The organism is Micromonospora sp. NPDC023737 (genome assembly GCF_040639715.1).
Lineage (GTDB): Bacteria > Actinomycetota > Actinomycetes > Mycobacteriales > Micromonosporaceae > Micromonospora.
In genome coordinates this window covers 1-55966 of the sequence record NZ_JBFAAL010000025.1, presented here as the reverse complement: position 1 = coordinate 55966, position 55966 = coordinate 1, and the positions used below count along the sequence as shown (strand labels likewise).

The following is a 55966-nucleotide window of genomic DNA, read 5'->3' as shown; positions in this document are numbered from 1 at the left end:
CGGTATGCTCCGGGCGAACCGGCCGTGGCGGCTGGCCGTCCGGCTTTCCCGGCTACTGGTCGGTGCCTTCGCGACCGCCGTCCTCTCCCTGGTGAGCGCCGATATTTGGCAGCTGTCGGCGGCCTTGGGCAACCTCCGGCTCGGCCTCCTCGCGGGCGGCTCCGTCCTGGCGGTGGTGCTGACCATGTTGCTCGGCGCGCGCCTTTGGGAGCGGGTTCCGCGCGATTCGGGTGCCCGTGAGCAGGTCGTCCTGTTCAACGTGGTCACCGTGCTCACCGTGGTGATCGGCGTCCTCGCGCTGTACGTGGCGCTCGCCGTGCTGGCCATCATCGGGGCGATCGCCCTCGTCCCCTGGGACCTGCTTGGTGAATCCACCGGCCGGCCGGTCGGCGTCGCCCATCAGGTCAAGCTGGGCTGGCTGGTCAGCTCACTGGCGACGGTCGGCGGCGCGCTCGGCGCCGGACTGGAGTCGGACTCGGCGGTGCGGGAGGCGGCGTATCGCTATCAGCCCGACACGGAGCTGACCGGTGAGCAGGGTGGGCCGGACCCCTCCGGCGGCGCCGGATCGGGGCCGACCGGCGAGTCCGGGTCGCCGCGCAGAGACACGGCTGAGCCGGGCCGGAGCCACGGAGCCGGCTGACTGCGCTGGTTGGCGCTGTGATCAGGACAGGTCGCGGAGTTGCCTCAGCTGCGCGGATCGTCAGCAGGGCGGTGTCTCGGGTGGGCTGGTCTTCAGGCGAGGCGGTCGCAGGAACCTGGATTGCCACTCCACTCTGGTCGCCCACGCTGCCGCGCCATTAGAGATGCGGTCGAAGGCCGGTAAGTTGCTGCTGTAGTGATTCGCCTCTGCGTCGCGAGGTAGGAGTGCTTGCCATGCCCCCACGTGCGACCACGATCGTTGATCCGCGTTTCGCCACTGAACTGCGGCGGTTGCGGGAGGCGCGCAGCCTGTCGCTGCGGCAACTCGCCGCCGCCGTCGACCACGGCAAGAGTCTCGTTCACCAGTTGGAGGCTGGGCAGACGAAGCCGACAGTGGACGTGGCGACCCGGCTCGACGAGGCCCTTGAGGCGTGCGGCGCCTTGGCCGCGCTGGTCGTCGATGCTCCCTACGGCGGTGACCGGTTGGCGTACGTGACGGCCCATTCGGCGCGTACGGTGATCGCCGAGGTGGCCCGGGCGCACCCGGCGCCGGCCGGCGCGGCGCGCCTGGCGACGCTGGTCGGCCTCACCCGATGACCGGCCGTCGTTCCTCGAACCCGGTCGGTCAGCGCAGTGACCGGAAGCCGGCGCGGATCTCCTGCGTGAGCAGGTGCGGCTGTTCCCAGGCCGCGAAGTGCCCACCCTCGTCGAGGCGGTTGTAGTGGACGAGGTTCGGGTACGCCTGCTGGGCCCAGCTCAGCGGGGCCTGGAAGAGTTCGTCGGGAAAGACGCTCACGGCCGCCGGGACGGCGACGCCCTTGGGGGCGAAGAAGGAGTACGCGTTCATCGCGTAGAGCCGGGCCGAGGAGACGCCGGTGTTCGTCAGCCAGTAGAGCGTGATGTTGTCGAGGACGTCGTCCCGCGACAGGCCTCGCTCGTCCCCGGCGAAGGCTCGGGAGATCAGATCCAGGCTGCGCGCGTCGTGGTCGAGCATGAAGGCGGCCAGGCCGACCGGGGAATCCGCCAGGGCGGTCAGGGTCTGCGGACGCGTACCCATGATGAGCGCGTACGCGGCGTGCTTCCAGAAGAAGTCCAGCTGCTCGCAGGCTCGCATCTCGTCGGCTGACAGGCCGGATGGCAGTCGGCTCATCGCGTCGTTCAGTCCGGTGATGTCGGACTGGAAGAGCTTGTCGATGTCGGGCGGCACCACGCAGGGCATGTTGGAGTGGATGCCGGCCAGTTCCGGGGGTGCCTGCGCGCCCAGCAGATCCGTGACTACCGCTCCCCAGTCGCCGCCCTGCGCCACGAAACGCGGGTAGCCCAGGCGCCGCATCAGCTCCGTCCAGGCACGTGCGATGTGGTCCGGACCCCAACCGGGATCGGTCGGCTTGCCGGAGAAGCCATAGCCGGGCAACGAGGGGATCACCAGATGGAAGGCGTCCGACGCCGGTGCGCCGTGCGCCGTGGGATCGGTCAGCGGTTCGATGATCTTCAGCTGCTCGATGACGGAGCCCGGCCACCCGTGCGTGACGATGAGCGGCAACGCGTCCTCGTGCTTCGACCGGACATGGATGAAGTGGATGTCCACGCCGTCGATCTCGGTGATGAACTGCGGCAGGCTGTTCAGCGTCGCCTCGACCCTGCGCCAGTCGTACTCCTTCTCCCAGTAGCGCGCGAGCGCCTGGATCGTCGCCAACTGCACGCCCTGCGACTGGTCGGGGACGGTCTCCCGTTCCGGCCAGCGGGTCGCCGCGATCCGGGTACGCAGCGCCGTCAGCTCGTTCTCGGGGATCTCCACCGTGAACGGCCGAATCTCCGCGACGCCCGGCCGGGCTTCGGTCTTGACGGCCATGCGGGCCACCTTTCCCTCGCTCGTTTGCCGGCCGCGCGGCCCCATCGGTTCGTCGCCGCTCCAGCGGCTCAGGTGCGCGTTCCGCCCGCGACGAGTGGCGATGTCCTTCGCCGGTGCGGTCGACCTGGGTGTTGCCCGTACTGCTACCTGGGGCGGCAACGGTGGCGGCGCCGTCTGTCCAGAGCCTAGAGCGGCCAGATCCGTGTCGCGGGCGATACCGCGATCCGGGCCGCGGCCGTCGCCGGCCGGACGGAGGAGTGGCTCACAGTGGCGGCGGGCAGCGGTCGGGGAGGGTGACCTGCCCCGGCTGGTGGCTGAACGTGGTCATCGTGAACCACTCGTCGAGTGCGGGATCGAAGAGGTTCTGGAAGCCGAACTGCAGCACCTGCCACCACTGGCTCGGGTTCCGCTGGTCGACGTAGACGTCCCCGAGCGCGATGGGGAACCGGAAGTTCTCGCCCGGCTGGGTCGAACCCCCGACGACACCGACCCGCCAGTGATCGACGCGCCGGTCCTTCGTCCCCTGGAGAGTCTCCGGCCCCACGAAGCGAGCGGTCTTCAGCAGGTCGTTGAAGATCTGACGGTTGAAGAACCCGACCCGGTCGCACTGGCGGGGCGGGTCCGGCGGGATGCCCGGCCACTTGTAGGTGAGCGTGTAGAGCGTGTTGCGGTAGATCAGGTTCGTGAACCAGATCGGGTGTTCCGGGCCGCCGGCGGTCATCTGACTGTCGCCGCCCCGGCCCTGCCAGGTGAAAGGCACGTCGATCCCGAGGTCGCGGACGATGTAGCGGCCCTCTCCCCGGAAGTCGGCCGGCAGCAGCGGGGGGCGGGGCTCCTCGAAGACGGGTGGACCGGCCGGCGTGACGTTCGCGGCCGGGAGCGGGCGGGACGGCTGCGGATCGTCGACCGGACCGGGTGCGATCATCGCGAGGGCCAGCGCGCCGGTGGCGCACGCCGAAGTCAACCTGCGAAGTGCTCGCTTCCGTGCCATCTGCCCCTCCACGGTCGATACGGCCCAAAACCGTCGAATCCTGGATGAACCAGTAACTTATTCGCGAAGAGTAACGTCCGGAGCCTTGATCGACTCGGCTTCCTTGAACTCGGGGTGCGCGGGACCTGCGGATGTCCCGACTCCAAGGTGCTTTCGTTTGTCTGGGCGACCTTGGGATACCGGATGTTCTCCCCGGAACCGGGCACACCGGGCCGCCCTACCGCATAGCGTCACGGTGGCGGGTGCTACCCGCCACGCCGCCGGCCGGCGGCCACGCCCTGCGGAGGGACCGACGTGAACCGAATCGACGGAGTGCTCCTGCCCGAACTGGACTCACCCGTCCGCGACCCCCGGCTGCCCCGTGCCCTCGGCTGGCTCAGCCTCGCCCTCGGGGCCACCGCCGTGGCCGCGCCCGGCCGGCTCGCCCGGCTCACCGGTGTGGACGACCTGCCGGCCGCCGGCACGGTCATCCCGGCCGTCGGGGCCCGCGAACTGGGGCACGGGGTCGGTCTCGTCGCCGGGCGCCGCCTGTCCGCCTGGACCTGGACGCGGGTGGCCGGCGACGCCATGGACCTGGGCCTGCTCGGGCAGGCGATGGCCGACCGCTGCGGTGAGCGGCGCCGACGGCTCGCGCTGACCACGGCCGTGGTGGCCGGCATCACCGCCCTCGACCTGCTCGCCGCGTTGGGCACGGCGCGCGCCCGCCGGGCCCACGGCCGGAAGATCCGCATCGACATGGCGGTGACCGTCAACCGCACCCCGGCCGAGGCGTACCGGTACTGGCGGGATGTGGAGAACCTGCCCCGGTTCATGTCGCACGTGGAGTCGATCCGTGCGATCGACCTGCGCAGGTCGCACTGGACGGCGCGGGGGCCCGCCGGCCGCCACATCGAATGGGACGCGGAGATCGTCGACGACCAGCCGAACCGGTCGATCGCCTGGCGGTCGCTGCCCGGCACCCGGGTGCCGAACGCCGGTCGGGTCCGGTTCGTGCCCGCCCCGGGCGAGCGGGGCACCGAGGTACGCGTCCAACTGGGTTACGCGCCCCCGGCCGGAGCGCTGGGCCGCGCCGTGGCCAAGCTGTTCGGGGAGGAGCCGGAGCAGCAGGTCCGCGACGACCTGCGCCGGTTCAAGCAGGTGCTCGAGACCGGCGACGTGGTCCGCTCGGAGGGCAGCCCGGAAGGCATCTCCGCCCGGCAGCAGATCATGCAGCGTCCCGCCCAGCCGATGCCCAGTGGCATCCGGCCCTGAGCCGCCCGGCGCACGAGGAGGAGCAAGGATGAGGGCCACCGCCTGGATGGGCAAGGACAAGGTCAAGGTCATCGACGTACCGGACCCGACGATCCTCAGTCCCCGGGACGCGATCGTACGGATCACCACGACCGCGATCTGCGGCTCCGACCTGCACCTCTACCACGGCTACATTCCGGCCATGCGCAAGGGCGACATCCTCGGACACGAATTCATGGGCGAGGTCGTCGAGGTCGGTCCGCAGGTGCGCAACCTGCGTCCGGGCGACCGGGTGGTGGTGCCCTTCCCGATCGCCTGTGGACACTGCACGTCCTGCCAGCGCGGCCTCTACTCGGTCTGCGAGAACTCCAATCCCAACGCCGGCATCGCCGAGAAGATCATGGGCCACTCGCCGGCGGGCATCTTCGGCTACTCCCACCTCCTCGGGGGTTACGCCGGCGGCCAGGCCGAGTACGCGCGGGTGCCGTTCGCCGACGTCGGGCCGCTGAAGGTGCCTGACGAGGTGCCCGACGAACAGGCGGTGATGCTCGCCGACGTCTTCCCGACCGGCTACATGGGTGCCGAGATGTGCGACATCAAGCCGGGGCACCTGGTGGCCATCTGGGGAGCCGGCCCCGTCGGGCTGCTCGCCGCCGCCAGCGCCCAGCTGCTCGGCGCGGAGCGGGTGTTCGTCATCGACCGGTACCCGTACCGGCTGCGGCTGGCCCGCGAGCACACCGGCGCCGAGACGATCAACTACGAAGAGACCGACGTGCTGGACGCGCTCAACGAGCTGACCGCCGGTCGGGGCCCGGACGCGTGTATCGACGCCGTGGGCCTGGAAGGGCACCACGGTAACGCGGCCATCTACGCGTACGACCGGGCCAAGCAGGCGGTCCGGGCGGAGACCGAGCGTCCGTTCGCGTTGCGCCAGGCGATCCTGGCCTGCCGCAGCGGCGGGGTGGTCTCGGTGGTGGGCGCGTACGGGGGATTCATCGACAAGTTCCCGATGGGCGCCTTCATGAACCGGGCGCTGACCATGCGTACCGGGCAGTGCCACGTGCAGCGCTACACCCGGCCGCTGCTGGAGCGCATCCAACGCGGCGAGATCGACCCGAGCTTCATCGTCAGCCACCGGATGCCGCTCAAGGACGCGCCGAAGGGCTACAAGACCTTCCAGAAGAAGCGGGACGAGTGCACCAAGGTGCTGCTCACCGTGTGACGGGGCGGGTGGTCCCCGACCACGCGAGCGTCTGGCGGCTCGCGGGCTCGATAGGGTGTCGGCATGCCCGTCGCGACCCACCGGCCCGTTCATGAGGTGCCGACGGCGGGGTCCGTTCGACGGTGAGTCGTACCCAGCCGCCCCGCCAGCGGCGGGTCGCCGCCGCGCCCCCGTCCACCTTCGCCCGGATCTCCCACCGGTGTGCCCGCACGGTCCGGTCCCGACCGTTCGAGATCGCGATCATCGTCCTCATCGTGGCCAACGGGGTCGTCCTCGGCATCGAGACGTTCCCGCACCTCGGTGCGGCCGGGCCCGTCCTGCGCTGGTTGGAGCTGGCGTTCCGGGCCGCGTTCGTCACCGAGATCGCCATCCGGGTGCTCGCCCATGGACGACGTCCACAGGAGTTCTTCCGGCACGCCTGGAACATCTTCGACTTCATGGTCATCCTGGCGATCTTCATCCCCGGGTTGCACGGCGACTCGGCGCTGCTGCGCGTGCTGCGGGTGGCCCGGGTACTGCGGCTGGTCCGGTTCTCTCCGGGCCTGCGGACGATCCTGGCGGCGCTGCTGCGCAGCCTTCCGGGCGTCGCCGGTTTCCTCGCACTGGCCATGGTGACGTTGTACGTCTACGGCATGGCCGGCTGGCTGATCTTCGGTGACACGTACCCGGAGCAGTACGGCGACATCGGGCGCTCGCTGCTGACGCTGTTCGTGCTGCTGTCCCTGGAGACCCTGCCCGACCTGATGGAACAGGGCATGGCGGTGTCCTCGTGGACCCTGCTCTACTACGTCAGCTACGTGATCATCACGGTGAACCTGCTGCTCAACATCCTGATCGCGGTCATCGTCAACTCGATGGAGGAGGCGCGCCGCCTGGAGATGACCGAGCGGTTGGCCCCCGGGTACGACGAGGACGGCGACGGCGTGCCCGACGAGGTCGACCGCATCGCGCTGACCCAGCGGCTGGACGACCTGCGTGCCGTCATCACCGAACTGGAGCGTGAACTGCGCATCGACCGCGAGGACGCGCACGCGCGGCACGGGGCGGCGGGCCGGCGCTCCGGCCGATAGCCTGTCCGGTGTGGAGGGTCGTCACCCGCCGGTGCCCGCGCCGGGCATCGCTCACGAGACCGACGGCGCCGACGCCCGGCTGCGTCCGGTGGCCGAATCCGACCTCGCCATGTTCCGACGGTTCTGCACCGAGCCCGGCCTGATCGGCCTGGGCTGGGGCGGCTTTCGAGACCCAGGCGCACCTGTGCGGCGCTTCGCGGTCGACGGTTGGCTCGGTAGGGAGGACGGCCGGCTGGTGGTCGAGGCCGGCCCGGACGCGGCCGCAGCCGGTTTCGTGCGCTACCAGGCCGGGCAGTACGCCCCCGGAGCCACCTACTGGGAGATCGGCATCGCCCTGCTGCCCCAGTGGCGCGGGCGGGGCGTCGGCTGGCGGGCGCAGGCCCTGCTCTGCGACTACCTCTTCGCGCACACTCCCGTGCAGCGCATCCAGGCCGGCACCCACCCGGAGAACGTGCCCGAGCAGCGGGCGCTGGAGAAGGCGGGCTTCCGGCTGGAGGGCGTGGTCCGTGCCTGCGAGTTCCGCGCCGGGCAGTGGCGCGACGGCTACCTCTACGGCCGGCTGCGCGACGACCCGTCGCCGTGGGACTGAGCGCTCAGGGCAGCGGCCACTCGTGCACCGGCCGGTTGCCGTGCATCAGGTCGACATAGTGCCGGACGACTTCGCGCAGCGCCGCCGGTCGGTCCAGGTGGTCGGCGGACTCCAGCCGATGCAGCGTGCCGACCTGCCAGCTCGCACCGTTGCGCCCGGTCAGGCAGCGCTGCTCGATGATGCCGAGCAGCCGGTCCCGCTCCTGCGGGTCCAACCCCCAGCGGTCCAGCCCGTGATGGGCCAACGGCAGGAGCCGGCGCAGCACCAGCTCGGTCACCGGCAGGTAGCCCAGGCCCGGCCAGAAGACCTGCGCGTCGATGCCGTGCCGGGCGCAGTTGCCGAAGTTCTCCTCGGCGGCGCTGAACGACATCTGTGACCACAGTGGCCGATCGGATTCGGCCAGCGCGCGGACCAGGCCGAAGTAGAAGGCGCCGTTGGCGATGGTGTCCACCACGGTCGGCCCGGCGGGCAGCACCCGGTTCTCCACCCGCAGGTGCGGCCGGCCCCGCAGCACGTCGTAGACCGGGCGGTTCCACCGGTAGACAGTGCCGTTGTGCAGCCGTAGTTCGGCGAGCTTCGGCACGCCGCCCGCCGCGAGCGTCGCGGACGGGTCCTCCACGTCGCAGACGGGCAGCAGGGCCGGAAAGTAGCGGACGTTCTCCTCGAACAGGTCGAACACGCTGGTGATCCACCGCTCGCCGAACCACACCCGCGGGCGTACGCCCTGCGCCTTGATCTCCTCCGGACGGGTGTCGGTGGCCTGCTGGAACAACGGGATCCGGGTCTCCCGCCACAGCTCCCGGCCGAACAGCAGCGGTGAGTTGGCGCCCACCGCCACCTGAACCCCGGCGATGGCCTGCGCGGCGTTCCAGTAGTCGGCGAACTGGGCCGGGCTCACCTGGAGGTGGAACTGGGTGCTGGTGCAGGCCGCCTCCGGCGTGATCGTGTCGGCGGTGACGGCCAGCCGCTCCACCCCGTTGATGGTGATCCGCAGATCCTCACCGCGCGCGGCGAAGATCTGCTCGTTGAGCAGTTCGTAGCGGGGGTTCGCCGACAGCGTCCGGGCGTTCAGGTGATGGGGAAGCAGGCTCGGCAGGATGCCGATCATCACCAGGTGCGCGCCGAGCGCCCGCGCCTTCTCCTCGGCGGCGTTCAGGCTGGCCCGGACATGTTCCTCGAACTGCGCCGTGCCGGTGCCGGTCAGCCGTCGCGGCGCGACGTTGATCTCCAGGTTGAACTGGCCGAGCTCGGTCTGGAAGCTCGGGTCGGCGATGGCGGTCAGCACCTCGTCGTTGCGCATGGCCGGTTGGGACTCGGCGTCGATGAGGTTGAGCTCGATCTCCAGCCCCGTCATCGGGCGGTCCACGTCGAAGCGGGACTCGCGCAGCATCTCGGCGAAGACGTCCAGGCAGCGGCGGACCTTGTCCCGGTAGCGTGTCCGATCCTCCCGACCGAAGGTACGTGTGCCGACGAATTCGCCCATGGTCACCACCCGAGTCACCGCTGGTCCTCCTAACCTCCCATTCAGGCGCGGAAGGGGGAAGAGCATGTGGAACCTTCTCTACCCGTGCGCGCATCGGGTGATTCCCATCGCGTCCGGCCGGTCGTGTCCGGCTCCGCGCCCCACCACGGCTACGATGGCCCGCCGAGGGGTGGTGGCGGTGGCGATGCGCGACAGGGTGACCAGGCTGTTCGTCGGTGCGGCGATCGCCGAGGCGTGTTCCTGGCTCGGTCTGCTGATCGGGATGGTGGTCAAGTACGGCCCGCCCGGCAACGAGCTGGGCGTGAAGATTTTCGGGCCGATCCACGGCGCGCTCTTCGTCGGGTACCTGCTGCTGGTGCTCCTCGTGGCCCGGCGTCACCGGTGGAGCCTGCTGGCCACCGGCGTGGCGCTGGCCTGCGCCGTACCCCCGTTCGCGACGCTCGCCTACGAACGCTGGGCCTACCGCCGGGGGATGCTCGGCGCGACGGAGGCCGAGGCGCCCCCGCAGCCCGCCGCGGTGCGCTGAGCCGCCGGCGGACGGCGGCTCACCCGGACAGGAAGCCGGCCAGCAGCGCCTCGTCGGCCACCCGATCCGGCCCGAGCCCGGCCCGGTAGTCCTCGCACATCGCGTGCACCGTGGCGGGGTCGTGGATCGCGCGCCGGTAGTCGGCGTACGCCTCCACGCCCATCCGCTCCGGTGAGCCGCCGTACCAGGCGTCCGGGTCGGCGTTGATGACCCGCTCGGCCGGCTTGTCGAGCTGGCCGAGAAAGAACCAGTGCCACCAGCGGGCGGCGAACCGGGCGTCGGCGCGTGCCAGCGCCTCGCCGATGGGTACGCCGTCGAGCACACCGAGGCGGCTGACCCGGTCCGGGTGGTCCAGCGCGGTCCGCATCGCGACGTAACAGCCCCGGTCGTGGCCGATCACCGCGGCGCGCTCGTGACCCAGTGCGTCGAGCAGCGCCACCACATCGGCGGCCATTGCCCGCTTGGCGTACGACGAGTGGCCGGGGGTGTCCGGCGGCGCGGTCGAGCCGCCGTAGCCGCCCGGGGTGCCCGGCCGGTCGGGTCCGGAAACCTCCGGTCGGCCGGGGCATCGGAGAGCGGCGTCAGGTCAGCGCCGACCAGGCGGCGACGCCGAGCACCAGCAGCAACCCGAGCATGGCCTGCAGCAGCAGCGGCGGGCCCAGGTGCGTCCAGAGCGTCGCGGTACGCGGGGTGAGCAGCTGCCCGGTGGTGAGGTTGACGATCCGCTCGATCCGCGGCGGCAGGTCGGGGTCGCGCTGCGGTCGCAGGGTCAGCTGGACGTGGTCGGCGGGGTGCAGCGCGCTCTGCGGCAGGTGTCCGTGCAGCTCGACCTCGTAGAGCCCGCCGGTGTTGTCGCGCAGCCGCACCGGGGTGACCAGATATTCGGGTCCCTTGGTCAGGTCCTTCCAGCGCCGCCGAGCCCCGCCGCCGCTGCCGGGCAGGACGGCGCGCACCACCCGCATCAGCAGCGCGCCCACGCCGGCCGCCGCCAGCACGGCGATCAGGACCGGCTTGCCGACGGCGATCTCCCGTGTGTACCCCTCCAGGAACCGGACCACCCGGCCGGTGAAGATCCGCTGCGTCGGATGTGCGATCCGCCGGGTATCGAGTCCGCTGTCCATGACCACCACCGAGAGTCCTGATCCGTTCACTGATGGTATCCGCGTGGCGGGTTGAACGGCGTGAATGAAACCTGGTCACGCACTCATGTCCGGCCAGGTGACATTCCGGGCGGCACGGGTATGCGCAGGGCCGAGCTGGAAAGGGGTCGAGCATGCAGCTGTCCTTCCTGCGCCCGCTCTACGACCGCCCCGGGCCGTGGTGCTCGGTGTACCTGGACGCGTCGGCGGACACGCACGACGCCCACCCGGCGCTCGACCTGCGCTGGCGGGCACTGCAGGGCCAACTGATCGACCAGGGGGCGGACGAGCCGACGGTCGCCGCGCTGGACCGGGTGATCCGGGGGCACGACCCGATGCCGGGGGACTACGGCCTGGCCGCCTTCGCCACTCGCGGCCAGGTGGTGCTCACCGAGTTCCTCTCCGCACCACCACTGCGCGACCTCGCCTCCTACGCGCCGCTGCCGCACGTGATGCCGCTGCTCGCTCAGCGGGGCGAACAGGTGGCCTGGGTGCGGGTGCTGGCGGACCGGACCGGCGCGGACGCGATGGCGGTCAGTGCCGGGGGAGTGCCGCGTCGGGCGCACATAGTCGGCCGCGAGAGCTTCCAACTGCGCCGGGTGCAGCCGGGTGGCTGGTCGCAGTCGCGCTACCAGCGCGCGGCCATGGAGGCGTGGCACCACAACGCCGGTGACGTGACCGCCGCTACCGTCGAGCTGGCCGAGAAGGTCGGCGCGGACGTGGTGGTGGTCGCCGGGGACATCCGGGCCACCGGAATGATCGCCGCGCAGATGCCGGTGCGCTGGCAGGATCTGGTGGTCCGCACCGATGCCGGCTCCCGGGCCGGTGGCGCCGACCAGACCCTCCTGGACGACCTGACCGTGCAGACCATCGCCGAGGTGGCCGACCAGCGGATCACCGCGGCCCTGGACCGGTTCGGCACCCAGGAGGACGTCGGCGCCGGTCTCGCGGCCGTGGTCGCCGCACTGCAACGCAACCAGGTCGACAACATGCTGATCGTGGACGACCCGTCCGCCAACGGTGAGCTGTGGATCGGCCCGGAGCCGACGGAGATCGCCGTCGACCCGGGGCAGCTGAGCGCCATGTCGGTCGACGATCCGCAGCGGGTACGCGCCGACGCGGCCCTGGTACGCGCGCTCGTCGGCACCGACGCCGAGCTGACCGTGCTCGGCCCCGACGAGGCGCCGGAGCTGACCGACGGGGTCGGCGCGGTGCTGCGGTACGTGGACGCGAGCACCCCGGGGCGCGGCAATGGCTGACCGGATCGCCGCCGATCTGGTGGTCGAACGGCTGCGCGCCTGGCGGGTCCCGCGGGCCTTCGGCTACCCGGGCGCGGCCATCGCCCCGCTCGTCGCGGCGCTGGACCGCGCCGGTGGCGACCCGGAGTTCGTGCCGGCGCGGCACGAGGAGGCCGCCGCCTTCATGGCGACCGGGCACGCGAAGTTCACCGACGGTATCGGGGTCTGCCTCGCCACCCAGGGTCCGAGCGCGGTGCAGCTGCTCAACGGCCTCTACGACGCCAAGCTGGACAGCAAGCCGGTCGTGGCGCTCGTCGGTGAGGACATCTCCGGCCCGCTGGGCGGCGCGCACCAGGAGATCGGGCTGACCCGCCTCTTCGCCGACGTGTGCAACCAGTTCGTCCACTACGCGCGCAGTGCCGCCCAGGTGCCGACCCTGCTCGACCAGGCGTTCCGCACCGCCGCGGCGACCCGCAGCCCGGTCTGCGTGGTCCTGCCGCGAGAGGTGCAGGAGGCGGCCGTACCCGACCTTCAGGCGTACGGCATCGGCGTGATCACCGCGACGCCCGGTGAGCCGTTGGCCCGGGTGCTTCCGCACGAGGTGGACCTGGCGGCCGCCGCGCAGCTGCTCGGTGCCGGCCAGCGGGTGGCGATCCTGGTCGGGCAGGGGGCCCAGGACGCGGAGGACGAGGTCGTGGCGCTCGCCGACCGGCTCGGCGCCGGAGTGGCCTGCTCGCTGCTCGGCAAGCCGGTGCTCGACGAGCGGTTGCCGTACCACGCCGGCGTGCTCGGCGAGGCGGGCACGCGTGCCGCCGCCGAGCTGATGGGCGGCTGCGACACGCTCTTGCTGGTGGGTACCAACGACCCGTGGACCAGCTACCTGCCGATGCCCGGGCAGGCGCGCACGGTGCAGATCGACATCGACGGCCGCCGGGTCGGCAGCCGTTACCCGGTGGACGTCCCGCTGGTCGGTGACGCGGCCGAGACGCTGCGGGCGCTGCTGGCGCGGGTGCCGGACCGGCCGAGCCCGCAGTGGCGGGCCACGGTGGAGAATTCGGTGGACCGCTGGCGGCGGGAGCTGGTCGACCGGGCGAGCGCGCCGGCCGAGCCGGTGAACCCGCAACTGGTTCTCCAGGAACTCTCCTCGCGGTTGCCGCGTACCGGTGCGGTCGCTGTGGACGTCGGGTCGGTCATCTACTGGTACGCGCGTCACCTTGAGTTGCAGCCCGGCGTGAACGCGCAGCTGTGCGGCACGCTCGGTTCGATGGGGTGCGCCCTGCCGTACGCGGTCGCGGCCAAGCTCGCCGCACCGGACCAGCCGGTGATCGCGCTGCTCGGCGACGGCGCCATGCAGCTCAACGGTCTGGCCGAACTGGTCACCGTGGCCCACCACTGGCCCCGTTGGCAGGATCCGCGGCTGGTGGTGCTGGTGCTGAACAACCGCGACCAGTCCGGCACGGGTGCCGGTCGCCAGCCGGTCACCGACCCGGCTCAGCGCCGCCCCGACGTGCCGTACGCCGGCTGGGCCCGGCTGCTGGGGCTGCACGGCATACGGGTGGACCGCCCGGAGTTGGTCGGGGCCGCCTGGGACGAGGCGCTGGCCGCGGACCGTCCCTGCGTCGTGGAGGCGGTGGTCGACGCCGCCGTGCCGCTCGCGCCGCCCGAGCCGGCGTTGGCCGACCTGCGGAGTCTCTTCGCCGACGGCGACGCCGCCCGCCGGGTCCGCGAGCAGGTGGACCGGCAGATCTCGGTGGCCGCGGACGACATCGTCTAGCCAGCCGCCGCGACCCGCCACCGACCCGCGTTGATCATGAAGTTATCGCCTCGACACGCCGGGGCGGAGCGCAACAACTTCATGATCAACAAGGGGGCGGGGGTGCGCTGGGACACGGCTTCGGGAAGGGGCCGGATCGGGCAGGACACCGCCAACCGGCCGGTACCGGCGAAGTGTCCCCGATCAGCGGATTGGACCCGGCAGGTGGCGGAGGGCCCGTTTGAACCGCATCGGGACGGGAAGCCGGGCCGCGTGGTGAGCGAACGAGGCAAGGTGGGGCCGGTGCACAAGGTGCACGAGGGGCTCGTGGCAGCGGACGCCGGCCTGGCCGGCGACCGGGTCGTCACGGGCGGCAGCGTGGCACGTGTCCTGGTCGCCGCCGCGGCCCGTGCCCTGCGCGGTGCGGACTGCGCCGACCTGGGGCATCCGGGCCCGGCGTCCCGGTTCCCCGGCGCCCCTGATCCCGTCCGCCGGGCGGCGGTCACCCGGGCGGCCGGACGGGTGGCGCTCACCGCCGCGCAGGTCGCCGACGTCGACGCGGAGCGGGTGGCGCGCTGGTTCGTCGACCAGTACCCCCGCCGCAACTACCCGGGCGTCGTCATCGGCTCGCCGCACGGCGCCGCCGTACACCTGGCGGTCGCCCTCGGGGTGCCCTGGCTGCCCGCCGGCTTCGAGATGACCGTGCACTGGGCGCAGGGCGCGGTGGACCGCCCCGGCGCCGCGTTGGACCACGGGACGGCGCTCGTCGCGCGCCTGCTCGCCGGCAACGACGACCTGCACGTGCGCCAGGTGCACTGCCCGGCGAGCCGGGGCGCCTTGGCCGGAGCGACAATCATGCTCGCGGCCCGGTGGCGGACGCTGCCCGCGGCGTACCGGCGGTTCCTGGGCGACCGGCTGGCCCCGGGCGCGCCGGTGCTGCTGCTGCGCGACGCGCGGACCTGGCCGGTGGTGGAGGTGGGGCAGGGGCACAGCTTCCAGGTCGGTTGTCCGGCCAGCGGGCTGGACCCCGTCGACTTCCATCCGGACAGCCACGCCCTGCGTCAGGTGCTTCGCTCCGCGGGTGGCGACGCGGCCCGCTGGGAACCTCCACAGGTCTCCTCACCATCCGGGTACGCCGAGCACGGCGTGGAGTCGGGTTTCGAACTGAGCGCCCGGGACTGGGCCGGGCGTCACGAAGGGATCCTGCACCGAGTGCTCTTCCCCCGGCCCGAGGGGCTCAGCGCCGTCGTGGCGGACCTCTACCGCCGGTGGCTGCGGGCCGCGGGCAAGACCGGTGACCGGCTGGTGGTGGAGTGCGGTCGGCTGCTCGACCCGTGGCAGGTGGTGCGGGCCGGGCTGGTGCCGTACTGGTGCGAGAACGCGACGCGGCGCAGCGTCGAGGGGGTCGAGTGGTGGCTCGCCGGCAGCGAGCCGTACAGCTCCGTGGACGTGCTGCCCGAACCGCCCGGGGTCCGTTCGCCCGCCCTCGCCGGTCTGCCGCAGTGGCTCGCGGTGGCCGGCTTCGGCCGCCGCCGCCGGGCCCTGGACCGTACCTCCGCGCGGGGCTACCCCGTCGCCTCCGTGCCCACCCGTCGGGCCACCGAGGTGCTGCGGGCCCAGCCGTACGACCTTCCGGCGCCGCCCGCGTTGACCGTGGCCGAGGCGTTGGCCGTGTTCCGCGACGGCGGCACCCACCAGGGATTGCTCGTCTCCTGAAGGCGCGCCCGGCTCTCTTGCGGCAAGCCCAGCGAAACATCCTCGCGAACCCGGGATCCCGTGATTGAGTACCTACGGAGCGGGAACATCGCAGGCTGCGATGGACTGATCACGTTGCGCAGCGTGGTGTCGTCGCCCCGCTGGCGTCCCAGTCACGTAACCCACTTCCGGCCCGGTGCGTGGTCCGACCACGCGCACGACCGGCTTTCCCAATCCGGGCGGGGGACCTTCCTGAGGGAGGCGCGGATGTTCGGAAAGACCGCCACAAGCACACCACCACCCACCGAGCGAGGCCTGGAGGACCTCGACGCGGCCGCATTGGCGTACGCGGCGCGGATCGAGGGACTACCGCCCGAACGGCGACAGGAGGCCCGCGACGACCTGGTGCGGTTCGCCCTGCCGTTCGCCGGCCGGCTCGCCCGTCGCTACCGGGGGCGGGGGGAACCGCTGGAGGATCTGGAGCAGGTGGCCCGGCTGGGGCTGGTGAACGCTGTCGACCGGTACGACCCGGAACGGGGCTCCTTCACCGCGTACGCGGCCATCACGATCGTGGGCGAGATCAAGCGGCACTTCCGAGACCGGACGTGGGGCGTACACGTACCCCGTCGGCTACGTGACCTGATCCTCGAGGTCGGGCAGGCCACCGCGGCGCTGACCAGCGAACTGTCCCGGGCGCCGACGGTGGCCGAACTGGCCCAGCGGCTGGAGACACCGGAGGAGGAGATCCTCGCCGCGTTGGAGTCGGCCGCCGGCTACAGCCCGGCCTCGCTCAACGCCCCGGTCGGCGGGGAGAGCTCGGCCGAGTTCGGTGACCTGGTCGGCGAGTCCGACAACGCGCTGGAATCCGTCGACGACCGGGTCACGGTCAGTGGACTGCTGCACCGCCTGCCCTGGCGGGAGCGGCGGATCCTGGCCATGCGGTTCTACGGCAACCAGACCCAGGCGGAGATCGCGGCCCGGTTCGGCATCTCGCAGATGCACGTCTCCCGGCTGCTGTCGCGCGCGCTGACCTGGCTGCGCCAGGCGATGCTCGCCGACACGCCGCCGCCGTGGCAGAACGGCGCGGCCGAGAGCGAGTCGACCAAGTCACGCATCTCGGTGCGGCAGAACGGCGACCGGGTGGTGGTCGAGGTCGGCGGCGACGTCGACCGCGACGGCGCGGACCAGCTGCGCCGGGCGATGCTGGAGGCGGTCACCGGCCAGCCGAGCGAGGTCGTGGTCGACCTGGTCGGCGCGGGCGGGGTCGACGCCGGTGGAATCGCCGCGCTCGTGGCCGGCCGGGAGGCGGCCGCCCGCACCGGCGTACCGCTGCGCCTCACCCGGGTGCAACCGGCGGTGCGTCGCTCGCTGACCGCCGCCGGCCTGCCACCGGCCCGCGACTGATCGGCCCGTCCGGGTCGCACCGCGGCATGCGGGAAGGGGCCCCCGGAAACACCTGCCAGGCGTTTCCGGGGGCCCCTTCCTTCGTTCGGCCCGCGTGCCCGTCACTGCTCCGGCTGGTCGCCGTGGCTGCGCGGGTGGCTCCACTCGTCGTTCTCCTGCGGCGCGCGATGCGCCCCGAGCGGGTTGCCCTCCGGCTCGTCGGTCTCCTCGAAGCTCGGCCGACGGACCTGCTCCGGGTCCGGCACGTGCACCGGACGGGCGCCGGACTGCGGCGCCGGCACGTACTCCTCCGCCTCGCGGGGGCCGTGCGCGCCCTCGGCGGACGGCGATTCGGGCAGCTGGGTGACGTGTCGCAGCTCGTCATGGAACTTCTGCGGCGGCCGGGTGGTGCGCTGCGGCAGGTCGCCACCGAGGTCGGAGACGACCGCGCCGTACTTGGCGTCGAAGGCCGGCCGCTCGGAACGGATGCGGGGCATCCGATCGAAGTTGCGCAGCGGTGGCGGGCACGTCGTGGCCCACTCCAGTGAGTTGCCGAACCCCCAGGGGTCGTCCACCGTCACCTGCGCCCCGTACCGCCAGGTCTTCCAGACGTTGTAGATGAAGAACAGGGTGGACGCGCCGAGCACGAACGACCCGAGGGTGGAGATCGTGTTCAGCATGGTGAATCCGTCGGTGGGCAGGTAGTCGACGTAGCGGCGCGGCATGCCCTCGCTGCCCAGCCAGTGCTGTACGAGGAACGTGGCGTGGAAGCCCAGGAACATCGTCCAGAAATGGACCTTGCCGAGGCGTTCGTCGAGTAGCCGGCCGGTCATCTTCGGGAACCAGAAGTACACGCCGCCGAAGGCGGCGAAGACGATCGTGCCGAAGAGTACGTAGTGGAAGTGGGCGACGACGAAGTAGGTGTCGGTGACGTGGAAGTCGACCGGCGGGCTGGCCAGCAGCACGCCCGTGAGCCCGCCCAGCAGGAAGGTCACCAGGAAGCCGATGGCGAACAGCATCGGCGTCTCGAAGGTGAGTTGCCCCTTCCACATCGTGCCGATCCAGTTGAAGAACTTCACCCCGGTCGGCACGGCGATGAGGTAGCTCAGGATGCTGAAGAACGGCAGCAGCACCTGCCCGGTGGCGAACAGGTGGTGCGCCCAGACCGTCATCGACAGCACGGTGATCGCGATGGTGGCGAGCACCAGCCCCAGGTAACCGAAGATCGGTTTGCGCGAGAACACGGGCAGGATCTCGGTGACGATGCCGAAGAACGGCAGCGCCACGATGTAGACCTCGGGATGGCCGAAGAACCAGAACAGGTGCTGCCAGAGCATCGGTCCGCCGGTGGCCGGGTCGAACACGTGCGCGTTCAACAGCCGGTCCGCGCCCAGCGCGAGCAGCGCCGCGGCGAGCAGCGGGAAGACCAGGATCACCAGCACGCTGGTGAGCAGGATGTTCCAGGTGAAGATCGGCATCCGGAACATCGTCATGCCGGGTGCGCGCAGGGTCAGGATCGTGGTGATCATGTTGACCGCGCCGAGGATCGTCCCCAGTCCGGAGATGACCAGGCCGACGAGCCACATGTTGCCGCCGACGCCGGGGGAGTGCTCCACGTCGGAGAGCGGGGTGAATGCGAACCAGCCGAAGTCCGCCGCCCCGCCCGGGACGAGGAAGCTGCCGAGCACGATCGATCCGCCGAACAGGTAGAGCCAGTAGGCGAGCGCGTTGAGTCGGGGGAAGGAGACGTCCGGGGCGCCGATCTGGAGCGGCACGATGTAGTTCCCGAACGCGAATACCAGTGGCGTCGCGAAGAGCAACAGCATCACCGTGCCGTGCATGGTGAACAGCTGGTTGTACTGCTCGGGGGAGAGGAACTGCAGCCCGGGCCGGGCCAACTCCCCCCGCATGAGCATCGCCATCACCCCGCCGATCACGTAGAACGTGAACGACGTGGTGAGGTACATCAGGCCGATGAGCTTGGCGTCGGTGGTGCCGAGGAGCTTGACGATGGTGCTACCGCGGACCACCTCGCGGAACGGGCCGGGATAACCGCCGAACTGCGCCGGTGCGAGGATCGCCGGGCCTCTGTCCCGGCCCGGCTCCGTCGTGACCCGCTTGGGCATGGCCTCACCCCCGTCGTCGCGTAAGAGGACGGGCGTGACTACCCGCCCCTGCCCTATGAAACCAGGCTGAAGGGGTATACCGGGTCAATTCGCAGTGTCGGGCCGATACTCGGTCAGATCGCCGGCACCATAGCCCAGACCGCCTTTCCGTCCCCGGCCGGCACGCTGCCCCAGCGCTGCGCCAGCTGACGGACGAGCAGCAGCCCCCGGCCGCCCTCGGTGCGGACGTCGGGAGTGCGCGCCTGGACGGCCTGCCGGCTGCCGTCGACGACGGCGATGTGCAGGTACGGCCGGCGCAGGGTCAACGTGACCTGCATCGGCGTGCCGGCGTGCCGGACCACGTTGCCGACCAGTTCGCTGAGGACCACCGAGGCGGGACCGGCGACCTCCGGCAGTTGCCACCGGGCGCACGCGTCGCTCACCAGTTCACGGGCCCGCCGGCAGGCTTCCGCGACGGGCTCCAGCCGGGCCTGCAGCCGAGGTGCGGCGGCCGCTCCGGCCGCCCGGGTCGCCTCGGCGCAGTCCCGCCGGACCGGCACCACCCGGCACGCGGTGGACTCGGCCAGCCAGCGTGCGGCCGTCGGCGGCGGGGCACAGAGCACGACCGGTACGGACGGCCACTCCTCGGCGCGGCGGGCCGTGGCGGCGAAGACGGCCAGTGCCAGGCGGTCCTCAACGGCGACCGCGCCCAGGTCGACCACGAGGGCGTCGGGCTGGGCGGCCAGGCAGGTGTCGAGCGTCCGGTGCACCGCCCGCATCGTGCCCAGGTCGAGGATCCCGTCGAGCCGGACGACGGTCACCGGCGACCCGTCGCGCACCTCGCAGGTGATCCGGCTCGACATCTCGCCCTGGCCCTCTCGCGTCTCATCGGTGGGACCCTCGAACTACCCCCGGGGCGAATCGACCAAACCGCGACGCCCGGCCTCACCCAGCCGTTCGCCGGGCGGTCAGCAGGCCGAGCGCGATCATGCCCGCGCCGAGGCCCAGGTGCAGCCAGTTGTCGGCGCCGTTGAGCGGGAGGAAGTTCGCCCCACTGTCGGCGTCCATCACCACGCCGTAGAGCCAGAGCACGAGATAGACGGCACCGCCGCCGACGAGGTACGCCCGGGCGCGGGTGACCGTTCGGGACAGCGCCAGCCCGACCACCCCGAACCCGAGATGGACGAGGTTGTGCAACACCGACACCTGGAACGTGTCGAACAGCGCGGCTCCCGAGTGGTGGCCGGCGAAACGTAGATCGTCGTAGGGGTTCGTGACCCCGGGTACGAAGCCGAGCACCCCGATGACGAGGAAGACGACCGCCACGATGCCGGTGACCCGCCGTACCGGTGCCTTGCCGTCGGCCGGATTGGGGCGGGCCCGGGAGTGCGCCATCGGTCCGATCACCGACGTCTCCTCCCTCTGCGGCCTCAGCCAGGCGCGGCTACCCGTGGACCGGCCCGGCAAACCGGCGACGACCGCTGGCCGCGCTCGCTGCCGGGCCGGTCCACGGGTCCTGCCCGTCGGCAGGTCCCCGGACGTCTCGCCGGCCCCCGCCGAGCCGGGATCAGGCCGCTTGAAGGTCGGCCGCCGGCGCCAGGTGGCGGACCCGTTCGTAGAGGGCGAGGTACCTCTCGGCCATCGCGGCCGGGGTGAAGCGGGCCACCGCCTCCCGGCGGCACTCGTCCGGGTCGAGCAGGCCGGTAGCCAGCACGAGCTCACCCAGCTCCTCCTCGCCGGTGGTGAGCAGCCCGGTGCGGCCGTGCTCGACGAGCTCGGGCAGGCAGCCCCGAGCGGTGGCGACCACAGGGGTGCCCAACGCCAGCGCCTCGACCACGGCCGTCCCGCCGGGTTCCTCCCAGCGCAGCGGGAACAGCGCCACGCGAGCCCCGGCGAGCAGCTCGTCGCGCTCCCGTCCGGCGACCGTTCCGACCCAGCGGACCAGGTCCCCGTCCACGTACGGCGCGACCTCGTCGTAGAAGAAGCGGACGTCCGGGTTCTGCCGGGCCTCCTCGCCGGCGGCGGCGAGGTCCGCCGGCCGGTGGTACGGCCCGACCGGCCCGGCCAGCACCAGCGGGAAGCCCACCTGCCGGGCGAGCCGGGCGCCCACGTCCTGCCCCTTGCCCGGGTTGATCCGGCCGAGCACGACCACGTGTTCGCCCTTCTCCGGCCGGGGCCGCCGATCGGCGCCCACCGCGAGCGGGGTGGACAGGTGCACGTGCCCCACCGAGTGGTCCTGCAAGGCGCGCGGCGCGCGGGCCAGCTGCGAGGCGGAGACGCCGTTGACCCGGACCCGGTCCCCGCCGTCGAGCCGGCCGTAGAGCGCGGGATGTTTGGTCAGATCCCAGTGCAGGGTGTGCAGCACCGGTGGCGCGTCCGGACCCATGGCGGTGAGCGTGGCCAGCCCCACCGCCTCGACGTGGTCGTGCACCAGGTCGATGTCGTCCCGGGCGTGCAGTTCCCGGACCACCCCGGCCAGGTGCGCCTGGGCGACCCCGCACACCTGGTTGTACGGCCGTTGCAGAGCGCCGAACTGGCCCTCGGGAAAGACCGACACCAACTCGTCGACCGGCAGCGCGCTGTCGGCCACGGAGGCGAGCACCACTCGGACGCCGAGGCGACGCAGCTCCGGCACCAGGGTCGCGATCACGTTCTCGATGCCGCCGTAGCCGGGCGGCGGCACGGACAGCCACGGACCGGCGTTCATCAGGACGGTGAGACTCATCGGGCCCGGCTCCTCTCCCGGGCGGCGTCGCCGGCCGTGGCCGCGCCACCGGTCGGCCTGTCGCTCACGCGGCCACGCGAGCGGCCGGTGCCCCTGCGGCGGTCGCGTCGAGCCGGCGGGGCGCTCACGCCGCCGCCACCCGCCGACGCGGCATCCGGTGCCGCAGCTCCGCCAGGGGCGGCCGCTCCTGGACGGACACGTCGCTGACCACGATCTCCCGCTCCAGGTTCGGCAGCCCCTCCGAGCCGCCCCGGCGGAACTGGGTCAGCAGCGGGGTCGGGTCGAGACCCGGGGCCGCCCAGCCGCGCCGCTGCAGCCGGGACCAGACGGTCAGCAGGATCTGCGCGGACATCCGGCCCAACGCGGCGGTGTCCTGATGCCGGTGCTTGCGCTCACCGAGGTCGACCTGGGCCAGCGCATCGAGCCCCACCAGCTCCAGCAGGTCGATGAGCATGGCCGTCTCCACCCCGTACCCGGAGACGAAGGGAACCTGGGCGAGCACGTCGCGCCGACCGGCGTACTCACCGGCGAGGGGCTGCACGAAGCCCGCCAGTTCGGGCCAGAACAGGTTCAACAGCGGCCGGGCCATCAGCTCCGTCACCCGCCCGCCACCGTCCGGCTCGACGCTCGTCGTACCGACCAGGGGTCGGTGGTAGAAGCCCTTGACGAAGTCGACCGACGGGTCGGTCAGCAACGGGCCGAGCAGGCCGGTCACGAAGTGTGGGCGGAACTCCCGCAGATCGGCGTCGACGAACGCCACCACATCCCCCTCGACGGCGGCGAGGCCGGCCCACAGCGCGTCGCCCTTGCCGGCCAGCCGGGGCAGCCCGCGGGTCATCGCGTCCTGGCTGACCACCTCGGCGCCCGCGGCCCGGGCCACCTGCGCGGTCCGGTCCGTGGACCGCGAGTCCACCACGATCAGTTCGTCGACCAGGGCGACCCGGTCCATCAGATGCTCGCGGATCGTCGCCACGATCGCGCCGACGGTCGCCTCCTCGTTGCGGGCTGGCAGCACCACGCTCACGCGACTGTCACCCTTGGCCCGCAACAGCCGTCGGGCGTCCCAATCGGCCGCCGAGGTCGTCCGGTAGGTGGCCCAGGCCTCCACCACCGGTGAGACGCTCGAATCAGTTTCCCGCACGGGCACACCCCCAGATCGTGGCCGAGAACGAACGTCTTTTTCCCACCGCCACCCTCGCGCTAACCAATCATGCCTAACGGCTTGATCGCGGCGTTCCCGCCGTGGACCGCACCCCGGGGACGTTTGGTTGCCCGCCCGGGTGGGGAGTGCTTGCCGCACGAGCTGCAGGGCCGGGCGGAGAGGCGGGGCCGATGGACAGGTGCCGGGTGGGGTTGGTCGGGGCCGGTGGCGTGGCGCAGCGCCACGCCCGGGTGCTGGCCGGGTTCGAGGACACGGAACTTCTCGGGGTCACCGACGTACGGCCCGCCGCGGCCGCGGCGCTCGCCGGCCTGCACGGTGTCCGGACGTTCCCGGACGTCGACACGCTGCTCGCGGCCCGGCCCGACGCGGTCTACGTCTGCGTGCCGCCCTTCGCGCACGGCCCGGTCGAGGAGGCCGTCGTGACCGCCGGGGTCCCGATGTTCGTGGAGAAGCCCGTCGCCGTGGACCTGGTCACCGCCGAGCGGGTCGCGGACCTGGTCGCCCGGCGCGGGCTGCTCACCGCGGTCGGTCACCACTGGCGGTACCTGTCGGTGGTGCAGCAGGCGCGGGACCTGCTCGCCGGTCGTACCGTCCGGATGGTCTCGGGTGCCTGGTGGGACAAGGTGCCGCCGGTCGAGTGGTGGTGCCGGCGGGACCGCTCCGGTGGCCCGGTGGTCGAGCAGGCCGCCCACGTGCTGGACCTGATCCGGGTGCTCGTCGGGGAGGCCGTCGAGGTGACCGCCTACGGCGACGGCGCCCCACCGCCGGTCGACGGCGCGGACATCGACTCGGTCACCGCCGCCGCGCTGCGCTTCGCCGGTGGTGCCGTCGGCACCCTGAGCACCGCCTGCGTGCTCGGCTGGAAGCACCGCGCCGGCCTGGAGATCCTCGCCGACGGTCTGGCGCTGACCCTGACCGAAGAGGGCTTGCTGGTCTGCGACCCCGACGGCGAGCGGCGGCTGCCCGCCGACCCGGAGACCGCCCGGGTGGCGGTGGACCGGGCCTTCGTCGACGCGGTCCGCGGCCTCGGCGACGACGTGCGCGTCCCGTACGCGGAGGCGCTGGCCACCCATCGGCTCGCGCTCGCGCTGGCCGACTCGGCCCGCACCGGCGGGCCGGTACGACTCGACGCCCCGGCCGCGGTGCCGCTGCGCAGTGCCGGGGTGACCGTCGATGCGTGACCGGGTGGTCGTGGTGGAGGAGCCCGGTCGGGTGGGTCTGGTCGAGCAGGATCCAGCGCCGCTGCGCCCGGGCACGTTCCGGGTGCGCACCCTGTTCAGTGGCGTCTCCGCGGGCACGGAGCTCAGCTACGTCAAGGGCACCAACCCCTACCTCCACGTCACCTGGGACGCCGACCTGGGCCTGTTCCGGCCCGGCACGCCCAGCACCCCGTATCCGGTGACCCGGCTGGGCTACATGCAGGTGGCCCGGGTGGTGGAGAGTGCCACTCCCGCCGTCGCCGAGGGCGCCGTGGGCGCGATGACGTACGGCCACCGCACCGGCTGGGTCGCCGACCCGGTCGCCGAGCGCTTCGTGCCGCTGCCCGACGACCTGGATCCGCTGCTCGGCGTCTACGTCGCCCACATGGGCCCGATCTGCGCCAACGGGCTGCTGCACGCCGCCGCCGACCTGTACGGCACCGACGTGCGGTCGCTCGGTGACGGGGTGCGCGGGCGCCGGGTCGCGGTGGTCGGCAGCGGCGTGGTGGCGCTGCTCACCGCGCTCTTCGCCCGGCGGCACGGCGCCGCCTCGGTGGTGGTGCTCGACCCGACGCCGCAGCGCCGGCAGGTCGCCGAGGCACTCGGGCTGGAGACCCTCGACCCGGACGCGGACGATCCGGCCGTGGTGCTCAAGACCCGCTGGGCGCACACGGCCGGCGACCGGGGCGCCGACGTCGTGTTCCAGTGCCGGGGTCAGGCCTGGGCACTGCGCCTGGCGCTGCGCCTGCTGCGCCCGCAGGGCACGGTGATCGATCTGGCCTTCTACCAGGCCGGAGCGGACGCCGTCCGGCTGGGCGAGGAATTCCACCACAACGGGCTCTCCGTCCGGTGCGCCCAGATCGGGCGGGTTCCCCGTGGCCTGGTCCCGGTCTGGGACCGGGAGCGGCTCTCGGCCGAGACGATCGACCTGCTGCGCGCGTACGGCGACCTGATCCGTAAGCACCTCGTCACAGCGGTGGTGCCGTTCGAGGACGCCCCTGTCCTGTTGACCGATCTCGCCGAGCGGCGCAGGCAGGAGCTGCAGGTCGTCCTCGCGGTGTGACCGGCTGGTCACCGCCCGGATCCGACATGCCGCCCGGGCGGGACGCGGAAGCCGCTCCGGTTCGCGTACCGTTGCCGCTCATGGGTGTGTCGCAACGGTTCAAGAGCAGGTTCCGGCGGTTCCTCCAGCGCCCGGGGACGACGGTTGACCTTGCCCCGCTGGAGAAGCTGCTGCCGGCGATCGAGGCGCGGGAGGAAGGCCTCCGCGCGCTGGACGACGCCGAACTCACCGAGGCCGCCGGCCAGGCCACGGGGTACGAGGAGATCTGCGCGATCGGCCGGGAGGCCGCCCACCGCGGGCTCGACCAACGGCCGTACGACGTCCAGTTGCTCGGCGCGATGGCGCTGCTCTCCGGCAAGGTCGCCGAGATGGCCACCGGCGAGGGCAAGACGCTCACCGCTGCCGTCGCGGCGTACGGGCACGTGCGGATGGGCAACGGCCCGGTGCACGTGCTCACCGTCAACGACTACCTGGCCCGTCGTGACGCCCAGTGGATGGAGCCGGTCTACACCCTGCTCGGCCTGACCGTGGGCTGGGTCAACGAGGCCTCCACGCCGCAGGAGCGCCGCGAGGCGTACGCCTGCGACGTCACGTACGTCTCGGTCAGCGAGGCGGGCTTCGACTACCTGCGCGACCAGCTCGTCACCGACATCGACGACCGGGTCCAGCCGCCGCTGTCCACCGCGATCGTCGACGAGGCCGACTCGATCCTGATCGACGAGGCGCGGGTGCCGATGGTGCTCGCCGGCGCGGTGGCCGGCGAGCAGGACCCGGTGCACGCCGCCGCCGCGCTGGTGCGCGGGCTGCGCAAGGGCCGGCACTACACCGTCGCCGAGGACGGCCGCAGCGTGGCGTTCACCTCCGCCGGGCTGGCCGCCATGGAGGCGAAGCTCGGCATCGACCTGTACGACGAGGAGCACGTCGAGCAGCTCTCCGCCGTGAACGTGGCACTGCACGCGCACGCGCTGCTGCACCGCGACGTGGACTACATCGTCCGGGACGGTTCGGTCGAGCTGATCGACGAGATGCGCGGCCGGGTGGCCCAGCGCCGCCGCTGGCCGGACGGGCTCCAGGCCGCGGTGGAGGCCAAGGAGGGCCTGGACGCCACCGCCGAGGGCGAGGTCCTGGGCACCATCGCCGTGCAGGCGTACATCGCCCTCTACCCGAAGGTCTGCGGCATGACCGCGACCGCGGTGCTCGTGGGTGACCAGCTGCGCGAGTTCTTCGGCCTGGAGGTGGCGGTGATCCCACCGAACACCCCCTGCATCCGCGAGGACGAGCCGGACCGCATCTACGCCACCCGGGCGGAGAAGGAGGAGGCGCTGATCGACGAGATCAAACGCTGCCACTCCGCCGGGCGGCCGGTGCTGGTCGGCACCCTCGACGTCAAGGAGTCCGAGCAGCTCGCCGCCGGTCTGCACGCCGCCGGTGTGCCGTGTGTGGTGCTCAACGCCAAGAACGACGACGAGGAGGCGGCGATCATCGCCGAGGCCGGTGCCTACGGCGCGGTGACCGTCTCCACCCAGATGGCCGGCCGCGGCGTGGACATCCGCCTCGGCGGGAGCGACCAGGCGGACCAGGAGCGGGTGGCCGAGCTGAACGGCCTGTACGTGATCGGCAGTGGCCGGCACGACAGCCGCCGGGTCGACGACCAGTTGCGCGGCCGGGCCGGCCGGCAGGGCGACCCGGGCGGTTCGGTCTTCTTCGTGAGCCTCGAGGACGACCTGGTCGTCCGGCACGCCGCCGACGCGGTGCCGCCGTCGCCGCGGATGAACGCCGACGGTCTGGTCACCGACGAACAGGTCGACTACGCGGTCGAGCACGCCCAGCGGGTCGCCGAAGGCGTCAACCACGAGATCCACCGCAACACCTGGCGCTACAGCGTCGTGATCGAGCAGCAGCGCAAGGCCCTGGCCGAGCGGCGTGAGCGGCTGCTCACCACCGACGTGGCCGCGCTCATGCTGCTCGACAAGGTGCCCGAGAAGGCCGGCGAGATGGACGAGGACCTGCTCGCCCGGGTGGCCCGCTCGATCGCGCTCTACCACCTCGACCGGCTCTGGGCCGAGCATCTCGCCGAGCTCTCTGAGGTGCGTGAGGGCGTGCACCTGCGCGCGCTGGGCCGGCTGGACCCGCTGGACGAGTTCCACCGGGCCGCCGTGCCGGCGTTCAACGAGCTGGTCCCGGAGATCGAGGCGCGTACGATCGCCACCTTCACCGAGACCGATTTCGATGAGGACTGGGAGCCGGACGAGGCGAAGCTCATGCGGCCGAGCGCCACTTGGACGTACCTCGTGCACGACAACCCGTTCGGCTCGGAACTCGACCGGTTGATCGCCTCCGTCGGGCGTCGGCTCACCGGCGCCTCACGCTGACCCCGCAGCGTCCGGCCGGCGCCGGCATCGCCGGCCGGACCTGCGTTTCAGCCCGTTTCGACCCAGGTAACCCCGGGTAGTAGGGCGGGTCCGAAGACTCGGGAGTGAGCAGACATGACACAGGTGATGGCACCGGCCGGGCGTGCCGAGACAGGCCGTGGGGCGGGGGCTGCACGCCCGTGAACCTCGACACCGACCAGCCGGCGGTGCCCACCGTCGGCGTGCTGGAGACTGCCGCGCTGCTGCGGGAGTTGACCGCAGGCCTGATAGCCGTGACCGATTTCGATGAGGCACTGGGCGCGCTCGTCCGGATCACCCGGGACGCCGTGGCCGGGGTGAGTTTCTGCGGATTCACCGCGCTGCGGGCCGGCCAGCCGGCCGGCGCGGCGGCCTCCGATCCGCGGCTCGCCGGCCTGGACGACCTCCGGTACGGCCCCGACTCGCCGTCGATGGACGCGATCCGACGCCGGGAGATGGTGCTGTCGGAGAACCTCGGTCGCGAACGGCGCTGGCCGGACTGGACGCCCCGCGCGGTCGACCTCGGCGTGCAGGGCGTGATCTCCGCCCCGCTCGACGTCGACGACCAGGTGCTCGGCGCGATCAACCTGTACGCCGGAGCCACCGACGCGCTCACCACCCAGCACCAGCTCACCGCGATGCTGCTCGCGGAACACGCCGGCCTGCTGCTGGCCGCCGTCCGGGACCGGGCCCGGCAGATCGAGGTCGCCGGCGAGCGGGACGCCTCCCTGCTGGACGGCGGAGTGGTCGGACAGGCGATCGGAGTGATCATGACCCAGCGCGGCTGCCCGGCCGAGGAGGCGCTCGAGGTGCTGCGCAGCGCCGCCGCCTCGCTGGACATACCGCTGCGGGAGGTGGCGGAACGGCTGGTGCGTACGGTCTCTCGCGCCCGCGAGAACTGAGCCGCGTCGCACCTTTCTCCGGTCTCGCGTCGTTTCACCCCGCGTGCGCCCGGGTAGCACCCTGGGCTCACCGATCGTCCGACCGGGGAGGCGACGATGCAGAGCCGGCTGCGGGTCCAGGGGCACCCGATTCAACCGATGCTGGTGACGTTCCCGTACGGGCTCTTCGTGAGCGCCGTCATCTTCGACCTGGCCGACGTGCTCGGCGGGCCGGCGTTCCTCGGCGAGGTCGGCTACTGGAGCGCGGTGGCCGCCCTGGTCGCCGCGGCCCTCGCCGCGATGGCCGGCATGGTCGACCTGTGGGACGTGCCCGGTGACCGCACCCGGCACACCGCGATCACCTTCAACCTGGTGAACCTGGCGATGGCCGGGCTGTTCCTGCTCGCCTGTCTGATCCGGGCCGACGCACCGCAGAACGGCGCGTCGCCGGTACTGCTCGGGACCGAACTGGCGGCGCTCGCCATCGGTGCGGTGGGGGTACGGCTCGGCGCCCGGCTGATGCGCCGGTTCGACGAGGGCCGAGCCGAGGCGACGACCTTCGACGCCCTGGGCGCGGTGTCCGGCTCGAGCACGGAGATCATTCGTCCCCGCCCCTGACGCAGGATCGTCCTTCCGCACGGCTCGGCACGGCACGGCGGCGCGAACGGTCCCGAGCGGCACCCTTCTCGCCCGCGCGGCCGCCCCGGCTGCACGCGCTGCACCGCCGCATCCGGGGCGACGGCCCGTTCGTCGCGCACGCCCGCCGCTTCCGCCTCGAGGCCCGGCGTTGATCCGCCTGCCGGCGGGCGTGCGGTCAGCCTCGTGGGTGGGCGTCGGCGTGGTGCGTGGCGAGCACGTCTTGCCCGAAGTCGCTGGCCGGGCGGCGCAGGACGGTGTGCGTGTGGTTGCCGTCGTCGGAGGTGCTGTCGTACTCGATCAGCAGGTCGTCGCCCTGGATCCGGTAGTAGTGCCGCCGACCGGGACAGGTCGGGCCGGCCCAGGCGAAGTGCAGCTCGCGGCCGTCGAGCCGGCGTGCCTCGCGGATCGCCAGCTCCGGCGGCAGCCGATCCAGGTAGACGGCGAGCAGCTGGTCCAGCAGTGCCCGGCCGGTCGGGCCGAGCCGGTCCGCCGGCACGCCCAGCGGCGCCAACGGGCCGTCCACCCGGGGACGGGTGGCGCTGATGATGTCGTCGGGCGCGTCGTCGGCGATGATCGCTGCCGCGCGTGCGGCGGGGCCCACCGAGTCCAGCAGCGCCCGAGCCAGGTCCTCCTCGACGCCGAGCGGGCGGGAGACCGGGTGCCCGGCGTGGCGGACGGCTGCGGGGTTCGCGCCGAAGAAGATCGGGGCGGGGGAGACCTGGTCGTCCACCACGGTCATGCTGACCGACAGGTGGTGGCCCTCCAACCGCCAGGCCCAGCGGTCGTCGCGCGCCGGGTCGCCGAAGACGGCCACCCAGTAGTCGCCGCTGTGCCGGCCCCGGCGCCACCCCTCGGCCCGGTCGAGCACCTCCTCCAGCGCGACGATCGCCATCGCCTGCGCGTACGCGGCGGGGCTGAGGGCGGTGGCCAGCAGCCGGTGCGCGGCCTTGCGCCCGTGCCGGTCCAGGTCGTCCAGGCACACGCCCGGCCGCGGCCGGGGACGGTACTCCAGCCAGCGCCGGGCGTCGTTGTCGTCGAAGCGGTACGCGACGTCGGCCCTCGTCGGCTCGTCGAGCGCGGCCAGCAGCGCGCCGGCCGCCGTACGCATCTGTTCGGGGAGCGGGTCTTCCACCGCCCATGTATACCCGGCCGGATCGCGGCTCGCTCGCGGATGCCCCGCCTGATCGCCCGGCGGCGGGGCGGGTGCCGTACGGGGTCGGCCAGCTGCCCCGGCCGCGCCGTGCGGCCGGGCCTCTCGGATCGTCGCGCGTCCGGTCGGCCGGGCGACCCGTCGGTGTCACCCGCCGGGGCACCGGCCCGTCGCACACCGGCCCCAAGGCTCGGTGCCGCCGCTCCTGATACGGTCTGCGGCGCGTGGGGGGACAGGGTGATGGACGAGACGGTCTACGTGGGTAACGCCGGGATCGACGGGGCCACCAACGGCGGCTGGCTGCTCGGGCACTTCATGCCGCCGCACGAGGTCCGGCACAGCACCGACGTCGAGGTCAAGTGGGGAGTTCACCCGCAGGGCGAGACGCGTGCCCGTTGGGCGACCGGAGAGCGGCGTACGGCCCTGCTGGTGTTGATCAGTGGCCGGTTCCGGGTCGAGTTGCGTGACCGCACGGTGGTGCTCGGTTCGCCCGGCGACTACGTGGTGTGGGGCCGCGGCGTCGATCACTCCTGGTACGCCGAGCAGGAGTCGGTTGTGCTCACAGTCCGCTGGCCGTCGGTGCCGGGTTACCGGGTTGAGGCACCCGTCCAGCGCTGACCGTCTCGCGGGTGTGCGGACGCTCGGTCCCTTTGGTAACGCGCCCAGGCGGGACGTCGTCCGCCCGGCACGGCGCGGAAGTCGAATGTGAACCCGACGGGTACCCCCCGTATCCGGGGATCCGGACGGCTCTGCTGTAATCATCAAACCTCGTACGCAGAGCGAGCATTCGGCTCCGATGTGTTCGTCAAATGTCACATTCATGCAACGTAGCGGCCTCTTGACCCTCGCACGGCTGCCGGGAAGCATCGATAAGGCGGCGTCCCGGGCCGTGGGGAGATCCCCGACCAGCCAAGGAGGACCATGTCGGTCAGCCCCGCCTCGTCGCGCGCCGGATGGCATACGGCCCAACCCGCGGTTCCCGGTCGACCCCCCGGCGGGCAGCGCCGCCCGACGAACACTCCCGCGCCGGTGCTCACCGTCACCTTCTCCATCCCGCTGACGTGCGAGGAATCGCTGACCCCGCCGGCCCGCCGGCTACTCGAGGCCGCCCGCGAGCTCATCGAGCGGGGTGAGGTCACCGTGTCCGGCGTCCCGGCCCCCGCCGTCGATCGACGGGTCGACGTGCCGGCCAACCGCGCCGCCTCCCGCGCGCTCGCCGCGGCCGTTCCCACCCTGCACATCCTCGCCTCGTCCCGCTCGGTGCTGCGCGACGGCGAGCCGCTGCCGCTGACCCGCCTCGAGTTCGACCTGCTCCTGCACCTCGTCGCCCACCCCCGCCGGGTCTTCACCCGGCTGCAACTGCTCAACGCCGTCTGGGGCTACGAACACGCCGGCGTACGAACCGTCGACGTGCACGTCCGTCGACTGCGCGGCAAGGTCGGCGTGGACGTGCCGCTGGTCACCACGGTCTACGGCGTCGGCTACCGGCTCGCCGACGACGCCCGGGTCAGCCTCGACCGCAGCGGCTGACCGCACCGGCCACCGGGGCAGGATGGTCGACGTGCGCATCCGCCCCATCTCGCCCGAGCGACTCGTCACCGAGCTGACCGACCGGCTGGCCGAGCAGGCCGCCCATCTCGAACAGGCCGACCGGCCCGCGGCCGTACCTCCCGGCCGGTTGCGGGTGGGCGTCGACGGCCCGGACGCCGCGCGACCGGACGAACTGGCCGGCGCACTCGTCGACCCGCTGCGCGCCCGAGGCCGGCCGGTGCTGCACGTACGTGCCGAGAACTTCCTGCGCCCCGCCTCGGTCCGGCTCGAACACGGCCGTACGAATCCGGACGCCTACTACGCGGGCTGGGTGGACGAGGCCGGCCTGCGCCGGGAGGTGCTCGACCCGGCCGGGCCCGGGGGCACCGGTCACGTGCTGCCGTCGCTCTGGGACGCGGCCGCCGACCGGGCCAGCCGGGCGGCGTACGTCGAACTGCCGCCCGGCGGCGTGCTGCTGGTCAGCGGTCCGCTGCTGCTCGGCGGCGGCCTCCCCTTCGACGTCACCGTCCACCTGGTGCTCTCCCCGGCGGCGCTGCGCCGGCGCACCGACGCCGAGCGGCTGTGGACGCTGCCGGCGTTCGACAGGTACGCCACCGAGGTCGACCCGGCCGCCTTCGCCGACGTCGTGGTACGCGTGGACGACCCCCGCCACCCCGCCCTCGTCGAGGACGCCCAGCCCGCCTGAAGACGACGCCCCGAACGACCACCGGTGTCCGGTAAATCACCGGTTTGATCGCCTGATCCGGCGGGTATTCGCCCGGCTCACAGAGCACGGGTGATCGCCCGTGCGTCCGACGCGACCGTGACCGGGGCATCCGTGCGCCGGGCCCCCGGTTGACCAGAGGTCAGGAAAGGCAGGGCAGCCATGCTCGTCCACGACACGGTAGGAACGGGTCGAACCGAGGCGGAGGTCGGCCAGATCCGGCAGTCCCTCCAATCGCGCTACGACGAGCTGACCGCGGAGTACGAGCAGGCGGTGCTGCAGAGCCAGGTGCTGCGGCTGGTCGAGGTGGGCGACACGGCCGGCGACGACCAGGCCGACAGCGGCACCAAGACCGCCGAGCGGGACACCGCGCAGTCGCTGCTGCGGACCATCCTCGACCGCCGTGCCCAGTACGAACACGCGCTCGCCCGGCTGGAGGAGGGCACCTACGGCTTCTGCGAGGGATGCACGTCGCCCATCCCCGTGGAGCGGCTGGAGATCTTCCCGTCGGCCACCACCTGCGTCTCCTGCAAGCAGACCCGCGAGCGGCGGGCGGCCTGACGAGGTCCGTACGGTTGCCGGTCGGTCCGAAGCGCGGTGAACTCCACTCATGGGTGACATCAAGGTGGGCACCGCCTCCTGGACCGACCGGACCCTGTTGGACTCCGGCTGGTACCCGCAGACCGCCGACACGCCGGAGAAGCGGCTGGCGTACTACGCCCGGCAGTTTCCACTGGTCGAGGTGGACGCCACCTACTACTCCCCGCCGGCCGAGCGGACCGCCCGGCTCTGGGCCGAGCGCACCCCGGCCGGCTTCACCTTCAACGTCAAGGCGTTCAGTCTGCTGACCGGGCACCCGACCAAGGTCAGCGCCCTGTACAAGGATCTGCGACCGCAGACCGAGAAGCGCAACGTCTATCCCGACGATCTGACCCCGCAGGCGTACGAGGAGGTGTGGACGCGCTTTCTCTCGGCGCTCGACCCGCTCGTCGACGCGGGAAAGCTCGGTGCGCTGCTGTTCCAGTTCCCGCCCTGGTTCACCATCAAGCGGGACAACAAGCAGTACCTGCTGGAGGTCGCGAAGCGCTGCGCGCCGCTGCGGCCGGTGTACGAGTTCCGGCACGCCTCCTGGTTCGACGGGGACAACCAGGACGAGACATTGGCGTTCCTTCGCCAGCACCGCCTGCCGTACGTCTGCGTGGACATGCCCCAGGGACACCGCTCGTCGGTGCCGCCCGTGCTGGCGGCCACCGCGGACCTCGCGGTGATGCGGTTCCACGGCCACAGCGACAAGTGGACGAGCACCGACATCCACGAGAAGTTCGGCTACCGCTACTCGGAGCGGGAGTTGCGTGACTGGGCGCCGAAGCTGCGGGAGTTGGCCGACTCCGCCGAGCAGACACATGTGCTCATGAACAACTGCTACCGCGACTACGCGCAACGCAACGCGGAGTCCTTGACACGTATGCTGACCAGTGCAAACACGGGCGGCCGTTGAGGTCACTGCGGTGTACAGCGCGGCCTGCCGCCATTAAGGTCCGGCTATGTCTGCTGATTTGGACTTCGATGTCCTCGGCTCGGCCGGCGTCGACGTGCGTACATTCGGAGCGGTCGGTGACGGGACCACCGACGACACCGCGGCGTTCACGGCGGCGCTCGCCGCCGCTGCCGGGTCCGTGGTGTTCGTTCCGTCCGGCACCTACGTGGTGAACACGGTGACCGCCGCCGGCACGACGCGGATCGTGCTGCAGGACGGGGCGACGCTCAAGCACCGCACCGGCTCGACGAGCCACCTTTTCATGATCAGTGGGCCCTATTTCTCCCTGACCGGCGGCTGTGTGGACGGCAACCACAGCGGGCAGGGCGCGAACCGTCGTTACCTGTTGCGGTGTGATCTACCTGCCGGCTGCGAGGTCCGGGTGCGACACGTGCGGTTCACCGGATCGCAGGCGTGCGCCGTGTACGCCACGAACTTCGGTGGCCACCTGGACGTGTCCGACTGCCGCTTCGTGGACATGGCCGAGCACGACGGCGAGTACCAGCACTGGACGTGTGCGGTCTGCGTCGATGCCGCTCAGCCGGGTCGCAAGGGCATGATGCGGTTCAACCGCAACACCCTCATCGGCACCACCACGCCGACGCTGACGGGTGGCGCTCCCGGCGGGATCTTCTTCGCCCCGGTCACCGACTACCCGAACGGACTGGGCACCGGCGCCACCATCGAGGCGATCGGAAACTGGTTCTGGGGGATCGGGCAGCACTGCGCGAACAACGACATCGCCGCTCTGCACACCTATCCGATGACCCTCGGCGCCCGATTCATCGGCAACTACTTCGAGGGCTGCGGGTTCTCCGCGATCGCCGCGAAATCGTGCCAGGACGTCGTGATCGCCGACAACACCGTGTTGAACGGGCAGATCTCGGCGAGAAACACGTCAGCTGAGGGCGCGATCTCGGTGGTGATCGGCTACCAGGCGGGCTCCGCGACCCGGTCCCGGGCGGTCGTGACCGGCAACATCGTCGACAACCCGGGTGGGGAGTCGACGGCGACGCGGCAGGTGGGCATCGCGGTGCGCGGCGACCACGACTCCCCGGCCACGGACTGCCTCGTCTCGGACAACATCGTCTACGAGTCGGGGCAGGCCGGGATCGGCGTCAGCTACGTCAACGGCATCACCATCGCCGACAACATCATCCGCGCGGGCACGACCGGCACGACGTTCACCGAGTTCGGGATCAGGGTGGACCAGACGCAGGGCGACATCATCCTGTCCGGCAACCGCGTGCACAGTCCGAACGGGCACGGCCTGTTCGCGCTCAACGCGGTGAACACGGCCCGGTTCTTCCTGCACGGCAACGTCTTCGAGCACACGGCGTCGGGCGGGTACGCGGTGCTGCTGCGCGGGGTGGGGCTCGCGAAGTTCACCGGAAACACGATCAACGCCAATCCCGGCGTCGCACTGTCGATCACCACGAACGGGACCCACGACGTAGGCCGCTTCATCTGGGACGCGACGAACACCGTCGAGGCGGGCACGATCTCGATCTCCTGGTCGAACGTCACGACCGCGTCCGGGCAGTTGATCGGCACCGGCAGCCCCGAGGGGGTGGTGGCCGCGCCGGTGGGTACGACGTACATCAACCTCTCCGGTGGGGCCGCGAGCACGCTGTACGTCAAGACGTCCGGCACCGGCAACACCGGCTGGACCGCCAAGTAGGCATCCGTACCGGTCGGTTCGCGCTCGCGGCCGATCGGTCCGGATCACACCCGGCGCCCGCTCACCCGTCCGGGGTGAGGACGACTCACCCGCCCGGACGACACCGTGGAGATCGCGTGCGGTCGGTGGACCGACCCACGCATCACGAGGAGGTGACCGGGAATGACGGCTCGGGTGGTGGCGGATCCCCGACGCGGGGCCGTGCTGCGTGTGGTCGGCGCGTCCGGCGACTCGCGAGGAGCCCGGCAGGCAGGCCGGCGGAGCCCGATGCGGCACCGGCGTGGCCCGGCGGGGCCGCCGCGCCGCGACGACGACCGACGCTGGGTCAACGAGGAACGGGGGTGGGAAGATGGCTGAGCAGTTCATATCGGCGATCGAGTCCTCGCTGGACAAGACGAACCTGATCCTGAAGGACATCGAGAAGGCCTACGGCTGGCCCAAGGAGCAGCGCAACCAGTCGTACGCCGCGTTGCGGACCGTGCTGCATCTGCTGCGGGACCGGATGCCGGTGCAGGAGAGCGTCGAGTTCGCGCAGCAGCTGCCGGTAGTGGTGCGCGGCATCTACTTCGACGGGTGGAAGCCGTCCGACGTGCCGGTGAAGCTCAACCGTGAGGACTTCCTCTACGAGGTCCGGCAGGGCTTCCCGTACGACGTGGAGGGCGGCACCGAGCGGGTCGTGCAGGTGGTGCTCGACACTCTGCGCCGGCACGTCACCCAGGGCGAATGGGAAGACGTCAAGGACACCATGCCCCGGGATCTGGCCAGGATGATGCCGTGAGGTGACGCCGGCCCGCCCCGATCCGGGGGCGGGCGGGTCACCCCGCCGCGGCGCGGCTCACCTGAATTCCGTCCCTCCGGCACAGGGCGGCGAACGCGACGGCGTCGGCGATCGCCGCGCCGCCCGGGTCGTTGTTGAAGTAGACGTACGCCGGCGACTCGCCGAACGTCTCGGCGAGCCGGCGCACCCATGATGCCAGCGCGGCGCGGCCGTAGCGGGGGTGCGGGCGGGCGCGCCCCTCGTGCAGACGCAGGTAACCGAAGTCCGTGGTACGCCACAACGGCGTCACGGGCCGCCCGAGCCGGTCCGCCCAGACCAGCGCCGCCCGGCGCCGCTCCAGCGTCGTCCGGGTCGCGGCGGTCCACCAGGAGGCGTGCCGGGGCTCCACCGCCACCCGTACGTCGGACGGGAACAGCCGCAGCGTGGCGTCGAGCGCCGGCACGTCCGCGGTGAGGGTGGGCGGCAGTTGCAGCAGCACCGGCCCGAGCCGGTCGCCGAGCGCCGTGGCCCGGTCGAGAAACCTCGCCACCGGCTCGGCCGGCTCGCGCAGGCGCTTGATGTGGGTGAGGTAGCGGCTCATCTTCACCGCCACGCAGAAGTCGTCGGGGGTACGGGCCCGCCAGGCCGCGAACGTGTCCCGCTCCGGCAGACGGTAGAAGGCGTTGTTCACCTCCACCGTGGCGAACCGCCCGGCGAAGTGCTCCAGCCAGAGCCGTTGTGGCAGGCCGGCCGGGTAGAACCGGCCCCGCCAGTCGCGGTACTGCCAGCCCGACGTGCCGAGCAGGATCACCCGCGGCCTACCGGTGGACGACCTGCTCGCGCGGCCCCGGCCACCGGGCCACGGCCGCTGCCGCGCCGAATTCCGGGTCGTCGGGATGGGTGACCACGGCCGGGGCGCGCCGCCGGTCCGCGGTCAACGGTTCGGGTGGAGTCACCGTCGGCTCGGTCATCGACACCTCCTGCCCTCGTCCGGCTCATCCTGCCACCGCCGGAGACCGCACGCCGGACGGGCGGCCACGCGCCGTCCGGTGAGGCGTGCCTCGTCATGGCGCCGGGCTCACCGGGAACCGCCCGTGTCCGCCGGGCCGGACGTCTACCGTGAGGTTATTGAAGCGAGCGTAGGGGTAGCACTCGCTGCACGATGATCCCCTGCGTACGGCGGGGCGGCACGAGGGAGCACCGATGGCACTCAGCGACGACGACATGACCACGAGCGGCGCCGGTGGCGCCGAGGGCCCAGCCGACGGCGGTGCGACGCCGGGGAAGCAGGACGGTGGCGCGGACGGTGGGGCCGAGGGCCCGGCCGACGGTGGCGCGACGCCGGGGAAGCAGGACGGTGGCGCGGACGGTGGGGCCGAGGGCCCGGCCGATGGCGGCGCGACGCCGGGCAAGCAGGACGGTGGCGCCGACGGCAGCGCTCGCTGACGAATGGTGATGACGCGCATCGACCCGCCGGGCGGTCACGGCCGCCCGGCGGCGCCGTCCACGACCGGGTCGGCGGCGCTCGCCCGGTGTGTGGCCGTCGAACCGGCGAAGTTCGCCGCCGCGCACTGGGGCCAGACCCCGCTGCTCTCCCGCGCCGACGAGCTGCCCGACCCGTCCGGCTTCACCGACCTGTTCAGCCCCGCCGACGCCGACGAGTTGCTCAGCCGGCGCGGCCTACGTACGCCCTTCCTGCGCATCGCCCGCGACGGCGAACTCGTGCCGCCCGGACGCTGGACCGGTGGCGGTGGCGCCGGGGCCGAGATCGGCGACCAGGTGCTCGACGAGCGGGTGCTGGAGCAGTACGCAGCCGGCGCGACCCTGGTGTTGCAGGGTCTGCACCGCACCTGGCCACCACTGATCGACTTCGCCCGCGACCTGGGTCTCGCGCTCGGCCAGCCGTTGCAGGTCAACGCGTACCTCACCCCGGCCGGGAACCAGGGCTTCGCCACCCACTACGACACCCACGACGTCTTCGTGCTCCAGGTGGACGGCCGCAAACATTGGCGGATCCACCCGCCGGTGCTGCCCGACCCGCTCGAGAAGCAGCCGTGGGGCGGCCGGGCCGACGAGGTCGCCGCCACCGCGCAGGGGCCGGCCGCACTCGACGTGGTGCTCGCCCCCGGTGACGCGCTCTACCTGCCTCGCGGCTGGCTGCACAGCGCGCAGGCGCAGGAGTCCAGCTCGCTGCACCTGACCGTGGGTGTACGCGCCCTGACCCGCTACGCGCTGGTCGAGGAGTTGCTGGCGCTCGCCGTCGAGGACCGCCGGCTGCGTGCCGGCCTGCCGCTCGGCACGGACGTGGCCGACCCGGACGACATCGAGCCCGAACTCACCGAGACGATCGAGGCGCTGCGGGACTGGCTGCTGCGCGTCGATCCGGCGGCGGTCGCCGCCGGGCTGCGGCGGCGTGCCTGGCCGGCCGCCCGGCCGGCGCCGATCCGCCCGCTCGCCCAGGCCGCCGCGATCGAGGCTCTGGACGCCGACAGCCGGCTCACCCTGCGCCCCGGGCTGCGCTGGCAGCTTGCCCGCGAGAGTGCGGACCGGGTGGCGCTGCGGCTGTTCGACCGGACCGTCACGCTCCCGGCGCAGTGCGAACCGGCGGTACGCGCCCTGCTCACCGGCACGGTCGGCCGGGTCGGCGACCTGCCCGGCCTGGCGGAGGAGGCCGATCGGCTCGTCCTGGCCCGCCGCCTGCTCCGCGAGGCGGTCGTCGTCCCCGCCTGAGCGCCGGTCAGCGGAAGAGGACCAGCAGTATCACGGTGGCCACCACTCCCGCGGCCAGCACCACGGTGATCGGGCGTGGCCCCAGCACGGCGTTCCGCCGGTCGGCCAGCACCCTCGCCGGCACCAGCCCGACCAGCGGGCCGAGCAACGTCACCACCAGCGCCAGCACCGGCATCCCGACCGCCAGGTCGCCGCCGTAGCCCACCCCGGCCGCGCGGGCGCCCACGCCGAGGGCGTACGCGAGCACGGCGCCGGCCACCCCGCAGGCGGCGAGCAGTGGGTTGACCGAGCCGGGCAGCTCACCCGGTTGGCGGGTGCGGTCGAGCAGCTCGCGTACCCGGCCCAGCAGCAGCACCGGGTCGGCGTCCACGCCCGAGGTGGGCGGCGGCGGGCCCGCCAGCCGCCGTCCGGCGGCGCCGAGCCGCTCGCGTAGCAGCTGCCACAGGTGCGCCGCCTCCGCGTCCACCTGCTCCTGCAGCTCCCGCGCGTCGGCCAGCTCCCGTTCGGCGTGTTCCACCTGTTCCTCGGCCTCGGCGACGGCCCGTCGCGCGGCGGCGCACTGCCGTTCGTGCCACGTATGCGCCTCCGCCCGCTGGGCGTGCACGCGGGCGCTGAGGTCGGCCAGCCTGCGCACCTGCGCCGCGTACGTCTCACTGGCGACTGGTTGGTTCATCGTGATGGTCCATAGGGGATGATCACTTGGCCGGTGCGGTGCACGGCCCGGTCGAAGAAGAGCCCCCGCCACGGGCGGGGATACCAGTCCGGGCCGCCGGTGCCCGGATAGAGCGAGGAGCCCAGCTCGCCGCCGTGCGTGTCGAGCGCCACCCAGGCGCCGATCTGGTCGGTGCGCGCCGCCGGCCCGCCGAGGTCGGCGCGCATCCGCGCCACGCCCCGCCACCAGGCCAGCACGTGCGTACGCCGTTCCGGCCCGTCGTGCAGGATCCGGCGCAACTGTTCCAGCCCGGTACGCCGACCGACCCGGGCAGCGAGCGCGCCGGCCGCCGCGTCCACCGCGAACAGCAGCAGGTAGTGCGGGTCCCCGGAGGTGCCCAACCCCTCCGCGGTCTCGGCCATCAACTCGGGGACCGTCTCCTCGTCGTACCAGGCGGCGTCGTCGGCGAGGTCCTCGTAGAGGGCGCGGGCTATCGGATCGGCGTCCGGGTCGAGGCAGGCGATGGAGAACCGGGCGGTGCCCGGGCGGTGCTGCCGTGCCAGCGAGCGGGCCGCCGCGTCGAGCACCGCGCACGCCTCGTCGACCCGGGTGCCGAGCACCGCCAGGTTCCGTCCCGGCGCCCGGGGCAGCCGCAGCACCGCCGAGCGGGCCTGCACGTCGATGATCTCGCCGAGCAGCGCGACCGGGCCACGGCTCGTACCGTCGCCGGGGGCCAGCGCGCGGAAGTCCGGCGCGTCGACCAGGAGAGGGATCGCGTCGCCGTCGAAGAGCCGGGCCGGCGCGGCGTCCTGTGGGCGCATCCGCCACAGCCGGTGCTGCAGGCCGCTCCACGTCTCCCAGTCACTGGCCGACGGGATCCGGGCCACCTGGTTCCCCTCCGGCAGCCCCGACTCGGCGTTGATCACGGCATGCCAGCGGGGCAGCGACTGAGCCGCGTCGTTGCGCTCGGCGAGGATCCGCAGCGCCTTCGGCAGCGCGATCCGCAGGGTGAACTGGGCGACCAGGGCCGGCCGCCCCCACAGCGCCTCGATCCCGCGCACGTCCTGCGAGGCGAGCACCAGGTGGATGCCCTGCGAGCGGCCCCGGCGGGCCAGGTCCTCCAGCAGGTCGGCGGCTTCCCGGGCGACGACGTCCCGCCCGGCGAGCAGCATCTGGAACTCGTCGACCACCGCCACGATCCGCGGCCAACGGCCGGTCGGGTCCACCGCGCGCAGCTCGGCGAGCTTGGTGACCTCGTGCTTCTTCGCCGCGTCGGCACGCCGGCGCAGCTCCTCGGCGAGGAACCGCAGCAGCGCGAGCCCGAACTCCCGGTCGGTGTTGACGTTGATCCCCACCAGCCGCATGTGCGGCAGCCAGCTCGGGTCACGCCGGCCCTGCGCGAACCGGGCGAACGACACCCCCTCCTTGAAGTCGAGCAGGTAGAACTCCAGCTCGGCGGGGGAGTAGCGAGCGGCGAGCGCCCCGATCCAGGCGAAGATCAGGTTGGTCTTGCCGGTGCCGGACGGGCCGCCGATCAGCGCGTGCGGCGGGTAGTCGCCCAGCGTCAGCAGCACGGGTCGCCCGTGCGGCCCCTCGCCGATCGGCGCGCTGAGCCCGGTGGCCGAGTCCTCCCGCCACATCCGCTCCGGCGGCGGCAGCAGGTCGGTGAACGGGGTCGGCGGCGGGCCGGCGTTCACCCGGGCCGCCACGTCCCGGCAGGTCTCGGTGACCAGCGCCGCCGGCGGCGACGGGTCGAGCGCGACCGGCAGGCCGGGCAGACCACCGATACGCGCGCCGTCCGGTTCGGCCACCACCCTGGTGACCGTCGGGTCGTCCGGCAAGGTCACCCCCCGGACCACGAGGTGCACCCCGCACGCCGCGCCGGTGCGGACCACCCGGTCGAGCTGGCCGCGCTCGTGCCGGGACAGCTCGTCGCCGCCGAGCAGCACCGCCACCCGCCACGGCTCAGGCCGGCGGCCGGTCGTGGCGGCCAACTCCCGCAGCGAGCTGTGCTCGCCGGCCAGCACCGTCTCGTTGATCCGGCGGATCTGCTCGACCAGGTCGTCGAGGAGCCGGCTGAGGCCGCCCGGTCCGACGAAGGTGAGCAGTCCGGCAGTGCCGAGCGGGGCGAAACCGGCCAGCCCCCCACCCAGGTGTTCCGGGTCGTACCCCATCAGCCGGACGGCGCCGGCGTCGGCCCGGCCCAGGGCGCGCAGCAGCAGCGCGGAGACCACCGCGTCGCAGCCGTCCCGGTCGGCGCCGGAGAGCTCGACGTGGCCCGCGTCGAGCAGCGGCACGAGGGCCGGCACCGGCTCGGCGCCCGGAATGCCGAGCGTGCCGACCCGCAGCGGACCGGGCGACTTGGACCGTTCGGCGGGCGTGACGTGCCAGCGGGACCACTCCTCGGCGGCGGCGCCGGGCGCCTCCCACCGGGCGGCCTCGGCGGCCCGGCCGGCCAGCTCGGCGATTCGGGCGGCGTGCCGCTCGTCGATCTCGGCGAGGCGACGGTCCCGTTCCGCGCCGACCCGCTCCGGCACCTCCGCGGCGGCCCGGCGAACGCGGGCCAGCCGCTCCCGCCCGGTGGTGAGGTCCGCCTGGGCGGCGAAGAGCCGGGTGCGGGCCGCGCCGAGGGCGTCGGCGAGCGTGTCCCGGACCCGGCTGACCAGCTGCGCGCGCCGGTCAGCCATCGCTGCCCCGGCGTCGCGGCGCGGCGGCCCACGGGCCCGTACGTGCCGGTCGGGCGCCGGCGCCCGCGGGCGCCCGGTCCGCCGGCCCGCCCGACGGGGCCCGGTCGGGTCTGGCACCGGCCAGCCCGCCCGGCGCGGACCGACCCGGGGTGGTACGCCCGCCGTGGCCGGGGTCGGCGCGGCCGGTCCGCTCGGTGCCCGGCCGGCCGCCGTCGCCTCCGGCCGGTGCGGCCGCCTCGTTCGTGGCGCCCCGACCCGGCGCGTCAGCGGGCAGGTCCCGGCCGAGGCGGGCGAGGAGCACTCCGGCCAGTACCCCGCCGGCTACCGCGGAGTCCGCGGCGTGCGGCGCCTCCCCGGACCGGCGCGGCGGGGGCATGCGGCACACCCGGGCCATCAGCGTCTCCAGCGCCGGGGCCGGAAGACCCGGCAGCAGGTCCCGTACGCGGCCGTCCAGCTCGCCGCGCAGCCGGTGCAGATCATCGGCGCGGGGCGGGTGCCCGAGCAGTTGGGAGGCCAGGTCACGCAGCAGCGGAGGGGTGAGCGCGGCCAGCCCCAGTCCGACGTCGGCGTGCGCCCGGCGCAGCTCGGTACGCAGCCGGTCCCGGTCACCGGCGCGTACCCCGCGTGCCACCCGGCGCAGCAGCTCCGCGGAGTCGGTGATCCGCTCGTCCGGCTCGTCGGCGCTCTCCGGGCTCCCGGTCAGCTCCGCCACCCGTACCGACCACCACCGTCGCAGCCGCACCTGCTCGGCCGGTTGTGGCGGTACGACGACCGGGGCGGCGTCCCCGGGCGCGTCATGCCGGGGCCGCTCGGAGCCGGGTGGACGTGTCGGCCCGGCACCGTCGGCGCCGAGCCCGAGCGCGGCCAGGTACGCGGTGAGCTGTTCCTGGGCCAGCCGCAGCGCGTACCCGGCGGTCTCGAGGTGCTCGGTGGCGGCGGAGAGTTCGGGCACCCCCATCGGGTTGGCCGACTCCTGGCGTACCCATCGCAGCCGTTCGCCGGCCAGGCCGAATTTCTCCAGCGCCTGCCCGACCAGACCGAGCGGCAGCTCTTCGGCAGCGGCGCGGACCTGCGCGCCGACATCCTCGACGATCGACACGGGTGCCTACAGGGCCGCGACGTAGAGCTGCGCCTGCTCGACGGCCACCAGGGTGGCCGCGAGGCACTCCTCGAGCTCCTGGCCGGCCTGAGTCAGCGAGGCCTGGGCCGCGTTGACCGTCTCGTGCCCGCTGCCCTCCAACGCTCCGGCCAGGGTCTGCTGCGCCTCGGCCAGTTTCTCGCCGGCGGCCTGGACGGCGCTCTGGCCGGCGCCGATCTGTTCCAGTGCAACGTCGATGGCTGCCTTGAGCTCGGCGACGCTCGCCACGGGGGTACCTCCTGGGGGCAGGGAGGCCTTCATTAGAGCCTATCCGTATGGCGGGAAGACATCCGCCCTGTCAGTGTTCCTGCCCCGGTGACCGCTTGTCACCCTGAAGCGCCCGGAGTCCGATTGGCGGGACCGGAGGCATCTTGCGCCTCCACCACCGGCCCCGTCCGCGGGCTCTCCGCGGCGTCGCGCAGCCAGCGCGGTCCGTACACCTCCGCGCCCTGCGTGGTGACCCGTTCCCGCAGCTCACGGTCGGCCGTGACGACGACGCGGCGGCGTTGCGGGGCGGCCCGGACCAGATCGACGATGGCGTCGTCACCCGATCCCCGGGCGACGATCACCTCGACCCCCGGCACGGCCGGTACGTCCCGGGCGCGGCCCTCCACCACCAGCACCACCAACACCGGCGGCAGCAGCTGCGGGGGCACCCCGACGTCGCCCAGCCCGGCGAGCGAGTCGCGTAACCGGGCGGTCGCCCCGGCCCGGTCCCGCCACCACCCGTCCGGGCGCGAGCCGACCACGTTCGCGGCGTCCACGATCAGCAGCGGCCGTACGTCCATGGCCACAGCCTGCCATTCCGGCCTCCCGCCGCCCCGGCGATGCCGGCTCCCGGCGAGTCGTGGCCGGCCTCCGGCGAGTCGTGGCCGGCGGCCTCGGTCGAGTCGCGGCCGGCCTCCGGAGAGCCGCGGGCGGCGGTCCGCGGCCCGGAACGAGAAGGCGTCCGCACGGCCCGGGTGAAACCGTCGCGGCGTTTGTCGGGCCGACCGCCGGGTAGCCCCTGCCGACCGTCGCGCGCGACTGCGGAGGACAGAGATGATGGGACCCGGCGACTTCGGCACCGACCCGTGGGACGAGTTCCTGGCCCGGTACTTCGGCCGTGGCGAGGGTGGGCGCCGGCCGCCGCACCGGGTCGACATCACCCGGCTGATGACCGCCGACGCGCGGGAGATGCTGGCCGACGCGGCACGGCGCGCGGCGCAGCGGCAGAGCAGCGACCTGGACACCGACCACCTGCTCTGGGCGGCGCTGCAGCGCGAGCCACTGCGGGACCTGGTACGGCGCGCCGGCGCGGACCCCGACACCCTGCTCAACGCGCTGGGCGGGCGCGGCGACGGGGCGCCCCGAGGCGAGGTGCCGCCGAACCTGTCGCTCACCCCGGCGGCGAAGCGGGCGCTGCTCGACGCCCACCAACTCTCGCGTGCGATGGGCGCCAACTACATCGGCCCGGAACACATCCTGATGGCGTTGCCGCTGAACCCGGAGTCGCCGGCCGGCCGGATGCTCGCCGCCGGGCGGATCCAGCCCGAGTCGTTGCAGGCCGCCAACGCCGAACGCGGGCCGATGACCGGCCCACGGCCGGACCGGGGCACGCCGACCCTCGACCAGTACGGGCAGGACCTCACCGACCTGGCCCACAACGACCAGATCGACCCGGTCATCGGCCGCGCCGACGAGATCGAGCAGGCGGTGGAGATCCTCTCCCGGCGGACGAAGAACAACCCGGTGCTCATCGGTGAGGCCGGCGTCGGCAAGACCGCCATCGTCGAAGGCCTGGCGGAGCGGATCTGTGACGGCGACGTGCCGCAGACCCTGCTGGGTAAACGGGTCATCCAGCTGGACCTGGCCGGGCTGGTCGCCGGCACGCGCTACCGCGGCGACTTCGAGGAACGACTGAAGAAGGTGATCGACGAGATCCGGGCGCACCGGGAGGAGCTGATCATCTTCCTCGACGAGATCCACACCCTGGTCGGGGCGGGCGGCGCCGGCAGCGAGGGCGGCATGGACGCGAGCAACATGCTCAAGCCTGCGCTGGCCCGTGGTGAGCTGCGGGTGATCGGCGCGACCACGCTCGACGAGTACCGCAAGAGCATCGAGAAGGACGCCGCGCTGGCCCGCCGGTTCCAGCCGGTGCTGGTGCCCGAGCCGAGCGTCGACGACACCGTGGCCATCCTGCGCGGGCTGCGCGACCGGTACGAGGCGCACCACCAGGTGCGGTTCACCGACGAGGCGCTGATCGCCGCCGCCGAGCTCTCCGACCGGTACGTCACCGACCGGTTCCTGCCGGACAAGGCGATCGACCTGATCGACCAGGCGGGCGCCCGGGTGCGGCTGCGTACCCGGACCCCTGCCGCGGACGTACGGGACCTGGAGCGGCAGCTCGACGAGGTGCGCCGGGACAAGGAACAGGCGGTCGCCGACGAGAAGTACGAACGCGCCTCTGCGCTGCGCGACCGGATCGCCGAGCTGGAGGATCAGGTGCGCCGGTCGCACGGTGAGAACGGCAACGGCGGCTCGCAGGTGCCCGAGGTGGGGCCGCAGGAGATCGCCGAGGTGGTGTCCCGCGCCACCGGCATCCCGGTCGCCCAACTCACCGAGGAGGAACGGGACCGGCTGCTGCGCCTCGAGGGGCACCTGCACGAGCGGGTGGTCGGGCAGGACGACGCGGTTTCCGCGGTCGCGGAGGCGGTCCGCCGCTCGCGGACCGGTCTGGCCGACCCGGAGCGACCGATGGGCAGCTTCCTCTTCCTCGGCCCGACCGGCGTGGGGAAGACCGAGCTGGCCCGCGCCCTCGCGGAGGCGCTCTTCGGCGAGTCGGACCGGATGGTCCGGGTGGACATGAGCGAGTTCCAGGAACGGCACACCGTGAGCCGCCTGGTGGGCGCACCCCCCGGGTACGTCGGCTACGAGGAGGCCGGGCAGCTCACCGAGGCGGTACGCCGCCGCCCGTACGCGGTGGTGCTGCTCGACGAGATCGAGAAGGCGCACCCCGATGTGTTCAACATCCTGCTCCAGGTGCTCGACGACGGGCGGCTCACCGACGGTCAGGGCCGCACTGTCAACTTCAAGAACACCGTCCTGATCATGACGAGCAACCTCGGCTCGGAGCTGATCACCGGGACCCAGCGTGCCGTCGGGTTCGGCGCGGGTGAGCCCGGCAGCGAGCGGGAGAGCGACGAGTTGCGGGAACGGCTGATGCGGCGGCTCCAGGAGAACTTCCGGCCGGAGTTCCTCAACCGGATCGATGAGGTGATCATCTTCCGCCGGCTGGAGGCCGCGCAGCTACGCCAGATCACGGAGCTGCTGCTCGAGGAGACCCGCCGCCGGATGCACGCCCAGGACATCGAGGTGGACTTCACCACCGCCGGCATCGACTGGCTCGCCGAGCACGGCTACCAGCCGGAGTTCGGCGCCCGGCCGCTGCGCCGTGTGATCCAGCGCGAGGTCGACAACCAGCTCTCCCGGATGCTGCTGGCGTCGGACATCTCGCCCGGCCAGAAGGTCACCGTGGACGCCCGCGACGGTGCGCTCACCTTCGACGTCGGCGCCGGTGAACGAGGCTATACCGCGGCCACGACGTCGCATCCGCGATGAGCCGGCGGGAGGGGCCCGATCCGGAGCGTCCGCCCGAGACGCAGAAGCCTCCGGAGACGGGGGAGCCGCAGGAGGAGGCCGAGCACCCCGGGCCGATCCAGGCCCGGCCCACGGCCAACCCGGCTCGGGTCCGCATGCCGGCCGAAGGCCGGCGCCGCAAGACCGATGACGAGGCGGACCCGGAGGCGTCCGGGCCGCCACCCGGAGAGGAGACCTGATGGTACGCGAGCAGCGGCTCGATCCCGAGGTTGAGGTGCTCTGGGACGACTTCCACGCCCAGGTCAACGTCCCGTCCGAACAGCTGCGACAGTGGCTGCTGACCCGCGGCTCGGGTGAGGAGGCGTTCGGCCCCGACCCGGATCTCAACCTGCCGGAGCCGGGGCGGCAGATCCTGCGGGTGCTGACCAAACGGAAGGTGGACCTCACTCCGGAGGACATCGAGGTGATGCGGGACGCCATCGACCGTATCCAGTCCCTGGTGGACGCCCGGCCGCCGCGCGGCAACGCCGACGACGAGTGGCGGCACTCCCTGCTGGACCTAGGACACGACATCCTGATAGAACGCTAACCCCACCCCACCCACCCACCCCGCACCCCACCCGGCTCCCCACCGACTGCCCGGTGATCATGAAGTTGTTGTCGCGACACGCCGTGCCGGGCGACAACAACTTCCGGCGGGTGACCCCGGAGGGGGGTGGGGGTCAGGTGCCCTGGTTGGACTCCAGGCTGGCGATGGTCAGGCCGGCCGCGTCGGCGGCCGCCTCCCGGTCGGCGCGCATCTGCTCCTCACGGGTGACGAGGTTGGCGTACTCGGTGAACTCCGCCGGCCCGGGCACCTCCGGAAGGCGGCGCAGGAACGCCTCGACGTCCTGGGCCGCGGCGGTGTGCGCGGCGGCGGCGCGGCGGAGCAGGTCACGGTTGTCTGCGGCGGTGGAAGCGTCGGTCATGGGGCCGTGATACCCGTCGCTACGCCGTTCGCACCCCGTTCGCCTCGGCTACCGGGCCGAGGGCGCTCGACCGGCGGACGCCGAACTCCGGGTTGGTCACCAGCCAGGCCAGGTACGCCGGGTGCGGGGCGAGTGAGTCGTCGTACGCGGCCTGCGCCGTCCGCAGCACCAGCTCGGCGACCCGGGCCGCGGGGGAGTCGGGGTGCCAGCCCAGCATCAACCGCCAGCGCAGCGGCACCCCGGCCAGTCGGCGGGTGACCAGCCCCGCGGGTGGGCGGAACGTGGCCTGGCAGAGCGCCACCGCCTCGCCCGCGTCCACCAGGTCCACGCAGCCGCGTACGTCCGTCTCGTAGAGCTTGCGGGGTGTGAAGCCGGCGCGGGCGCACGCGGCGGCGAAACAGTCGCCGAAGCAGCCGTCGCCCGGCGCCGCCACCCACTGTTCGTGGCGCAGGTCGACGAGCTGGACCTCGTCCCGGTCGGCCAGCGGATGGGTCTCCGGCAGCAGCACCAGCACCGGGTCGACCGAGACCTCCCGCCAACTGAGCCCGAACTCGGCCGACGGGTTGGAGTCGCCGCAGACGCCGGTCAGCACGAAGTCGAGCCGGCCGCCGACGACCAGCTGCGCCAGCTCGTCCACCGACCAGGACGCATACATGGTGATCTGCGCCTGCGGTTGCTCGGCCGCGAGCCGGTGCACGAGCCGGCCGAGGATCGGGCTGTTCACCCCGCCGAACCGGTACCGCCGCGGCGCGTCCGCGGCCCCGGCGAGACGGGCCGCCTCGTCCTGCAGCCCCTTCATGGCGGGCAGCAGCACCCGGGCCCGGGCGAGCACCAACTCGCCGAGCGCCGTCGGCCGAGCGCCGCGACGGTCCCGCTCGAAGAGCGGTCCGCCCAGTGTGCGTTCGATGCGTTGGAGCTGGGCGGTGAGCGCCGGCTGAGCCAGACCGAGCGTCGACGCGGCCTTGGTCACGCTTCCCGTCTCGGCGATGGCGCACACCACCCGAAGGTGTCGCAGCTCCAGATTCATACGGTGACGGTATGACCCCGCTCCGGCCTGGGGAAGGGCCAGATGGATCGGCGATTATGGATGAATGTCGCCGATCAGTCGCGCGGCTCGTCCGGAAGGTCGGCCAGGTACGTCGGCCGGCCGGTCACCGCGTCCCGGACCTTGTCCACCACGCCCAGCGCCGGCTCGACGACCCGGTTCCAGGGCGGGGTCGCCGGGGTGTCCGGATGCGGCCGGGTCGGCGCGGCCTCCTCGGCGATCTCCAGGCGGTTGCCGAGCCGGATGAGCTCCTCCTCGGTCGCCGCCGCACGCAACGCGGTGATCAGCGTGCCCACCTCTTCCACGTGCCGGTGGACCCGTTCGGCCACCTCGCCGGGCCCGTCCTCGGCGAGCGTGCGCAGGGCGCCCAGCAGGGCGGCGTCCGCGTCGAGGGTCCGGTCCACCTGTGCGGCAGAGGCGGGCACCGCCGCCCGTACCGCCGGCAGCAGGTACTGCTCCTCGGCGGAGAGGTGCCGCGACAACGCGGCGGTCAGCACCGCCAGCTGCTCGTCGGCGACCGGGCCGGGCCCGGTGAGCAGTTCGAGCAGGTCCAGCAGTTGCCGGTGCTCGTGCTCGACGATCTCGGCGATGCTGCGACCACCGGGCCGGAAGCCCTCGTCGGGGGCGGGTGGCAACGGCGGCAGGGGGACGGTCATCGTGCTCTCCTCGTCTGGCCGGGGGCGTGCTCGGGGGAGGTGCGGTCGCGGGCGGGCGGTACCCGGCGCCACACGGCGCGAAACCGTCGCGCGCCCCGCCCACGTCGTACGGGGTGGCGCGACACCGCCGACCCCGCCCGCGGGGAATCCGCCGGGCACCGCGGCTGGTATGAAGAAGCGATGACGAGCGACGCCACCTCCGACCGACCCGTACTCACCGACGAGGTCGTCGACCTCTGCCGCGACCTGCTCCGGATCGACACCTCCAACACGGGAGACAACGACACCAGCGCGGGCGAGCGCGCCGCCGCCGAGTACGTGGCGGAGAAGCTCGCCGAGGTCGGCGTCGAGACCCAGATCCACGAGTCCGCCCCCGGTCGGGCCAACGTCGTCGCCCGGATCGCCGGCACCGACCCGAGCCGCGGCGCCCTGCTGGTGCACGGCCACCTCGACGTCGTGCCGGCCGACGCGGACGAGTGGTCGGTGCACCCGTTCTCCGGCGAGATCCGCGACGGCTACCTGTGGGGTCGCGGCGCGATCGACATGAAGGACTTCGACGCGATGGTGCTCGCCGTCGTGCGGCACTGGCAGCGCACCGGCGTACGCCCCACCCGCGACATCGTGCTCGCGTACACCGCTGACGAGGAGGCGGGCGGCGACTACGGGGCGCACTGGCTCACCCGGCAGCACCGCGACGTCTTCGACGGCTGCACCGAGGCGATCGGCGAGGTGGGCGGCTTCTCCTACTCGGTCGACGACGCCCGGCGGCTCTACCTGATCGAGACCGCCGAGAAGGGAGTGGACTGGCTGCGGCTGCACGCGAAGGGCCGCCCGGGGCACGGCTCGATGGTCCACGACGACAACGCCGTCACCGCCCTCGCCGAAGCCGTCGCCCGCATCGGCCGGCACCGCTTCCCGATGGTGGTCACCCCGACCGTGCGAGCCTTCCTCGAGGAGGTCTCCGAGCTGCTCGGCATCGAGCTGGACCCGGAGGACCCGGAGGCGGCGATCGCCAAGCTCGGGCCGATCGCCAACATCATCGGGGCCACGATCCGCAACACGGCCAATCCCACCCGCCTCGCCGCCGGCTACAAGGACAACGTCATCCCCGGCCGGGCCACCGCCACCATCGACTGCCGCAGCCTGCCCGGCCAATCCGAGCTGCTGGAGGCGCAGCTGCGTGAGCTGATCGGGCCGGACATCGACATCGAGTACATCCAGCGCCAGCCCGCCATCGAGACCACCTTCGACGGTGACCTGGTCGACGCGATGTCCGCCGCGCTGCGCGCGGAGGATCCGGGCGCGCACCCGGTGCCGTACATGCTCTCCGGCGGCACCGACGCGAAGGCCTTCGCCCAGCTCGGCATCCGCTGCTTCGGCTTCGCCCCGCTGCGCCTGCCGGCCGACCTGAACTTCTCCGCGTTGTTCCACGGCATTGACGAGCGGGTTCCGGTGGACGGGCTACAGTTCGGCGTGCGGGTTCTCGACCGGTTCCTTCGTACCTGCTGACCCGTCTTCCGGTTGCTGCGCCCGCGCGGCACCTCCCATCGTGAAGGGAACACCACGCATGACCGACCAGCACGGTGAGCTGGACTCCGCCCTCGAGCGGGTGATCGACGCCGCTCGGCGTCACCTGTCCGCAGTACGTGCCGCCGACGGTCGTATCGACGACGACGACGTCTGGCAGGCGTACGTCGAGTTGAACAACGCCTCCCACGCCTACGACGAGCGGCTCCTGGACGCCTTCGGTGAAGTCACGCCGTGGGACGTCGAGGCGATCGACCCGGACGAGGCCGACGCGCGCTTCGGCGGCGGCACGGAGAACGTCGAGGCCACCGACCCGTACCCGCGGGTGATCTCGGTACGCCAGCGCCGCGACTACCGGGTGCCCAGCATCTCCGCGCTGATGCGGGTCGCCGAGGTCGCCCGGCGGGAGAGCACGCCGGAGGACGACGAGCCGGCGCCGGTCGAGGGGGTCGGCGAGGCGGTGCTGGAGCTGCTGCAGAGCGGCGACGGTTCGCTCGGCGCGCTGGACATCCCGGAGCTCGAGCCGCTCGACGGGGTGGTGATGGTCAGCGAGGTCGGCACCCCCGTCGACCTGGAGTCGTTCGAGGACGACGACGCGGTCGGCCCGTTCCAGCCCGCCGCCGACGACCGGCTCATCGGGCGCCTCGACGAGCACCCGTTCCTGGAGCTCGACGACGAGCACGACCACGTCCACTAGACGGCACCGCCCCGGGGCCCGGCCGTGCGGCAGGGGCCCCGGGGCGTACGCCGTGGCGGGTCCGCCTCAGTACGACAGACCCGGCTGCGGCTGGTTGACCCGGCGACGGCGCAGCATCACCTGCCGGGTGCCGTCCCGGAACAGCCGCACCCGGGCCAACTCCCATCCGGAGAACTCCGCCTGGATCGCCAGCTGCGTCGCGGCGGTCAGCCGGTCGACGTTCGGTGGCAACCGCAGCGGTGCGTATTCGTAGTCCATGTGCCCTATGCTGCCCAGGCCGGCGGCGGTCCGCCACCCCCTGTGGGGTGATCGGGACCGCTGCCGCAGGGGGTTCGTGCCCGCCCGTGGCGCCGTGGCCGGTTCGCCCGTCAGCTGTCGCGCTCGGGGTAGCCGACCGGCACCGCCGAGACGTCCTCCAACGCCGTGATGATCTCCTCCGGCAGCGTCATCCGCTCCACCTGCAGCGCGCCGAGCAGCTGGCCGACCGTGCGGGCGCCGAGGATCGGGGCCGTCACGCCGGGCCGGTCCCGCACCCAGGCCAGCGCCACCTCCAGCGGCGAGACACCCAGCCCGCCGGCCGCCGTGGCCACCGCCTCGACGATGCTGGAGCAGCGTGGCTCGAGATAGGTGGCGACGAACCGCTCGAAGTGCGGTGAGGCGGCGCGGGAGTCGGCCGGACGGCCGTGCCGGTACTTGCCGGTCAACACACCTCGGCCGAGCGGCGACCAGGGCAGCACACCCAGGCCGAGCGCGTCGCAGGCCGGCAGCACCTCGCGCTCCACGCCCCGCTCCAGCAGCGAGTACTCGACCTGCGCAGCCACCACGGGCGACCGTCCGGGCCAGGCCGCCTGCCAGGCCGCCGCCCGTGCGGTCTGCCAGCCGGAGAAGTTCGACACCCCCACGTACCGCACCCGACCGCTGGCCACCGCGTGGTCGAGTGCCGCCAGGGTCTCCTCCAGCGGGGTGTCCGGGTCGTAGCCGTGCACCTGGAACAGGTCGACGTGATCGGTGCCGAGGCGACGCAGCGAGGCGTCGAGCGTACGCAGCAGATGGCCCCGGGAGTTGTCACGGCGCCGGCCGTTGCCCGGCCGCAGCCCCGCCTTCGTGGCGATCAGCAGCTCGTCGCGCGGGACCAGGGTGCCGAGCAGCGACCCGATCACCGACTCGGCGTCGCCGTCGCCGTAGACGTCGGCCGTGTCGATCAGGTTGCCGCCCGCGTCGAGGTAACTCTTCAGCTGGGCGGCCGCATCGTCGGCGTCGGTGTCCCGACCCCAGGTCATGGTGCCGAGCGCGAGCCGCGAAACCGCCAGCCCGCTTCGGCCGAGCGGTCGCTGTTGCATGGGTGAACCTTATTTCGAACACGGCGCAACCGATATCCTCGCTCCCGTCATGTCTACCGGGTTCTGCCGGTGTTCCTGCCGCCTCCGCGTCCGAATCCGCCCACCCCATCGCCTTTTCGGTGAGCCGGTGATCCAGTCGGTCATCGGCATTGCGTAACCTGATGCGACCTGTGGAGCCGATGGGGGAGGACCATTGCGACTCGGGCTCAGCCTCGGATATCAGACGGCGTGGAGCACACCAGCCGATCATCTGGCCCTCGCCCAGGAGGCGGAGCGGCTCGGTTTCTCGGTGGTGTGGGCGGCGGAAGCGTACGGCTCCGACTCGCCCAGCATGCTGGCCTGGATAGCCGGGCAGACCGAACGGATCGACGTCGGCAGCGCGGTGATGCAGATCCCCGCCCGCACACCCGCCGCCACCGCGATGACCGCGGCGACCATCGACACCCTCTCCGGAGGGCGGTTCCGGCTGGGCCTGGGGGTGTCCGGGCCGCAGGTCTCCGAGGGCTGGCACGGCGTCCGCTTCGGCAAGCCGCTCGCGCGTACCCGCGAGTTCGTGGACATCGTCAAGCTGGCGGTCGCCCGCAAGGAGGTCGCGTACGCCGGCGAGCACTACACCCTGCCGCTGCCCGACGGTCCGGGCAAGGCGCTGCGGTTGAGCTTCCATCCGCCACGCGACCACATACCGATCTACCTGGCCGCCGTCGGCCCGAAGAACCTCGAGCTGGCCGGTGAGATCGCCGACGGTTGGCTCGCCGTCTTCTACGCCCCGGAGTTCGCGCAGGAGCAGCTCGCCGCGGTGCGTGCCGGGCGGGAGCGGGTCGGTAAGGAGCTGGACGGCTTCGACGTGGTGCCGTCCGTGCCGGTGGTCGTCGGCGACGACGTGGCCGCCTGCGCCGAGTTGGTCCGCTGGTACGCGGCGCTCTACGTCGGCGGCATGGGCAGCCGGAAGCAGAACTTCTACAACCAGCTGGCCACCCGCATGGGTTACGGCGACGCGGCGCGCGAGGTGCAGGACCTCTACCTGGCCAAGCGGCAACGGGACGCCGCCGCCGCGGTGCCGCTCGAGTTCATCGACCGTACGTCGCTGCTCGGGCCGAAGGAGCGCATCGCCGAACGGATGCGGGAGTACGCGGCAGCCGGCGTAACCACGCTGTCGGTGAACCTGTTCGTGGCCGACCGGGACAGCGGTGTGCAGACCCTGCGTACCGTCGCCGAGGCGCTGGAGATCGCTGGAGTCGGCGAGTGACCTGGGTCGAGGCCATCGTCCTGGGCATCGTCCAGGGGCTCACGGAATTCCTGCCGGTCAGCTCGTCGGGGCACCTGCGGATCACCTCCGCGCTCTTCTTCGGGCGTGACGCGGGCGCGTCGTTCACCGCGGTGACCCAGCTCGGCACCGAGGCGGCCGTGCTGATCTACTTCGCCAAGGACATCTGGCGGATAACCCGTACCTGGGTCGTCGGGATCTGGGACAGCTCGGTGCGTTCCAGCCTGGACTACCGGATGGCCTGGTACGTGATCGTCGGCACCATCCCCATCGGGATCTTCGGCTTCCTGTTCAAGGACCAGATCCGCACCGCCGGCCGCAACCTCTGGCTGGTGGCCACGACACTCATCGTGTTCGCGTTCGTACTCGCCTTCGCCGAGTACTGGGGCCGCCAGACCCGCGCCCTGGAGAACTTCCGGATGCGTGACGGCATCGTCATGGGCTTCGCGCAGGCCATGGCGTTGATCCCGGGGGTGTCCCGGTCCGGCGGCACGCTCACCGCCGGCCTGCTGCTCAACCTCACCCGGGAGACGGCGGCCCGCTACTCGTTCCTGCTGGCCATCCCGGCGGTGGTGCTGTCCGGCGTGTTCAGCCTCGGGGACGTGTTCGAACCCGCGGCGCCGGGCACGGCGGCCCCGACCGTCGCCATGCTGATCGTGGCCACGATCATCGCCTTCGGCATCGGGTATGCGGCCATCGCCTGGCTGCTGCGCTACGTCGCCCACCACACCCTGTACCTCTTCGTGCTGTACCGGGTGGCCCTGGGCACGCTGGTCCTCGCGCTGCTGATGACGAACACCATCAGCGCCACCTGACCGCCGACTCCTACGCCGCCGGCCGGCACCCCTGTCGCGGGTGCCGGCCGGCGCCTTTTCTACCGCCTGCTCTGCACCCAGATACGCACCGGTTGTCGGTGCCTGGTCGCGTTCGGCAAGCGTCCGGGGTCGTTTCGCGGGACCGATCATGGAGGCCGGGCTGAGATGCGCCGAGCCGTTGGTGTCGAAGCGGGCGGGCGAGTGGTTGTGCCCTCGCTCGGCCCCCTGGGGGCCGGTCGGTTTTGAATATGCCGCCGGCCGGCACCCGTGTTTGGGTGCCGGCCAGCGGTTCATGCTCGTGTGCTGTGTGGTTGTCAGCTGTTCCAGTACTGGCCGACGAGGTCGGCGGCCTGCTGTTCCCACTGGGCGTAGGCGTCCGGGTAGGCCGACACCTGCACCGTCTGCGCGGCCTGGGTCAGCGGCATGTCCTGCCAGCCGTCGACCTGCTTCAGGCCCTTGAGGAACGCGGTGGTGGCGTACTGCGGGTCGGTGATCTGCTCCGGGCTACCCCAACC

Annotated in this window: 53 protein-coding genes and 3 pseudogenes (1 of these 56 cut by a window edge); 32 read left to right on the top strand and 24 right to left on the bottom strand. The window is 72.6% G+C overall.

The annotated features are described in order from the left end of the window. Both AB0F98_RS30190 and AB0F98_RS30185 read left to right on the top strand, forming a co-directional pair. Positions 1-640, top strand: partial view of a hypothetical protein gene (locus AB0F98_RS30190; protein ID WP_357742435.1) — the 3' portion only. The gene continues 530 nt to the left of window position 1, outside the view; 640 of the gene's 1170 nt are visible here — the last part of the coding sequence; its start codon lies off the left edge, out of view; it ends in the stop codon at positions 638-640. A 233-nt stretch (positions 641-873) separates the two neighbouring features. Then, positions 874-1236: a helix-turn-helix transcriptional regulator gene (locus tag AB0F98_RS30185; RefSeq protein ID WP_357742432.1), complete on the top strand. Its 363-nt coding sequence runs from the start codon at positions 874-876 to the stop codon at positions 1234-1236. Between the two features lie 28 nt (positions 1237-1264). On the opposite strand, the gene AB0F98_RS30180 is transcribed toward AB0F98_RS30185, so the two are convergent. Together AB0F98_RS30180 and AB0F98_RS30175 are read right to left on the bottom strand one after the other, a co-directional pair. Then, positions 1265-2491 (bottom strand): epoxide hydrolase family protein, encoded by a 1227-nt coding sequence (locus AB0F98_RS30180; protein ID WP_357742429.1) that lies wholly within the window; start codon positions 2489-2491, stop codon positions 1265-1267. Between the two features lie 262 nt (positions 2492-2753). After that, a complete protein-coding gene (locus AB0F98_RS30175; RefSeq protein WP_357742426.1) occupies positions 2754-3482 on the bottom strand; it encodes a hypothetical protein in 729 nt (242 codons plus the stop codon). 294 nt (positions 3483-3776) lie between these two features. Between AB0F98_RS30175 and AB0F98_RS30170 the strand changes: the two genes are divergently transcribed. The 4 genes from AB0F98_RS30170 (at position 3777) to AB0F98_RS30155 (ending at position 7593) form a co-directional block, all read left to right on the top strand. After that, the gene (locus AB0F98_RS30170) at positions 3777-4733 is read left to right on the top strand and encodes an SRPBCC family protein (protein ID WP_357742423.1); all 957 of its coding nucleotides are present in this window, start codon (positions 3777-3779) and stop codon (positions 4731-4733) included. A 28-nt stretch (positions 4734-4761) separates the two neighbouring features. Beyond that, positions 4762-5934: a zinc-dependent alcohol dehydrogenase gene (locus tag AB0F98_RS30165; RefSeq protein ID WP_357742420.1), complete on the top strand. Its 1173-nt coding sequence runs from the start codon at positions 4762-4764 to the stop codon at positions 5932-5934. 122 nt (positions 5935-6056) lie between these two features. Further along, the gene (locus tag AB0F98_RS30160) at positions 6057-7004 is read left to right on the top strand and encodes an ion transporter (protein ID WP_357742417.1); all 948 of its coding nucleotides are present in this window, start codon (positions 6057-6059) and stop codon (positions 7002-7004) included. A 10-nt stretch (positions 7005-7014) separates the two neighbouring features. Then, a complete protein-coding gene (locus AB0F98_RS30155) occupies positions 7015-7593 on the top strand; it encodes a GNAT family protein (RefSeq protein WP_357742414.1) in 579 nt (192 codons plus the stop codon). A gap of 4 nt (positions 7594-7597) precedes the next feature. On the opposite strand, the gene AB0F98_RS30150 is transcribed toward AB0F98_RS30155, so the two are convergent. Continuing rightward, a complete protein-coding gene (locus AB0F98_RS30150; RefSeq protein ID WP_357742462.1) occupies positions 7598-9076 on the bottom strand; it encodes a glutamate--cysteine ligase in 1479 nt (492 codons plus the stop codon). 154 nt (positions 9077-9230) lie between these two features. Between AB0F98_RS30150 and AB0F98_RS30145 the strand changes: the two genes are divergently transcribed. Further along, entirely contained in the window at positions 9231-9602 is a 372-nt protein-coding gene (locus AB0F98_RS30145; protein ID WP_357742411.1) for a DUF3817 domain-containing protein, read from the top strand. Positions 9603-9621: 19 nt separating this feature from the next. On the opposite strand, the pseudogene AB0F98_RS30140 reads toward AB0F98_RS30145, so the two are convergent. Further along, positions 9622-10107, bottom strand: a pseudogene (locus AB0F98_RS30140) (alpha/beta fold hydrolase); the annotation flags it as partial. 76 nt (positions 10108-10183) lie between these two features. Next, on the bottom strand, positions 10184-10732 hold the full coding sequence (locus tag AB0F98_RS30135; protein WP_357742459.1) for a hypothetical protein: 549 nt from the start codon (positions 10730-10732) through the stop codon (positions 10184-10186). A 143-nt stretch (positions 10733-10875) separates the two neighbouring features. Here AB0F98_RS30135 and AB0F98_RS30130 point away from each other — a divergent pair, with 143 nt between their 5' ends. From AB0F98_RS30130 to AB0F98_RS30115, 4 genes are all read left to right on the top strand, one after another. After that, entirely contained in the window at positions 10876-12000 is a 1125-nt protein-coding gene (locus AB0F98_RS30130) for a Vms1/Ankzf1 family peptidyl-tRNA hydrolase (RefSeq protein WP_076473061.1), read from the top strand. Next, positions 11993-13753 (top strand): thiamine pyrophosphate-binding protein, encoded by a 1761-nt coding sequence (locus tag AB0F98_RS30125; protein ID WP_357742407.1) that lies wholly within the window; start codon positions 11993-11995, stop codon positions 13751-13753. The genes AB0F98_RS30130 and AB0F98_RS30125 overlap by 8 nt, the downstream gene beginning before the upstream one ends. A 282-nt stretch (positions 13754-14035) precedes the next feature. Beyond that, positions 14036-15448, top strand: coding sequence for a hypothetical protein (locus tag AB0F98_RS30120; RefSeq protein ID WP_357742404.1), 1413 nt, complete (start codon positions 14036-14038; stop codon positions 15446-15448). Between the two features lie 246 nt (positions 15449-15694). Next, on the top strand, positions 15695-16831 hold the full coding sequence (locus tag AB0F98_RS30115; RefSeq protein WP_357742402.1) for a SigB/SigF/SigG family RNA polymerase sigma factor: 1137 nt from the start codon (positions 15695-15697) through the stop codon (positions 16829-16831). A 101-nt stretch (positions 16832-16932) separates the two neighbouring features. Here AB0F98_RS30115 and ctaD read toward each other — a convergent pair whose 3' ends face one another. The 5 genes from ctaD to AB0F98_RS30090 all read right to left on the bottom strand — a co-directional run bounded on the left by ctaD (position 16933) and on the right by AB0F98_RS30090 (position 22748). Beyond that, the gene (gene ctaD / locus AB0F98_RS30110; protein ID WP_357742399.1) at positions 16933-18936 is read right to left on the bottom strand and encodes a cytochrome c oxidase subunit I; all 2004 of its coding nucleotides are present in this window, start codon (positions 18934-18936) and stop codon (positions 16933-16935) included. A 113-nt stretch (positions 18937-19049) separates the two neighbouring features. Beyond that, a complete protein-coding gene (locus tag AB0F98_RS30105) occupies positions 19050-19778 on the bottom strand; it encodes an ATP-binding protein (RefSeq protein ID WP_357742396.1) in 729 nt (242 codons plus the stop codon). 82 nt (positions 19779-19860) lie between these two features. Beyond that, positions 19861-20322: a DUF4383 domain-containing protein gene (locus AB0F98_RS30100; RefSeq protein WP_357742393.1), complete on the bottom strand. Its 462-nt coding sequence runs from the start codon at positions 20320-20322 to the stop codon at positions 19861-19863. 160 nt (positions 20323-20482) lie between these two features. Continuing rightward, the gene (locus tag AB0F98_RS30095; protein WP_357742391.1) at positions 20483-21640 is read right to left on the bottom strand and encodes a glycosyltransferase; all 1158 of its coding nucleotides are present in this window, start codon (positions 21638-21640) and stop codon (positions 20483-20485) included. A gap of 124 nt (positions 21641-21764) precedes the next feature. Continuing rightward, complete coding sequence (locus tag AB0F98_RS30090) at positions 21765-22748, bottom strand: glucosyl-3-phosphoglycerate synthase (RefSeq protein ID WP_357742456.1); 984 nt, start codon at positions 22746-22748, stop codon at positions 21765-21767. A 224-nt stretch (positions 22749-22972) separates the two neighbouring features. On the opposite strand from AB0F98_RS30090, the gene AB0F98_RS30085 reads away from it, so the two are divergent. The 5 genes from AB0F98_RS30085 (at position 22973) to AB0F98_RS30065 (ending at position 28953) form a co-directional block, all read left to right on the top strand. Continuing rightward, positions 22973-23983, top strand: coding sequence for a Gfo/Idh/MocA family oxidoreductase (locus AB0F98_RS30085; RefSeq protein ID WP_357742388.1), 1011 nt, complete (start codon positions 22973-22975; stop codon positions 23981-23983). Beyond that, positions 23976-25064, top strand: coding sequence for a zinc-binding dehydrogenase (locus AB0F98_RS30080; protein WP_357742385.1), 1089 nt, complete (start codon positions 23976-23978; stop codon positions 25062-25064). The genes AB0F98_RS30085 and AB0F98_RS30080 overlap by 8 nt, the downstream gene beginning before the upstream one ends. An 80-nt stretch (positions 25065-25144) precedes the next feature. Beyond that, a complete protein-coding gene (gene secA2 / locus AB0F98_RS30075; protein WP_357742382.1) occupies positions 25145-27436 on the top strand; it encodes an accessory Sec system translocase SecA2 in 2292 nt (763 codons plus the stop codon). A 179-nt stretch (positions 27437-27615) separates the two neighbouring features. Then, positions 27616-28356, top strand: coding sequence for a GAF and ANTAR domain-containing protein (locus tag AB0F98_RS30070; protein WP_357742379.1), 741 nt, complete (start codon positions 27616-27618; stop codon positions 28354-28356). A 96-nt stretch (positions 28357-28452) separates the two neighbouring features. Further along, positions 28453-28953 carry a DUF2231 domain-containing protein gene (locus tag AB0F98_RS30065; protein ID WP_357742377.1) on the top strand — a complete coding sequence of 167 codons (501 nt, stop codon included), beginning with the start codon at positions 28453-28455 and terminating at the stop codon, positions 28951-28953. 196 nt (positions 28954-29149) lie between these two features. Here AB0F98_RS30065 and AB0F98_RS30060 read toward each other — a convergent pair whose 3' ends face one another. Continuing rightward, positions 29150-30106 carry a DUF3500 domain-containing protein gene (locus AB0F98_RS30060; protein WP_357742374.1) on the bottom strand — a complete coding sequence of 319 codons (957 nt, stop codon included), beginning with the start codon at positions 30104-30106 and terminating at the stop codon, positions 29150-29152. 258 nt (positions 30107-30364) lie between these two features. On the opposite strand from AB0F98_RS30060, the gene AB0F98_RS30055 reads away from it, so the two are divergent. The 7 genes from AB0F98_RS30055 to AB0F98_RS30025 all read left to right on the top strand — a co-directional run bounded on the left by AB0F98_RS30055 (position 30365) and on the right by AB0F98_RS30025 (position 36374). Then, positions 30365-30742: a signal peptidase I gene (locus AB0F98_RS30055; protein WP_357742372.1), complete on the top strand. Its 378-nt coding sequence runs from the start codon at positions 30365-30367 to the stop codon at positions 30740-30742. A gap of 303 nt (positions 30743-31045) precedes the next feature. Next, the gene (locus AB0F98_RS30050; RefSeq protein WP_357742369.1) at positions 31046-31654 is read left to right on the top strand and encodes a winged helix-turn-helix domain-containing protein; all 609 of its coding nucleotides are present in this window, start codon (positions 31046-31048) and stop codon (positions 31652-31654) included. 31 nt (positions 31655-31685) lie between these two features. After that, positions 31686-32360, top strand: a complete 675-nt coding sequence (locus AB0F98_RS30045) for a uridine kinase (protein ID WP_357742366.1) — start codon at positions 31686-31688, stop codon at positions 32358-32360. Positions 32361-32540: 180 nt separating this feature from the next. After that, the gene (locus tag AB0F98_RS30040) at positions 32541-32939 is read left to right on the top strand and encodes a TraR/DksA C4-type zinc finger protein (protein ID WP_355148805.1); all 399 of its coding nucleotides are present in this window, start codon (positions 32541-32543) and stop codon (positions 32937-32939) included. A 49-nt stretch (positions 32940-32988) separates the two neighbouring features. After that, complete coding sequence (locus AB0F98_RS30035; protein ID WP_357742362.1) at positions 32989-33876, top strand: DUF72 domain-containing protein; 888 nt, start codon at positions 32989-32991, stop codon at positions 33874-33876. 46 nt (positions 33877-33922) lie between these two features. Continuing rightward, positions 33923-35596: a right-handed parallel beta-helix repeat-containing protein gene (locus AB0F98_RS30030; RefSeq protein WP_357742359.1), complete on the top strand. Its 1674-nt coding sequence runs from the start codon at positions 33923-33925 to the stop codon at positions 35594-35596. 349 nt (positions 35597-35945) lie between these two features. Then, complete coding sequence (locus AB0F98_RS30025) at positions 35946-36374, top strand: DUF2267 domain-containing protein (protein ID WP_357742356.1); 429 nt, start codon at positions 35946-35948, stop codon at positions 36372-36374. Between the two features lie 37 nt (positions 36375-36411). Here AB0F98_RS30025 and AB0F98_RS30020 read toward each other — a convergent pair whose 3' ends face one another. Both AB0F98_RS30020 and AB0F98_RS30015 read right to left on the bottom strand, forming a co-directional pair. After that, entirely contained in the window at positions 36412-37164 is a 753-nt protein-coding gene (locus AB0F98_RS30020; RefSeq protein WP_357742354.1) for a DUF72 domain-containing protein, read from the bottom strand. A 7-nt stretch (positions 37165-37171) separates the two neighbouring features. After that, positions 37172-37324 (bottom strand): hypothetical protein, encoded by a 153-nt coding sequence (locus AB0F98_RS30015; RefSeq protein WP_357742351.1) that lies wholly within the window; start codon positions 37322-37324, stop codon positions 37172-37174. A 232-nt stretch (positions 37325-37556) separates the two neighbouring features. Here AB0F98_RS30015 and AB0F98_RS30010 point away from each other — a divergent pair, with 232 nt between their 5' ends. Together AB0F98_RS30010 and AB0F98_RS30005 are read left to right on the top strand one after the other, a co-directional pair. Continuing rightward, a complete protein-coding gene (locus AB0F98_RS30010; protein WP_076473044.1) occupies positions 37557-37799 on the top strand; it encodes a hypothetical protein in 243 nt (80 codons plus the stop codon). A gap of 9 nt (positions 37800-37808) precedes the next feature. After that, the gene (locus AB0F98_RS30005) at positions 37809-39083 is read left to right on the top strand and encodes a cupin domain-containing protein (RefSeq protein WP_357742348.1); all 1275 of its coding nucleotides are present in this window, start codon (positions 37809-37811) and stop codon (positions 39081-39083) included. 7 nt (positions 39084-39090) lie between these two features. Here AB0F98_RS30005 and AB0F98_RS30000 read toward each other — a convergent pair whose 3' ends face one another. The 5 genes and pseudogenes from AB0F98_RS30000 to AB0F98_RS29980 form a co-directional block, all read right to left on the bottom strand. Next, the gene (locus tag AB0F98_RS30000; RefSeq protein WP_357742345.1) at positions 39091-39756 is read right to left on the bottom strand and encodes a hypothetical protein; all 666 of its coding nucleotides are present in this window, start codon (positions 39754-39756) and stop codon (positions 39091-39093) included. Next, positions 39753-42422: an FtsK/SpoIIIE domain-containing protein gene (locus tag AB0F98_RS29995; RefSeq protein ID WP_357742343.1), complete on the bottom strand. Its 2670-nt coding sequence runs from the start codon at positions 42420-42422 to the stop codon at positions 39753-39755. The genes AB0F98_RS30000 and AB0F98_RS29995 overlap by 4 nt, the downstream gene beginning before the upstream one ends. Then, entirely contained in the window at positions 42415-43521 is a 1107-nt protein-coding gene (locus AB0F98_RS29990; protein WP_357742340.1) for a hypothetical protein, read from the bottom strand. Before AB0F98_RS29990 ends, AB0F98_RS29995 begins: the two co-directional genes overlap by 8 nt. Before the next feature lie 6 nt (positions 43522-43527). Then, positions 43528-43788: a hypothetical protein gene (locus tag AB0F98_RS29985; protein ID WP_357742453.1), complete on the bottom strand. Its 261-nt coding sequence runs from the start codon at positions 43786-43788 to the stop codon at positions 43528-43530. 191 nt (positions 43789-43979) lie between these two features. Then, positions 43980-44348: pseudogene (locus AB0F98_RS29980) on the bottom strand (hypothetical protein); the annotation flags it as partial. 253 nt (positions 44349-44601) lie between these two features. Between AB0F98_RS29980 and AB0F98_RS29975 the strand changes: the two are divergent. From AB0F98_RS29975 to AB0F98_RS29965, 3 genes are read left to right on the top strand one after another with little or no spacing between them, the layout of a single operon-like run. Further along, entirely contained in the window at positions 44602-47160 is a 2559-nt protein-coding gene (locus tag AB0F98_RS29975) for an ATP-dependent Clp protease ATP-binding subunit (RefSeq protein ID WP_357742337.1), read from the top strand. After that, positions 47157-47378 carry a hypothetical protein gene (locus AB0F98_RS29970; protein ID WP_357742334.1) on the top strand — a complete coding sequence of 74 codons (222 nt, stop codon included), beginning with the start codon at positions 47157-47159 and terminating at the stop codon, positions 47376-47378. The genes AB0F98_RS29975 and AB0F98_RS29970 overlap by 4 nt, the downstream gene beginning before the upstream one ends. Next, positions 47378-47728 carry a DUF3140 domain-containing protein gene (locus AB0F98_RS29965; RefSeq protein WP_357742331.1) on the top strand — a complete coding sequence of 117 codons (351 nt, stop codon included), beginning with the start codon at positions 47378-47380 and terminating at the stop codon, positions 47726-47728. Before AB0F98_RS29970 ends, AB0F98_RS29965 begins: the two co-directional genes overlap by 1 nt. 133 nt (positions 47729-47861) lie before the next feature. On the opposite strand, the gene AB0F98_RS29960 is transcribed toward AB0F98_RS29965, so the two are convergent. From AB0F98_RS29960 to AB0F98_RS29950, 3 genes are all read right to left on the bottom strand, one after another. Next, positions 47862-48107, bottom strand: a complete 246-nt coding sequence (locus tag AB0F98_RS29960; RefSeq protein ID WP_357742328.1) for a hypothetical protein — start codon at positions 48105-48107, stop codon at positions 47862-47864. A 19-nt stretch (positions 48108-48126) separates the two neighbouring features. Next, a complete protein-coding gene (locus tag AB0F98_RS29955) occupies positions 48127-49134 on the bottom strand; it encodes a LysR family transcriptional regulator (RefSeq protein WP_357742325.1) in 1008 nt (335 codons plus the stop codon). A 74-nt stretch (positions 49135-49208) separates the two neighbouring features. Further along, on the bottom strand, positions 49209-49808 hold the full coding sequence (locus AB0F98_RS29950) for a hemerythrin domain-containing protein (protein WP_357742322.1): 600 nt from the start codon (positions 49806-49808) through the stop codon (positions 49209-49211). A gap of 180 nt (positions 49809-49988) precedes the next feature. Here AB0F98_RS29950 and AB0F98_RS29945 point away from each other — a divergent pair, with 180 nt between their 5' ends. Together AB0F98_RS29945 and AB0F98_RS29940 are read left to right on the top strand one after the other, a co-directional pair. Then, positions 49989-51317, top strand: coding sequence for a M20/M25/M40 family metallo-hydrolase (locus AB0F98_RS29945; RefSeq protein ID WP_357742319.1), 1329 nt, complete (start codon positions 49989-49991; stop codon positions 51315-51317). 58 nt (positions 51318-51375) lie between these two features. Then, complete coding sequence (locus tag AB0F98_RS29940; RefSeq protein WP_357742316.1) at positions 51376-52032, top strand: hypothetical protein; 657 nt, start codon at positions 51376-51378, stop codon at positions 52030-52032. A gap of 66 nt (positions 52033-52098) precedes the next feature. On the opposite strand, the gene AB0F98_RS29935 is transcribed toward AB0F98_RS29940, so the two are convergent. Together AB0F98_RS29935 and AB0F98_RS29930 are read right to left on the bottom strand one after the other, a co-directional pair. Next, on the bottom strand, positions 52099-52290 hold the full coding sequence (locus AB0F98_RS29935; RefSeq protein WP_076473031.1) for a DUF5703 family protein: 192 nt from the start codon (positions 52288-52290) through the stop codon (positions 52099-52101). A 110-nt stretch (positions 52291-52400) separates the two neighbouring features. Continuing rightward, the gene (locus tag AB0F98_RS29930; protein WP_076473030.1) at positions 52401-53372 is read right to left on the bottom strand and encodes an aldo/keto reductase; all 972 of its coding nucleotides are present in this window, start codon (positions 53370-53372) and stop codon (positions 52401-52403) included. 193 nt (positions 53373-53565) lie between these two features. Here AB0F98_RS29930 and AB0F98_RS29925 point away from each other — a divergent pair, with 193 nt between their 5' ends. Both AB0F98_RS29925 and AB0F98_RS29920 read left to right on the top strand, forming a co-directional pair. Further along, complete coding sequence (locus AB0F98_RS29925) at positions 53566-54618, top strand: LLM class F420-dependent oxidoreductase (RefSeq protein ID WP_357742311.1); 1053 nt, start codon at positions 53566-53568, stop codon at positions 54616-54618. Beyond that, the gene (locus AB0F98_RS29920; protein WP_357742307.1) at positions 54615-55451 is read left to right on the top strand and encodes an undecaprenyl-diphosphate phosphatase; all 837 of its coding nucleotides are present in this window, start codon (positions 54615-54617) and stop codon (positions 55449-55451) included. Before AB0F98_RS29925 ends, AB0F98_RS29920 begins: the two co-directional genes overlap by 4 nt. A 314-nt stretch (positions 55452-55765) precedes the next feature. Here AB0F98_RS29920 and AB0F98_RS29915 read toward each other — a convergent pair. Beyond that, positions 55766-55966, bottom strand: a pseudogene (locus AB0F98_RS29915) (hypothetical protein); the annotation flags it as partial.

Bases quoted from the DNA above. Each gene is read 5' to 3' on its own strand.
- AB0F98_RS30185 (WP_357742432.1), top strand. From the start codon at position 874: ATGCCCCCACGTGCGACCACGATCGTTGATCCGCGTTTCGCCACTGAA.
- AB0F98_RS30180 (WP_357742429.1), bottom strand. From the start codon at position 2,491: ATGGCCGTCAAGACCGAAGCCCGGCCGGGCGTCGCGGAGATTCGGCCG.
- AB0F98_RS30175 (WP_357742426.1), bottom strand. From the start codon at position 3,482: ATGGCACGGAAGCGAGCACTTCGCAGGTTGACTTCGGCGTGCGCCACC.
- AB0F98_RS30165 (WP_357742420.1), top strand. From the start codon at position 4,762: ATGAGGGCCACCGCCTGGATGGGCAAGGACAAGGTCAAGGTCATCGAC.
- AB0F98_RS30150 (WP_357742462.1), bottom strand. From the start codon at position 9,076: ATGGGCGAATTCGTCGGCACACGTACCTTCGGTCGGGAGGATCGGACA.
- AB0F98_RS30145 (WP_357742411.1), top strand. From the start codon at position 9,231: ATGGCCCGCCGAGGGGTGGTGGCGGTGGCGATGCGCGACAGGGTGACC.
- AB0F98_RS30130 (WP_076473061.1), top strand. From the start codon at position 10,876: ATGCAGCTGTCCTTCCTGCGCCCGCTCTACGACCGCCCCGGGCCGTGG.
- AB0F98_RS30125 (WP_357742407.1), top strand. From the start codon at position 11,993: ATGGCTGACCGGATCGCCGCCGATCTGGTGGTCGAACGGCTGCGCGCC.
- AB0F98_RS30115 (WP_357742402.1), top strand. From the start codon at position 15,695: ATGTTCGGAAAGACCGCCACAAGCACACCACCACCCACCGAGCGAGGC.
- ctaD (WP_357742399.1), bottom strand. From the start codon at position 18,936: ATGCCCAAGCGGGTCACGACGGAGCCGGGCCGGGACAGAGGCCCGGCG.
- AB0F98_RS30105 (WP_357742396.1), bottom strand. From the start codon at position 19,778: ATGTCGAGCCGGATCACCTGCGAGGTGCGCGACGGGTCGCCGGTGACC.
- AB0F98_RS30095 (WP_357742391.1), bottom strand. From the start codon at position 21,640: ATGAGTCTCACCGTCCTGATGAACGCCGGTCCGTGGCTGTCCGTGCCG.
- AB0F98_RS30085 (WP_357742388.1), top strand. From the start codon at position 22,973: ATGGACAGGTGCCGGGTGGGGTTGGTCGGGGCCGGTGGCGTGGCGCAG.
- AB0F98_RS30080 (WP_357742385.1), top strand. From the start codon at position 23,976: ATGCGTGACCGGGTGGTCGTGGTGGAGGAGCCCGGTCGGGTGGGTCTG.
- secA2 (WP_357742382.1), top strand. From the start codon at position 25,145: ATGGGTGTGTCGCAACGGTTCAAGAGCAGGTTCCGGCGGTTCCTCCAG.
- AB0F98_RS30065 (WP_357742377.1), top strand. From the start codon at position 28,453: ATGCAGAGCCGGCTGCGGGTCCAGGGGCACCCGATTCAACCGATGCTG.
- AB0F98_RS30055 (WP_357742372.1), top strand. From the start codon at position 30,365: ATGGACGAGACGGTCTACGTGGGTAACGCCGGGATCGACGGGGCCACC.
- AB0F98_RS30050 (WP_357742369.1), top strand. From the start codon at position 31,046: ATGTCGGTCAGCCCCGCCTCGTCGCGCGCCGGATGGCATACGGCCCAA.
- AB0F98_RS30040 (WP_355148805.1), top strand. From the start codon at position 32,541: ATGCTCGTCCACGACACGGTAGGAACGGGTCGAACCGAGGCGGAGGTC.
- AB0F98_RS30035 (WP_357742362.1), top strand. From the start codon at position 32,989: ATGGGTGACATCAAGGTGGGCACCGCCTCCTGGACCGACCGGACCCTG.
- AB0F98_RS30030 (WP_357742359.1), top strand. From the start codon at position 33,923: ATGTCTGCTGATTTGGACTTCGATGTCCTCGGCTCGGCCGGCGTCGAC.
- AB0F98_RS30025 (WP_357742356.1), top strand. From the start codon at position 35,946: ATGGCTGAGCAGTTCATATCGGCGATCGAGTCCTCGCTGGACAAGACG.
- AB0F98_RS30015 (WP_357742351.1), bottom strand. From the start codon at position 37,324: ATGACCGAGCCGACGGTGACTCCACCCGAACCGTTGACCGCGGACCGG.
- AB0F98_RS30010 (WP_076473044.1), top strand. From the start codon at position 37,557: ATGGCACTCAGCGACGACGACATGACCACGAGCGGCGCCGGTGGCGCC.
- AB0F98_RS30005 (WP_357742348.1), top strand. From the start codon at position 37,809: ATGACGCGCATCGACCCGCCGGGCGGTCACGGCCGCCCGGCGGCGCCG.
- AB0F98_RS30000 (WP_357742345.1), bottom strand. From the start codon at position 39,756: ATGAACCAACCAGTCGCCAGTGAGACGTACGCGGCGCAGGTGCGCAGG.
- AB0F98_RS29995 (WP_357742343.1), bottom strand. From the start codon at position 42,422: ATGGCTGACCGGCGCGCGCAGCTGGTCAGCCGGGTCCGGGACACGCTC.
- AB0F98_RS29975 (WP_357742337.1), top strand. From the start codon at position 44,602: ATGATGGGACCCGGCGACTTCGGCACCGACCCGTGGGACGAGTTCCTG.
- AB0F98_RS29970 (WP_357742334.1), top strand. From the start codon at position 47,157: ATGAGCCGGCGGGAGGGGCCCGATCCGGAGCGTCCGCCCGAGACGCAG.
- AB0F98_RS29965 (WP_357742331.1), top strand. From the start codon at position 47,378: ATGGTACGCGAGCAGCGGCTCGATCCCGAGGTTGAGGTGCTCTGGGAC.
- AB0F98_RS29960 (WP_357742328.1), bottom strand. From the start codon at position 48,107: ATGACCGACGCTTCCACCGCCGCAGACAACCGTGACCTGCTCCGCCGC.
- AB0F98_RS29955 (WP_357742325.1), bottom strand. From the start codon at position 49,134: ATGAATCTGGAGCTGCGACACCTTCGGGTGGTGTGCGCCATCGCCGAG.
- AB0F98_RS29950 (WP_357742322.1), bottom strand. From the start codon at position 49,808: ATGACCGTCCCCCTGCCGCCGTTGCCACCCGCCCCCGACGAGGGCTTC.
- AB0F98_RS29945 (WP_357742319.1), top strand. From the start codon at position 49,989: ATGACGAGCGACGCCACCTCCGACCGACCCGTACTCACCGACGAGGTC.
- AB0F98_RS29940 (WP_357742316.1), top strand. From the start codon at position 51,376: ATGACCGACCAGCACGGTGAGCTGGACTCCGCCCTCGAGCGGGTGATC.
- AB0F98_RS29935 (WP_076473031.1), bottom strand. From the start codon at position 52,290: ATGGACTACGAATACGCACCGCTGCGGTTGCCACCGAACGTCGACCGG.
- AB0F98_RS29930 (WP_076473030.1), bottom strand. From the start codon at position 53,372: ATGCAACAGCGACCGCTCGGCCGAAGCGGGCTGGCGGTTTCGCGGCTC.